We start from the raw sequence: 54,974 nt of genomic DNA, 5'->3' as shown, positions 1-54,974 counted from the left end.
CGGCACCATCTTCGCGAAGGGGAAGACCAGGCCGGAGCCGGCACGCCGCGGCGGCACCTCGGCGGCGCGGATTTCCGGCTTCGCCGGCTCGGCCGCCGGAGCCTTCGCAGGCGCGGTGGGCTCGACGGCTTTTGCTACGTCCGTATGGTCGTTCTTGGCGGCCGGATCGGCGGCCGGGTCGGCGGAAGGGGCGGCCTTAGCCACTGCCGGCGGCTTCGATAGGAAGTCGATGACGGCTTCCTCCGCGTCCCGGCCGGTCTCGACGGTGACGCCATCGGCGGGGATTGCGGTCAGGCGCGCGCCGGCACCGTCGTTCTCGATGCGGATGCTGCCGATCTCCGGCTTGAGGCGCCCTCGCGCCGCTCGGTCGTCGATCCGCCAAGCGCCTGCCAAGGTCAGGCGGGTGCCCTCGTCGGCATCGTCGAAGGTCGGCTGCGCGTCGTGGGGCAGCCTGAGGCTCACGCGGGTGCGGCCGGGCGCGTGCGATACGTCGATGATGACAGGCTTCGGTGCGGCTGCGGGCTTGCTGGCCCGCAATGCGGCTTCGGCCTCGCGAGCCCGTCGGGCGAGTTCGGCCACGATCTCGGGTGGCAGGGGCGGCGGCAGCCCGACCCAGGTGTCGGGCAAGAGGTCCACGAAGACCTGCTCGCCGGCTTCCTGCAGGTTGACGCGGTAGCCCCGCTGCAGAGCGAGGCGTAGAGCCGTGCCGTCGGGATCCCGCCGCACGACACTGACGAAATCGGGCATGCCCGCCGCGATCCGCTCCGATCCCGCTGCGACGGCTTCGCCGAAGTTAAGGGCTACCACGGTACCGGACACGCGCGCCTTGACTGCCACGGGCGTATCGAAGGTCAGGACGATGCGGCCGTAGCCGCCGGGCTGGCTCCCCTTGGCGGACACGAGGCGGGCAGCTTCTGCCGAGGCGTAGGGAAGACAGGCAGCGAGCAAGGCCGTCAGCGCGACGAGCCGCAGGGCAGGGCGCGTCATGCCGAGCCGCCTCTCGCCATCGGCTCGCCACCTCATCGCGTCCGTCCGAATTTCCGGCCGTCCCCGATGGAGACCGCCATACGCCACACTCGCCGATGAGTGTCGCCGAACGGGGTGAACGCGTGCTTAAACCTGCTGGCTCAGGGAATCCCGAGCACTCAGGGCGTTTTGGCGTCAGGCGCCTTGCGGGTGACGAGGCCGGGAATGGTCGTGCCGCTCTCGCCGAAATGCTCGAAGGCGCGCTTGCAGCTTCCGGCCGTGTCCTTCTTGTAGGCTTCGCTGTAGCCCAGCGACTCGACCATCAAAGGACCCTGTTCCAAATCCTTGATGTCGACGCCCATGGCGGCGATGACCTTCTTGAAGCGGTCGTAGTCCGGCTCTGCGTCCGGGCACCCGACGGCGACGAAGCGGATCATGCCGGCGACCTTCGCGGCCCCGTTGCGCTGGCGCTCGACGCGGGGATCGCCCTTGGCCTCGGGAGCTGGAACGGCCTGCGGCGGTGCGGCGGGGGCGGGCTCCGGCGTGCTCGGCGTCTCTGCCGCGAGCGGTCCGGCCTGCGCGACAGCGAGCGCCACCACGAGGCATGCGGCGGTCAGGGCATGCTTCATCATGTTCCTCCAGAACGGTTTTTTTCGCGCGAGCATGGCTGCGCGTTGCTTCTCCGTTGCGGGAGGAGGCCGCCGTGGTCAACCCAAAGCGGGTTGCCTGTTCTGCCCGATGGTCCCTGTCGCCGTCAGCCGCCGAAGGCGGCCGCCCGCGCGAAAGCGGCGGCAAAGCCCGCCAGCGGGATGCTGATCACCGTCGGCTCCTTCGCATCGGGCTTCATCGCCGAGACCGTCAGGGCCTGTGCGGTCTTCATGGTGTCGGTGGCGAGCGCCGGCAGGCTGATGGGCACGAGGCAGCCATCGGCGACGCAGAACGAGTAGGGCGCACCCTTGCCGAGCGTCCGGTCGTCGAGCTTGAACGTCACTCCGGACTCGATCTGGAGACCGAACGGCATCAGGATCAGACCCTCCGCACGGCCATCCTTCGGCGCGCGCAGTTCGACGCTGAACTGGCGCTTCCCGGTGCGGCGGTCGCCTTGGGACTGGATCACGACGCAATCGGTCTGCGTGCCTTCGCGATTGCAGTTCATGGTCCAGTCGCCATAGGCCTCGCTCACCGAGCGTGCGCCATTCGGCCACTGAACCTTCGCATCGGAGGGAGCGGGCTCCAGCAACGTGCCGTCGGTTGCGGGCATGGCCGTCACCGGCTTTTCGCCTTCGGCCGGCCTCGTCTCGACTGCCTTTGGCTCGATCGGCTTGACCTTAGGGGGCGTCGGTTTTTTCGGGCGGGGCTTCGGCTTAACGGTTTCTTCGGCGGCTGCCGACCCTTCCGACGCGGCCGGTACCTCGGGCTCCTGCGCCCATGCCGACGGCGCGAGATGGGCAGAGGCGGCGAGCGTCCCGATCGCGATCAGCAGAATCGCCTTGAGCGTGCGGGGGCGGATCGGAGTCATGGAACGACCTTCAGCGAAAGCGTTCGCGCCGCCTAGCGTCGCCCGGCGCCTGATGCAATCGTACCCGGATCGAAAGTTCGGCAACGGTGCAGGAATGACGCGCTGAGCTTGGAGTTATTCAAGACTGAGCTTGCGTAATGATCTCGGTGCCGAGCTGGGCTCACGCAGAGTGTTGCCGATGCTGCCGCTCGACGTCGTGCAAGCATCTTCGTCGTGCAAGCATTTTCCGCGAGCTCGCTGTATCGATGCGACGGAACAGATACGAGGCGACCGGCATGAGTGGCATCCACGTGTTTTCACCGAACGACGCGACCGGTACGCCTCATCCGCTCGCGCAGTATCGCGGCCGGGTGCTGCTCGTCGTGAACACGGCCTCGAAATGCGGATTCACATCGCAATACGAGGGGCTGGAGACCCTCTGGCGGCGTCATCGCGAGGCTGGATTCGTCGTACTCGCACTGCCCTGTAACCAGTTCGGTGCGCAGGAGCCCGGTGATGCCGCGGAGATCGCACGATTTTGCTCGCTGACCTATGATGTAACGTTCCCGGTTCTGGCGAAGATCGAGGTCAACGGGGCCGGGACCGATCCGCTCTTCGTGCAGCTCAAGCGCGAGCGACCCGGCTTGCTCGGATCGCAGGCGATCAAGTGGAATTTCACGAAATTCCTGGTCGGGCGCGACGGGCGTGTGATCGCGCGATTCGCGCCCAAGACGAAGCCGGCCGAACTGGAACGAGCGGTGACCGAGGCGCTGGCCGAGCCGGAGCCGGCCTGAACGATCGAAGCCGGTATGGCTGGCGACCGAAAACAACTTCTGTTAGAGTCATGTCTGTCTTGATTGCAATGCGGCGGTGACATCAGGTCTGTAAATCTGACGCATTTTCTTCGGTGATCGGATGCCGGCATCGTGGTGAAGTGATTTAGCCTATCGATGAGCATCCCAGAAGAATGTTCATTTCAGGCGGCCGGAAGAGGGGCATGGGAGGTGACTGCGTACAGTATCTTCCTTGCGGGCATTGCCCTGGCGCTACACAGGCAAGACGACCTTTTTCGAGGCTCTATCGAAGAGTGGGACGATCGCCTGACGAACGAATGGCGGCACCGCGCCGCAGTCACGATCGCCATCGTCCTGTGGCTGCTCACGTGGCTCGGTGGATGGTGGCTCGGTCGAGCGCTCTCCTCGGGGTCTATCATCCTGACGATGACCGGCGCCTTCTTCGGATGGTTGCTTGGCCTCGGGCTCGCAACGTTGATCCTCTATATGGATGAGCGTCTTTAGAGCCCTCTCCGACCAAGGAGATACCTGTTGGTCGGAAGGCGCTCCAGCAGCAGGGTCGGCGATAGGATGGTCGGCTGAATCGCTGCCATGAACCGTGCCATGCCCGAAATGTGGCGACCGACAGTGCCTTCCGATCGCCGGACCTGTCGAGTTGTCTGCCGGTGTCCGTCAGACAGTCTGACGAGCATCCGTGCGAGCCGCGATTCTCGCCGGCCAAGTCAGATCCTATCATCATCGACTGGTTGCCGTGATCGAGTGCCGTGGAGCCGGGCGTGATCACGCGCCCTTGGGCTGTTGCGATCCAAGACCACCGTTCGCACAACGCCGAGCAAGGGTTCACGAAGGGCGGCAACACGCGCCGCGACCGCGTATCAGGGGACAGAGGTGCGTGTCGGCGGGCCGGGGTCGATCGCCGGCAGTTCGTTCGCCGGCAAGCCGCCGACGCTGACCTGCTGGGTTGGACCGGGATCGACGCCGCGGGCACGGTTGGCCAGAGCGATCGTCAACTTCTCGGCGGGCTCCGAGCCCATGACCGCCAGAATCTCCGCCATCTTGCGGGGATTCATGCCGAGGACGAGCGGCACCAGCACTTCGAGACCGAGGCGGTCGAACACACGGGCGGCGTCCTTCGGCTTCATCGTCTCGTACATCGTCACGATGCTCTTCAGGCCGGCACGCTCGGCCTCCGCCTTCCTCGTCCCGTTGAGATCGGCCTTGTCTTCGGCTTGACGCAGGTCGCCGACGCCGCTCTCGAGCTTCTTCTCGACCTCGCCAAGCATCTTTTCGCGCAGGTCGAGTTCGTCGGAGCGCTGCTTGAGAGCGTCTCGGCGTGTGGCGAGCTTTTCCAGGATGGCGCGCTCCGTCGGCGAGACCGGCTCCTTGACGGCCGGCTGGTAGACAGGCGGCTCGGGAGCGTTGGCCGGCTCGGCGGACTTTTCCTTCGGAGTGACCGATCCCGTGGTCGTCGGGTCCTGCGGTTCGTAGCCGGTGCGTGCGCCGGCGAGCGCCCGCGCGAAATCGGGCAACGGCGTTCCCGGCGGCGTTGGACCGGAGGGCGCGCCGTCGGCCACCAAAGCCGTCAGCTTCAACACGAGAAGCCCGATCGCTGCCAGGGTCACGGCGTCGATCATGCGCAGCCGGATCGGCCGTACCGGCAGTTTCGCGAGCTGTGCGAGGCGCCGAACCGGGAGCTTTCCGGGTGGAGTCGACGCCGGGGGCTTCGCTGCGGTCATGCGGCCCTGGCCCGAAGCCGATCGAGGGCGCGCTCCGACATGGCCTGGGCGGCGGCAAGCGCCACGTCGAGGCGTTCACTCGTGGAGACCGTTCGCACCGCGATGGGCTTCGGCACGACCGCCACCACGGGCTCGGCCTCACGCCGCGGGGCCGGACGACCGGCCTGGGTCACGATGGCTCCGATGCGCGCGATCACGCCTTCGCCTGCCGCCACATGGGCATCGAGCTGCAGCGCCGAGCGCTCCGCCGATTCGAGGCGTTCAGTCAGACCGCGGTCACATTCGTCGAGGGCGGCGCGCAGGCCGGCGATGGCGCGTTCGGCTGTAGCGCTCGCCGTAATGAGATCGCCGATGGTCCGGCGCATCGCCGATTCGTCGGCCTTCATGCCGGTGATCCGGCGCGACAGCTTCACCGACGTGAGGATGGTGGCGACGAGCAGGACGGCGACCAGGGCGTCGGCGGCGAGGGTGACGAAGAGGGACATGCCGGGTTACCCGTCCGAACGGCTGGAGGTCGCGGCCTCGAAGGCCTGGAGCGTGGTGCGGGAGCGGCGCAGCGGCCGGGCGATCTGCACGGCGATGTTGTCGTCGATCCGCCCGATCCGTCCCTGCGTCAGCGCCCAGTCGCCGCATCGGACCGTGATCAGGTCTGAGGCTTTCTGCTCGAACATGATGGTGTCGCCGACCTTCAGCCCCATGACGCGCCGCAGCGGCAGGGTCATCTCGTGCAGCACGGCCTCCATGGCGACGTCGGCCTGCCAGATCTCGGTGGCGAGGTGGCTTTCCCAGACGTGGTCGCGGCCGAGCTTCTCGCCCATGAAGCTCTGCATGAGCAGTTCACGGATCGGCTCGATCGTCGCGTAGGGAAACAGGATCTGAAGGCCGCCGCCGCGACCGTCCATGTCGAGCTTCAGATTGATCAGGATAGCCGCGTTGGCCGGCCGCGTGATCGTGGCGAAGCGCGGGTTGGTCTCGATTCGGTCGATGGCGAAGCGCACCGGCGAGAGCGGCTGGAACGACTGTTCCAGGTCCGTCAGGATGATCTCGACGAGACGCCGCACGAGGTTCATCTCGATCGTCGTGAACGGCCGGCCGTCGAGGCGGGTCGAGGTACCGCCGCGCTTGCCGCCGAGCAGCAGGTCGAGGGTCGAGTAGGCGAGCGTCTGCTCGACGGTGACGAGACCCGAGTTCTCCCAGGCATCGGCCTTGAATACGCCGAGCAGCGTCGGCAGCGGGATCGCGTTGAGGTAATCGCCGAACCGGACCGAGGTGATCCCGTCGAGGCTGACCTCGACGTTGTCCTGGAAGAAATTGCGCAGCGACGTCGACAGCAACCGGATCATCCGATCGAAGACGATCTCGAGCATCGGCAGGCGTTCGTACTGGACGACGCCCGAATCGACGATGGCGCGGACGCCGCCCGCACCCGAGGCCGACAGCTCGCGCAGCGAGAAGCCGAGGACCGCGTCGATCTCGTCCTGGACGAGGATGCGATCGTTGCCGGCGAGTTCGGGGAGGTTTTCGGTCTCCCCGTCCTCGATCATCGTCGCCCATTCGGCGGCGACGTCACCCGTGGCGTTGGTGGTACCCTGCTCTGCGAGCGCAGCGCCCCACTCCTCGGCGAGCGAGGTGTCGCCGCCGCCGGTGCCGGCGCCGTCGGCGTTCTGCTCGATTAGAGCGGCAGCCCAATCGTCTTCGGGGTCGTCGGGTCCGGCCATCGTCGTCTCGATCGCTCTCTGCGAATGTCGGGCCGGGCTACTGGACTACCACGTCCTTGAAGAGCACCGCTTCGGCCTTTGCCGGATGGATCGCGATGTTGACGCGCCGCAGCAGCTCTTCACGGAGGCGGTAGAGGCCGGCCGAGCCGGCGATATCGGAGGCGCGCAGTTCGCGCATGTAGGTCTGGAAGGTGTCCTCGACCCGCGGCAGCAGCGGCTTCACCTCCGCCTCGACGCGGCCGTCCTTCAGTTCGAGCGCCACCTTGAGCTTGAGGTAGCCGCCCTTCTGCTGGCCGGGCTCGGGAGTCAGGTTCATGATGAGGTCGCGGACTTCGAGAAAGGTCACGCCCGTCTTCGGCGCGGCTTCGCCATGACCGCCTCCGCCGCCATGGGCGTCGGCGGCCGGTGTGGCGTGGGCGTCGCCATGCGCATCACTGGCTGCAGCCGGCTTCTTCATCATGACGTAGCCGCCCCCGCCGCCACCGAGGAGCAGAACGGCGGCTGCGATGATGATGATGAGCTTCTTCTTGGACTTCGGAGCCTCGGTCGAAGCGCCTTCCTCTCCTTCGGGACGTTTTTTTGGCTTCTTGGCCATGTCGAACGCTCCTGACCCGCACCACGCGACGAGACATGGATCGCGCGAGACGCGACCTCTGGCGTTAAGCTTTTCCCGATGGTGGTTAATACCTGATTAAGTACGGCAAAATCTGCCGAGTCGGACTTGCCGACGGCGCGGTGCGCACAACGTCGACGAATGACTGATTTTCAGTCAAATATCTGATTTCCAAAGAGAAACCGGAAAATTTGCGTCTGGCACGAGCCCTGCGGAGACGACATCCAGTACCGTTCGTCGGTTGGGGCTGGAACCATGCAGAACGCGCTCTTCGTCGGGGTTTCGTCCCAGGTGGCGCTCGCCCGTGAGCTCGATGTCATCGCCAACAACATGGCGAACGTCTCGACCACGGGCTTCAAGGCCCGCAACGCCCGCTTCGAGGAATACCTGATGCCGACGGCCTCGGCCGACAGCTTTTCGGGTGTCGACCGCCGCGTCTCCTACGTCATCGACTCGGGCACGCCCCTCGACCTCTCGCAGGGGCCGGTCGAGCCCGACGGCAACCCGATGCACGTCGCCGTCAAGGGCGATGCCTTCCTGGCAGTGAGGACGCCGTCCGGCGATCGCTTCACCCGCAACGGCGCTTTCGAGATCAATGCGCGGGGCACTCTCGTCACCTCGGACGGCTACCCCGTTCAGGGCGACAACGGCCCGATCACCGTCAGCCAGCAGGAGACCGGTCTGAGCATCGCCCCGGACGGCACCGTCTCGACCAATCTCGGCGTCCGCGGACGCATCCGCCTCGTCACCTTCAAGAACGCGCAGGGCCTCAAGAACGAGGGCGCCAACCTGTTCTCGTCGACGCAGCCGCCCCAGGCCGCCGGAATCGATGGCCGCCTGGAGTCCGGCGCGCTGGAGCGCTCCAACGTCAAGCCGGTCCTCGAAATGACCCGGCTGATGGACGTCAACCGCACCTATTCCATGGTCTCGAGCGTGATTTCGCGGCTCGACGATCTGCGCGGGACGGCTATCCGCCGTCTCGCCGACGTCGCCTGATCCGTAGCGTCAAGGAACTCCAGCGATGCGCGCCCTCTACGCTGCCGCCACCGGCATGGCGGCCCAGGAACTCAACGTCCAGGTCATCTCGAACAACATCGCGAACCTGCGCACCACCGGTTACAAGCGCCAGCAGGTGCATTTCCAGGATCTGCTCTACCAGAACCTGCGCCGCTCCGGCTCCTCGACCTCGGACCAGGGTACCATCCTGCCGGCCGGCCTCGCCCTCGGCTCGGGTGTGAAGACCACCTCGACCGCCCGGGCGATGGGACAGGGCACCCTGACCTCGACGGAAAAGGACTACGACGTCGCCATCCGCGGCGAGGGCCTGTTTCGCATCCGCATGCCGGACGGGCGGTTCGCCTATAGCCGCGACGGCTCGTTCGACCTCGACGCCCAGGGCAACCTCGTCAGCCGCGACGGCTACCTGCTCGACCCCTCGATTACGGTGCCGAACACGGCGACCTCGGTGACGATCTCGGCCACGGGTGCCGTCCAGGCGACGATTCCGGGCCAGACGGCGCCGCAGCAGCTCGGACAGTTCCAGCTCGCGCGCTTCATCAACAAGGTCGGCCTCGAGTCGATCGGCGACAACCTCTTTCTGGAGACCGCAGCCTCCGGGCCGGCCATCACCGGGCTGCCCGGCTCCGAGGGCTTCGGCAACCTGCAGCAGAGCTATCTCGAAGAGGCGAACGTCAACGCCGTCACCGAAATCTCGTCTTTGATCGCCGCCCAGCGTGCCTACGAGATGAACTCGAAGGTCGTGACGGCTGCCGACCAGATGCTCTCCACCACCTCCCAGATGTTCCGCGGCTGAGGCTCGTGAATCCGATGCAGGCCCTCAAGCAATTTCGTGCCGAAACTCACGCCCGCGTCGCCGTGCCGACCCTCGGCATGATCGGCCGCGCCGCACTGGCTGTCGCAGGCCTCGTCGCCGTTTCGTTGACGCTGCCGTCGCTGGCGCGTGCGGATACGCTGCGGCTGCGCGGCGACGTCACCGCCAAGGGCGACGTGCTGACCCTTGGGGACCTCGTCGAGAACGCACCTGCCGCCCTCAGCAGCCGCCCGCTGTTCCGCGCGCCTGCGCTCGGGGCTGCCGGAACGATCCAGGCCCGGCGCATCGCCGAAGCGATCGACAAGCTCGACCTCGGTACCGTCGAGACCGGCGGCCGCAGCCAGATCCAGGTCCAGCGCGCCGCCCGTCGGGTCGGGCCGCCGGAGATCGAGGCCGCGCTCAAGCGCGCACTCGCCACGAGCCAGGGTCTCGATGCGACCAATCTCAGCGTTCGCCTCGACGGCGAGGCTTTGCTGCTCGCACCGGTGGAGCTCGACGGACCGGCCAACGCGCTGGACGTCACCTACGATGCCCGCTCGCACCGCATCGCCGGCCTCGTCGTGCTCGGGGAGCGCCAGGCGTCGCTGCGCGTGACCGGACAGGTCGTCGAGATCCGCGAAGTCGCCGTGCTGACCCGAGCCCTCAGCCGCGGCGACGCGATCACGGCCGCCGATCTCACCCTCGAGCGCCGGCCGCGCGAGACACTCGGCGCCGACGCCCTCGGCAATGGCGGCAGCGTGGCCGGCCAGGTCGCGCAGCGCAGCCTCAGCGCCGGGGCCGTGCTGCGGACCGGCGACGTCGCGCCGCCGGATCTGGTGGCGCGGGGCGACTCCGTCGCCATCGTCTTCGAGACCTCCGGCGTTTCGCTCTCGATGACCGGCATCGCCAACGAGAACGGCCGCCTCGGCTCCAGCGTCTCCGTAACCAACCCGGCTTCGAAGAAGATGCTCCAGGCCACCGTGATCGGCCCCGGCCGCGTCTCGGTCGGTCCCGCCCGCTCGCAGCCGATGGTGCAGGCCAGCGCCGCGCCGACCGGCCGCATCAACTGAATCCGTCCCTGGTCACACGGAGCGGCCTCGAACTCATGACCGTACGCGCTTCCCACCTCGTCGCTCTCCTGTTGACCTGCGCCGGCCTCGGCGCCTGCAACACGGCCGACCGGCTTTCGCAAATCGGCGCCCGGCCGAACCTCTCGGCGATCGAGGACCCGACCGCGCAGGCCGGCTACAAGCCGGTGCGCCTGCCCATGCCCGACGTGCAGCCCGTGTCCTACGCGCCGAACTCGCTGTGGCGGACCGGCTCGCGGGCCTTCTTCAAGGACCAGCGCGCCGCCCGCATCGGCGACCTGCTCACCGTGAAGGTGAACTTCACCGATAAGGCCAACCTCAACAACGAGACCAAGCGCTCGCGCTCGAACGCCGAAGGGTTCGGTCTGCCCAACGCCTTCGGCTTGGAGAAGGCGGCTGGCGTCGCAGCAGCGGGCATCAGCGCCGACAAGCTCCTGAACGCCACCTCGACCTCGTCGAGCGACGGCGCCGGCTCGGTCCAGCGTGCCGAGACCGTGACGACCAACATCGCCGGCATCGTCACGCAGGTGCTGCCGAACGGCAACCTCGTGGTCGAGGGCAAGCAGGAGATCCGCATCAACTACGAGGTGCGCGAACTCGTCGTCGCCGGCGTGGTGCGGCCGGAGGACATTGAGTCCGACAACACCATCGATTCCTCGAAGATCGCTCAGGCCCGCATCGCCTATGGCGGTCGCGGCCAGATCAGCGACGTCCAGCAGCCGCGCTACGGCCAGCAACTGGTCGACGTGCTCTTGCCGTTCTGATCGTGACAGTGGACCTCGCGGTTGCCGCCTCGATGTCCGTCGGCCGCATGCAGACAAGTGTACGCAGCCTGCAATCCATTGACAGCTCCCGATGACGCTCGGTCGTGTCTGATGGACGAGCCGAAGCGTATGGGCGTCGATACTAGCCGTCCCGTCGGCCACAGCGCACGTAGGACGAAGAACCCTTGGCGCTCGTCCAGATCAGGCGGTCGCCGTCGACCAGAAGGCGCACCTGCGATGTCCAGTTGCGGCCGCGCTCGCTGCAATCGGCCGCGACCGTCCAGGCGATGCCGTCGCGCTTACCGTTGCGGAAACGGCAGAGCGTCCGCCCGGCCTTCGCCCCGTCCTCGGTGATCAACGCCGGCAGATACCCGCGCCTGCGGGATGTGGCGCCGCAGGCCTGCGCGGTCGGTCCCCAGGTCCCGACATAGCTCACCCGCTCTGCGGGCGGGTTCGCCGGACGCATGGGCGTCGCGTGGGGCAGCGGTTCGGGAGCGACGCTGGCGACCCTGATGACGCCGGCCGTCACGACGGCGGTCTCCTCGGACGGGACGATCTGGACCGCCTCATGCAGGCGCGGCTGCGCCGCCGGAACGCGCTCGGCATCGGACTGATCGGCGACGGCGATGCGGTCGGATGCAGCCAGCCGGACCGTCGTCACCTGACCCCGGCCGTCCTCCATGAGGAACATGAGGCTGAAGGTCAGCAGTGCGCCCCAGCCGGCGGCGAGCAAAAGGGGGATCGTCAGCCGAACCGGCTTGTGCTCATCGATATCCGGAACGGGCGGCACCGGCGCGTCGATACGGAGTACGGGCTCTTCGTCCCCGATCTCGCGCGCCACCATCATGCCCGATTCCTTGCTCGATATCTGGCCATATTCAGCGCCCGAAAATGCCCTTCAGGAACTGCGCCGTGCGGTTGCGCTTCTTCTTGCGCTCCAGCTCGGCCGCGTCCTTGACCCAGGCCACCTGCACGACACGGCGCTCGCCCTCGAAGGGCTCATGCCCATGCCAGGAGTTATCCGCGCGCAGGAAAGCGAACATCGTGCCCATCGTCGGCGGCACCTCGACGGCGAAGGGCTCGTAGTTCTTGCCGTCGTACAGCACCCGTAGCCGCCCCGCGGCCGGCGCATCCCAGGCATCGTTCATGTAGACGAGCAGCGTCATCACCTTCGACGGGCCGTCCGTATGGATCGAGCCGTATTTCGGCTGGCTCTTCTTCATGATCGTGGTGAGGCGCGGGCACGAGACGAGATCGATGCCGAACTTCTCGCCGAGAATGCGCGAAAACGCGTCGCTCTCGAGTTCTTCGATCAGCGCCTTGAAGCGGCCCTTCAGCGCCACCTCGTCGACGGTGAGGTAGCCGGGCTTGGCGATGGCCGGGAAATCCTGACGGATCTCGTCGATCGCGCCTCGGTTCAGCACGTCGTTGCCGAGGAAATAGGTGTAGGGCGCACGCGAGACGGGGGCTGCGCGCACGGCATCCAGATTGAGGATCGATAAGCCCGACATGGTGAGGTCTCGCCCGTTCGAGGCGGCGCGATTCGTATTTTCTACGGCCGCTTCATCGTTTGTTAAAGGCCTTTCCGGCCACACCGATTCGTAAACGGCTTGATTGCGGCTTCTGCGCGGCGATGCGTCTGGTCCTACCCCTTTTCCGGGCCTGCCGAACCTGCCATGGTCAAGCTTAGGCCGGAATCGTCACCGGCCGCCCGTCGGCATCATGAAACTCGCTCTCGTCCTCCTGACGAGCGCCTTGGCGATGGCCCAGGCGGCTCCGGCCGGCGCCCAGCAACGGCTGGCGGTGAATCGCATGTCCTGTACCGACGCCAAAGCGTTGGTGAAGCAGGATGGCGACGTCACGCTCGCCACCGGGCCGGGCATCACCGAGCGCATCGTGGCCGACCGCAGCTATTGCGAGATCACCGAGATCGCCGAGTTGCGCTTCGTGCCGACCCGCGACAACCTGCAATGTCCCGTCGGCTACCGCTGCAAGGCGCCGGATTTCGAGGACTGGAACTGGAAGTAGCGGCCGCGTCGAGCAGGCCATGGCGTCGCAGGCGATGTGCCGTAGCAGGGCGCGCCGACCCCCGCTTCGTTGCCTTTCGGAGCCTCACGGCTCGAACCTGACCAAAATTTCACGAGACAGAGCCTGCTCGGCAACACTATGTCGCCACGGCGCGCCGTCAGGGGTGGCGTCCGACGCGGGCGTTGCGGCGTCCATAAATCGAGCCGCCTTCAGGCGTCCGACGAATTCGAAGGGAGACCAGCGTGGCCGCACTCATGAGCGGGCTCGGCATCCAGGCCGCGCTCACCGCGATCGTCTCGCTGCTGCTGCTCGTCGCGCCGGGCATGCCGTCGCCGCCGCTCTATGTCTCCCTCGCGGGTTTCGCCATGGCGGGCATCCTGCTCGCCGCGAAGAACATCTCGGCCTACCTGAAGATCTTCATTTCGGTCTACGGCGTCGGCTTCCTGTTCCTCGCGGGTGCCAAGCAGGCTGCGGTGCTCGGTCTGCTCCCACCGGTGCTGGCGGCGCTGCTGCCGCCGGATTTCGCGGCCACGGGCGCCGTCGTCTTCGCCGCGATCGTACTCGGCATCTCCTACCTGCAGCCGATCCGCGACATCACGCTGATCGCCGACCCCTATTTTGCAGGACACGACGCGCCGACCCCGGAGATCGGTCCGTTCCGCTTTCTCGGTGGGACCGAGGGCAAGATCGGCCAGCGGCTCGTCGCGCTCTCGATCTTCATCACATTCGCTCAGGTCGCGCTGCAGTTGCGCCTGAACTTCTGGTACCGCGACCTCTTCAACGCGCTGCAGGAGTATAAGGCCGACGTCTTCTGGTATCAGCTGATCTGGATCTTCGGGCCGCTCGCTACGGTCTGGGTCATCATCGGCATGCTCGACGTCTTCATCGACGCGAGCCTGCACATCCGCTGGCGGACCTGGCTCACCCGCAGCCTCTACGAGCGCTGGCTCGATGGCGGCACGCATTACCGCATCCCGTTCACCGACGAGCACGCCGACAACCCCGACCAGCGCATCCAGAGCGACGTCAACCTGTTCATCCAGCAGACGACGACGCTCTCGATCCGGCTGCTGTCCCAGGCGGCGACCCTGGTCTCCTTCATGGTGATCCTGTGGGGCCTGTCGCGCGACTTCGTGCTGCCCTTCACGGATACGGTGATCCCCGGCTTCCTGGTCTGGCTGGTGATCGGCTACGCGGTGATCGGCACTTGGCTGACCCACGTCATCGGACGCCCGCTGATCGGCCTCGATTTCCGGCAGGAAAAGGTCGAGGCGGATTTCCGCTTCTCCCTCGCCCGCACCCGAATCTACAGCGAGCAGATCGCACTCTTGAGGGGTGAGCGGGCCGAGACCGTGCGCCTGCGCGGCCTGTTCGGCTCGATCATCGGCAATTACCTCGGCATCATCTACCGGCGAATCAAGCTCGGCAGCTTCACGCTGTCCTACAGCCAGATCAGCGTCGTCTTCCCCTACATCCTGGCCGCCCCGTCCTACTTTGCGAAGAAGATCACGCTCGGCCAGTTCCAGCAGACGGGCGATGCTTTCGGCAGCGTGCAGGGCGCCCTGTCGTTCTTCATCAACTCCTACACCACGCTCGCCTCCTACAAGGCGAACACCAACCGCCTCTCGTCCTTCAAGCGCGCCATGACCAAGGCCGAGGCGCTGAGCGGCGCCGGCTACGGCCTCGTCCAGGGCAACGAGAGCCGGGGCGACGTCACCGCGAAGGACCTCGTCCTGGCGCTGCCGGACGGCCGCGAGATCGTCCACACGCCGGGCTTCGCCCTCCAGAAGGGCGCGGCCACCCTCGTCACCGGCCCATCGGGCTCCGGCAAGTCGACGCTGTTCCGGGCGATCGCCGGAATCTGGCCGTTCGGCAAGGGACGGGTCGACGTGCCGCCGGGCCAGTCGGCGCTGCTGCTGCCGCAGCGCCCCTACATTCCCCTCGGCACGCTGCGTGGGGCGGTGAGCTACCCCAGCACGATCGACCAGTTCTCGGATGCGGCGATCAAGGATGCGCTGATCGCGGCGCAACTGCCGCAACTCGCCGACAGTCTCGACGAGACCGACGCCTGGGACCAGCGCCTCTCCGGCGGCGAGCAACAGCGCCTCGCCATCGCTCGCGCCATCCTGGCCAAACCAGACTGGCTCTTCCTCGACGAATCCACCGCCGCCCTCGACGAGCCGAGCGAGGCGAAGATCTATACGACGCTGCGTGAAAAGCTGCCGGGCACGACGATCGTCTCGATCGGCCACCGCTCGACCCTGCACGCCCTGCATGACGGCCGCATCGACATGCAGCCTGCGAACGACGGCCGCTTCGAGCCGAAGCGGCTGCCGGCTCCGGCTGCGGCGGAGTAGGGCGACCTACTTCACCAGCCCGAGCACCAACGGCACGAGGATCGCCGTCAAGAAAGCGTTCAGCCCCATGGCGATGCCGGCGAAGGTGCCGGCGACGTCGCTGACTTGGAAGGCGCGAGCCGTGCCGAGGCCGTGGGCGGCCAGACCGGCCGCGAAGCCGCGGGCGCGCAGGTCCTTTACACGCAGGAGGTTCAGCAGCGGCGATACGATCACCGCGCCGGCGACGCCCGTCAGCATGACGAGCACGGCGGTCAGCGTCGGGTCGCCGCCGAGCGCCTCGACGATGCCCATCGCGACGCCGGTGGTGACCGATTTCGGGGCCAGCGCGACGACGATGCCGTGCGACAGCCCGAAGGCGCGCGCGAGCAGCACGGCCGAGGCGAGCGCGGTGACCGCCCCGACCACCAGCGCTGCGAGCATCGGCACGAGAGCCCGCAGCACCACCGCGCGGCGCTCATAGAGCGGCACGGCCAGCGCCACCGTCGCCGGCCCGAGCAGGAAATGCACGAATTGCGCGCCCTGGAAGTAGGTCGGGTAGGGTGTGCCGGTGAGCTTCAGGACGAGGCTGGTCATCCAGATCGCGTGCAGCACGGGGTTCGCCAGTGGATGGCGTCCGGTCGCCTCCGAGAATCGCTCCGCGACGACGTAGGCCAACAGCGTCACGGTCAGCCACAGCAGCGGCGTACGGGTGAGATAGACCCAGAGGGCGAACTCGCCGGTCATGAGGCCACGTCCGGTCCGCGTGGACGCACGAGGCGCGAGACGGCGACGAATGTGAGCGCCGTGGCCGACAGGGTCAGCACCACGGAGACGAGCAGGACGACGGCGAGCGCGAGGCCGTTGGCAGCGAGCACGTCGAGACGGCCGACGATCCCGACGCCCGCCGGCACGAACATTAGGGAGAGATGGGTGAGCAGACCCTTCGCGGTGCCCTCCAGCTCGCCCTGGACGAGGGGCTTCGGCAACACCCGTTCGGCCGAGCAGCGGTAGCGGTCGCGGAGCAGTAGAAAGCCGAACATCAGCGCGGCGCCGAGCACCGGACCCGGCACGGGCAGGCCGCTGCCATGGGCCACCACTTCGCCCAGCAGCTGGGCCAGCAGGATCAGGGTGAGGCTGACGATCACGGCGCCGTCAGGCCTCCGTTATGGAGCGATGGCGTCGGCGGCAGGAGCATCGCCGGCCGTCCGGGCGTTGGCGCGCGCCAGGCCGATCGCGGCCTCGTCCAAACCTAGAAGCTTGCCGAGTCGCCAGACCAGCGCTTCCTCGAACTCGTGAACCTCGCCATCCGCGCCGGCGACCGACCACGCCATCGTCAGGATCCGCTCGCGCTCGGCGCTGCCGCCCTCGCGGCCGATCAACTCCACGAGGCTCGACATGTCGCGGGTTTCCGCATCGAACGCGGCGGCGCGGCTGATCAGCTCGTTGGCCTCGCTCTCGGTGGCCGCATAGCGCGAGCGCACCAGCCGGGTCAGGCGCTCGGACTCGGCCGGATCGAGCACGCCGTCGGCGCGGGCGACATGGACGAGCAGGGCGGTGGCCGCGAGATGCTCGTCACCCTCTGTGGCGGCGTCCGTCCCTTGCGCGGAGCGCCCGGAGCGCCCGGAGCCGAAGGCGGCGGAGGCGTATGAGATCAGTCGTGCGAACAGCGCCATGGTGGCCCGGGAGGCGTGAGGTGCGCCACCCTTCGTCGCCCCCTGCGTGCCGTCAAGCGACCAGCCGGGCTCGACTCCCTCGCAAGGCGAGATGGTGCGCGGCCGTGGCCCGCCTGCATCTCAACGATCCTCAGCGCCCGTAGATGTCCTCGACGCGGATGATGTCGTCCTCGCCGGTGTAGGAGCCGACCTGGACTTCGATCAATTCGAGCGGGATCTTGCCGGGGTTGGTCAGCCGGTGCATCGAGCCGATCGGCAGGTAGACCGCCTCGTTCTCGTGCACGAGGATGATCTGCTCGTTGAGCGTCACCTCGGCCGTGCCCTTGACCACGACCCAGTGCTCGGCCCGGTGGAAGTGCTTCTGCAGGGAGAGCCGACCACCCGGCGTCACCATGATACGCTTCACCTGGAAGCGCTCGCCGATGTCGATGCGCTGGTACCACCCCCAGGGCCGGTACATCCGCCGATGGGCGTCCGCCTCGGGATAGGCCTTCTTGCGCAGCGTCGTGACGAGTTCCTTGACCTCGCCCGAGCGCGACTTCGAGGCGACGAGCACGGCGTCGGGCGTCGCCACGACCACGACGTCGTCGAGGCCGACCACCGTGGTCAGGCCCTCGCCCTCGCTGTGGATGAGGCTGTTGCTGGTGCCGACGAGTTCCACCCGGCCGCGCACGGCGTTGCCCTGGGCGTCGCGATCGAGAACCTGCCAGACCGCGTCCCAGGTGCCGACGTCTGACCAGGGAAAGGAGACCGGCAGCACGCCGGCATGCACCGTACGCTCCATCACGGCGTAGTCGATCGATGTTTTCGGCGCTTGCGCGAAGGCGGCGGCGTCGAGGCGCACGAAATCGAGATCGGTGGTGGCGGCATCGAGCGCCGCACGGGCGGCGGCGAGGATCTCGGGCACGTAGGCTTCGAGTTCGGCCAGCATGATGTCGGCGCGGAACAGGAAGTAGCCCGAGTTCCACAGGGCGCCCTCGGCGATCAGCCGCTCCGCGCCGGCCGCATCCGGCTTCTCGACGAAGCGCTCGACGGCATGCAGGCCGGGCAGGCCGTCGAGGGTCGGGCCGGGGCGAACGTAGCCGTAGTCGCTGGCCGCCCGCGTGGGCTCGATCCCGAGCGTCATGATATGCCCGTTCCGCGCACCGGATGCGGCGATCCTGGCGGCGGCGGCAAAGGCCGGCGCGTCGCCGATGACATGGTCGGCGGCGAGGATGAGCACGACCGCTTCCGGGTCGCGCCGCGCGGCGGTCAGCGCGGCGACGGCGACGGCAGCGGCCGAATCCTGCCGGCTCGGCTCCAGCACGATGTCGGCGGGCACCTCCGCTTCCAGCAGCTGTTCGGCAACGATGAAGCGGGCCTCGGATGAGGCGATCACGATGGGCCGAGAGAAGACGGCCGCGTCGGTCACACGTTTCGCGGTCGCCTGGAAGGTCGAACTCTCGGCATCGACCAGGCGCGTGAACTGCTTTGGCATGCTCTCGCGGGAAGCCGGCCACAGCCGCGTGCCGGAGCCACCGCACAGGATCACCGGGAGGATCAGGTCTCGGTTGGTCTCTGTCATTCGATGGCCACTTCCCTCAGCGTTGCCGAAACGGCGATGCTCATGCGCAGCATCGACCGCAGCGCACCATTACCGAACGGCGGCCGGAAATTCCAACCACCGTCGGCATCGCAGACAACAGGACTGCCGGCTGTTCGGCCATTCGCAAGGCCGAGGCAGGTTCTCGCACGGCGAGCCGACGACGCGCGCTACTCGGCAGCCTGCCGCTCGATGTAACCCAGCCTGTGGTTCAGCTCGCTCATCAGCTTGACCGCGGCTTCCGCGATCACGGTGCCCGGCGGGAAGATCGCCGAGGCGCCGGCCTCGTAGAGCGCGTCGTAGTCGGCCGGCGGGATCACGCCGCCGATGACGATCATCACGTCCTCGCGGCCCTGCTCGGTCAGCGCGGTCTTCAGCTCCGGCACGAGCGTGAGGTGGCCGGCGGCCAGCGAAGAGACGCCGATGATGTGGACGTCGTTCTCCACCGCCTGACGCGCCGCCTCTTCCGGCGTCGCGAAGAGCGGCCCGATATCGACGTCGAAGCCGAGATCGGCGAAGGCCGAGGCGATCACCTTCTGGCCGCGATCGTGCCCGTCCTGGCCCATCTTGGCGACGAGGATGCGCGGGCGGCGACCATCCGCCTCCTCGAACGCCTCGACGAGCAGCCTGACCTCTTCCACCGCCGGCGACATGCCGCCCACCTCCCGCTTGTAGACGCCCGAAATCGAGCGGATCTCGGCGCGGTGACGGCCCCAGGCCTTCTCCAGCGCCTCCGAGATCTCGCCGACCGTGGCCTTCGCCCGAGCCGCGTTCACCGCGAGTTCGAGCAGGTTCTCGTCCGTGTCGACGGCCTTGGTCAGAGCGGCGAGCGCCGCGTCGACGTCGGCCTGGCTGCGCTCGGCGCGCAGGCGCTTGAGCTTGTCGATCTGCAGCGTGCGCACGTTCTTGTTGTCGACGCGCAAGAGCTCGATCTTCATCTCGTCGTCGGGCTTGTATTTGTTGATGCCGACGATGGTCTGACGGCCGGAATCGATTCGGGCCTGGGCGCGCGCCGCCGCCTCTTCGATTCGGAGCTTGGGCACGCCGGCCTCGATGGCCTTGGCCATGCCGCCGAGTTCCTCGACTTCCCTGATGTGCTCCCAAGCGCGCTTGGCGATGTCGGCGGTCAGGCGCTCGACGTAATAGGAGCCGCCCCAGGGGTCGATGATGCGCGTGGTGCCGCTCTCCTGCTGCAGAAAGAGCTGGGTGTTGCGGGCGATCCGGGCGGAGAAGTCCGTCGGCAGGGCCAGCGCCTCGTCGAGCGCATTGGTGTGCAGCGACTGCGTGCCGCCCTGCGTCGCCGCCATCGCCTCGATCGCGGTGCGGGTGACGTTGTTGAACACGTCCTGCGCGGTGAGCGACCATCCGCTCGTCTGCGAATGCGTGCGCAGCGGCAGCGACTTCTCCTTCTGCGGGTCGAACTCCTTCACGAGCTTGGCCCAGATCAGGCGCGCCGCCCGCATCTTGGCGATCTCCATGAAGAAGTTCGTGCCGATCGCCCAGAAGAACGACAGCCGCGGTGCGAACTGGTCGATGGTCAGGCCTGCGGCGAGGCCGGCCTTGATGTATTCGACGCCGTCGGCGAGCGTGTATGCGAGTTCCAAATCGTTCGTCGCACCGGCTTCCTGCATGTGATAGCCGGAAATCGAGATCGAGTTGAACTTCGGCATGTTCTTGGACGTGTAGCCGAAGATGTCCGAGATGATCCGCATCGATCCCTTGGGGGGATAGATGTAGGTGTTGCGGACCATGAACTCCTTGAGGATGTCGTTCTGGATCGTTCCGGCGAGTTTTTCGGGCGGCACGCCCTGCTCTTCCGCCGCGACGATGTAGAGGGCGAGGATCGGCAGAACCGCGCCGTTCATCGTCATCGACACGGTCATCTCTTCGAGGGGAATCCCCGAGAACAACGTGCGCATGTCGTAGATCGAGTCGATCGCCACGCCGGCCATGCCGACGTCGCCCGAGACGCGCGGGTGGTCGGAATCGTAGCCGCGGTGGGTGGCGAGATCGAAGGCGACCGACAGGCCCTTCTGCCCGGCTGCGAGGTTGCGGCGGTAGAAGGCGTTCGAATCTTCGGCCGTCGAGAAGCCCGCATACTGGCGGATCGTCCAGGGCTGCGAGACGTACATCGCCGGATAGGGGCCGCGCAGATACGGCGCGATGCCCGGATAGGAGTCGACACCCTCCAGCCCTTCGCGGTCCTCGGGGCCGTAGAACCCCTTCACCGGTATGCCCTCGGGGGTCATCCAGGACTCGCCCGTGGGCGGCGGCGGGGCCGGAATGGCCTCGGCCGCGTAGGAGAGGGTGGTGAAATCGGGAACGCGGGACGTCATGGCGCTTGGGTTCTCGGGGCGTGCGGCCTTTTCGCCATTATAGGGATGGCCGGGTCGCCCGCTACTCCTAACGCGCGACCCCGGCGTTCGGTGGCTGCGGAGCGGCGTTCGCGACGAGCCAGGTTTTGCGCTGCTCAATCATGCGATCGAGGCGGGCGCGCCGCGATTCCTTGCGCTCGCAGTCGCCGGGGCAATCGCAGTTCGGATCGCTCCCAGAATTGCTGTCGAGGATCGACAGGATCGCGAAGCCGAGTATGACCGCCGCGAAGGCATAGAGCGGCCAGGCGAAGCCGAGGCCGACGATCACGGCGAGGCCGATCTTGAGGACCAGCGAGCCGGCGATCTTGAGCTTCAGCATGGTCGCCAGGGCACCGCCGGCTCCGACGAAGCCGCGCAGGGCCCGCAGGATCGCGATCCGATAGCGCTTCCGGGACGCCAGCGCTTCGAGCCGGAGGAGTTCGCGCTCGACGCGGATCACAGACGGATCGCGTGAATCACCTGTCTTCGCTGGCAGCATGGTCGGTTCGCTCCGCCTTCTCGCCCGGCATCCCACGCCGTCATGAGGACGATGTCGGTGCGCGAGAAAACATGGAGCTGCCGGACACGCCAAGCCCAGGCTCGAGGGCGCCGGTGCCCGACGAGCCGATCGCTGCATTCCGGGTTCGGCGTAGGGGAGGGCGCTCGAAGGGCCGTGTCGCGGTGCGCATGGCGCCGGGATCACGGGCAGGCCGCGAAGAAGGCGCCGGCCCCCGGGCAGGGGGCGCGCCACGAAAGGCGCGCCGGCACTGCGTCCGGATCAGTTGAGGTAGGTGCGGATCCAGTTCGGGGAGAGGATCTCGCCCTCTTCCGTGATGATCCAGGGCTGTTTGGCCGGATCGGTGAGCGCACCCGCGGCGGCTTCCAGGGCCTCGCGCAGCGTGTCGTAGCGCTCGGGCTGGGCCAGGGGCGACGCGGCAGGCAGCGTGCGCCAGATCGTCAGGTCGGCCGGACGTTCGAGAGCCTCGGTTTCCATGTCGTGGTCTTCCTCGTGAACCCTGTACGCGGTCGGTTCGTCGACGGGGCTGAGATCAGCGGCCAGCCGACGTGGTGCATATGCCAGTACGATTGGGAGCATCTGTTGGCGTCTTTGCGATCAATTCGGGCAATTGTTTCCCGATCGTCACCGTGTCGACGCAGTTCCCTGTCGCGATTGCCCGATACTGAAGAACTGGCGTCTTGCGTCACGCCTTGGATGCTCGTCACTTGCGATGCGATGACTGTGCGGTCGAAGTGTAAGCAATTCGTTAGTTTGGCGCTCACCCTACCGCAGTGCGGTGACGCACCTGCTCAGCTTGTGGACGGCTGTGGATTTTCCGCGACGCCGGCCGGGCGTTGACGGGAACGCGGCACGCGCCCACGTCATGCCGCACCCGCCCGGGCAGTTCTGCCGACGACGCCGTCGTCCCTGCTCGCGGCTTCGGGACGTGTCCGGTGCCTGATCGTTTCGTGCGGATCGCCCTGGGGATCACCCTCGGCCTGCTGATCGCCGTCGTGGCGCAGCCCTACATCATGGCCTTCCTCTATGCGGCCGATCAGCCGCGGGCGATCACGGCGCGCGGCGACCTCTCGGCGGCCGAGACCACCACCGTCGACCTTTTCGCCCGCGCCTCGCCATCGGTAGTCCACGTCTTCGCGCAGTCGGCGGCGCAGGGTCGCGCCCTGCTCGATCCCGAGATGGACGAAGACAGCGGTCAGCAGCAGGGCGGCAGCGGCACGCAGACCGGCACCGGCTTCGTCTGGGATTCCGGCGGCCACGTCGTCACCAACAACCATGTCGTCCAGGGTGCGACCCAGAAGGGCGGCTCGATCTCGGTGCGGCTGTCCTCGGGCGAGGTGGTCTCGGCGAGCGTCGTCGGGACCGCCCCGAACTACGATCTCGCGGTGCTGCGCCTCGGGCGCGTCGCTCGGCAACCGCCGCCCCTCGCCGTCGGCACCTCTGCGGACCTCAAGGTGGGCCAGGCGGCCTTCGCCATCGGCAACCCGTTCGGCCTCGATCACACGCTCACCACCGGGGTCATCAGCGCCCTGCAGCGCCGCCTGCCGACGCAGGAGGGCCGCGAGCTCTCGGGCGTCATCCAGACCGACGCGGCGATCAACCCCGGCAATTCCGGCGGTCCGCTGCTCGACTCCGCCGGGCGGCTGATCGGCGTCAACACCGCGATCTTCTCGCCCTCGGGGGCGAGCGCCGGCATCGGCTTCGCCGTCCCGGTGGATGTTGTGAACCGCGTCGTCCCGGAACTGATCCGTAACGGCCGGATGCGTAATCCGGGAATCGGCATCATCGCCGGCCAGGAGGCCACCGCCGCCCGCCTCGGCATCGATGGTGTCGTGGTTATGCGGGTGCTGCCCGGATCGCCGGCCGCGAATGCAGGGCTTCGCGGCGTCGACCCGCAATCCGGCGAGATCGGCGACATCGTCGTCGGCGTGAACGACAAACGCGTCCATCGCCTCGCCGACCTCACCGCCGCGGTCGAGGCGGCCGGCATGGACAAGGCCGTGATGCTCCAAGTCGAGCGCGACGGCCGCATCCGGCAGATCCGCGTGACGACGGCGGATGTCGCGCAGACGCGGTTGTAACGGGATCAGCCTTTACGCGGATGCCTAACCGGCCGATCACGGCAGCATGTTGCTCGCCCTCGGTGTTCTCGTACTCGTCGGATTGTGGTGGCTCGGCCGCAGCGGCGGTCGTCTGCCGGCCGGACTCAGTCCAAGGCGGATCGGCAGCTACGCCGCCTTCGCCGTGGCGGCGCTCCTGGCGCTGCGCGGCGTTCTGCTGCCGGCGGTTTTGCTCGCCGGCGTCGGTCTCTGGCTGCTGGAGGGAGGGGAGGGGGTCTCGAAGAGGCTCGCCGGCCTCGTCGCGAAACTAAGGCCGAACCGCGCACCGAAGCGCACCGCCACCGTCGAGTTCGAGCCCGCCTCCGGTGACGGCACGATACTGGCCGGTCCCCATACCGGCGAGCGCCTGTCGGCGGTTCCGCGCGGCGATCTCGTCGCGCTCCACACGCTCTGCCGTAGTGCCGACCCCGACGGGGCGCGGCTACTGGAGGCGTATCTGGACCGCCGGCACTCCGGCTGGCGTATAGACGCTGAGCGCGATCTTCACGCGCGGACGGGCCGTCCGCTTGACCCAGGGGCGATGACGCAGAAGGAGGCCTATGAGATCCTGGGGCTTGAGAGCGGGGCGTCCCTGGAGCAGGTCCGCACGGCCCACAGGGCGCTGATGAAACGGCTGCATCCCGATCAGGGGGGCACCGCCGAGTTTGCCGCGCGTATCAACGCGGCTCGGGACAGGCTGACGAACCGACATCGCTGAAACTCCACGCGCGTTGTCAGAGAGGACTGATGGCGAACCGCCGGCCCAATACGCGGGCCGATGGGCAGGTCAGAAGTGTCGCATGATGTTTTCGGAAAACCGGCTTCCACTTTTCCGCATCAGGCGTGGCGTCAGCTGCGGGTCGCGAAGCAGTTGAAGCCGTTCTTTTTCAGGGCCGAGCAGGCATCCTGCGCGGAGCTCTGCTCTGAGAAGCCCGAGAACCGGGCGCGGTAGAGCGTCGTGCCGCCGTGGCTGACGCGAACCGTGTAGGGGGCTGCCTTGCCCAGCGCGCCGCCGGCGCGACCGCGAGCCTCGGCCAGCATCGATTTCGCCTTGTCTTCGTCGTCCATGGCGCCGAGCTGGATCACCCAGGCCGTCGGCGTCACGCCGCGCGAGGTGATCTCGGCCTTCTCCGACTTGGCCGGCGCCTCGGAGCGCGTGGCGACCGCGTCGTAGGACGGAAGCCTGGCGCTCGACTTGGCCGAGCCCGGGAACCCGGCTTGGCCCGCCGAGCCGGCATAGGCCTGTGCCGCGCCGGGGATCGAGGCCGGCGGACGGCGGCCCATGCCGGGCGTCGTGGTCGGGGCGGCATCCGTCGCGTTCGTCGTCTCGATCTCGTCGTCGTCGGCCGAGGCGTAGCGGGTGCGGGTCTTCGAGGCGGCGTCGGCGATCACGGCCGGACGGCCGCGCTCGGCCGTCTCGATCAGCGCCGGGGACTGGCGGGCGCCGGCATAGGCGCGGGGCAGGCTGGCGCGGACGAGGTCGGCCATGATCCGGTCGCGGCTGGCGCCCGACTTGCCGCCGAGGACGATCGCGACGATCTGGCGGTCGTCGGACTTTGCCGCGGTCATCAGGTTGAAGCCCGAATCGCGCGTGTAGCCGGTCTTGATGCCGTCGACGCCCTGGACGTTGCCGAGCAGGCGGTTGTGGTTGCCGATCACCCGGCCGCGGAAGGCGAAGGAGCGGGTCTGGAAATACTTGTAGTAGCGCGGGAAGCGGTCCTGGATCGCGCGGGCGAGCACCGTGAGGTCGCGCGCCGTGGTGATCTGGTCGGCATCCGGCAGGCCCGAGGCGTTGGCGTAGTGCGTACGGCTCATGCCGAGCGCCTGGGCCTTGCGGGTCATCATCTCCGCGAATTTCGGCTCCGAGCCGGCGATGTTCTCGCCGATGGCGCAGGCGACGTCGTTGGCCGACTTCGTCACGATTGCCTTGATCGCGTCCTCGACCTCGATGGTGGAGCCCGGGCGCAGGCCGAGCTTCGACGGCGCCTGGGCGGCGGCGTTGGCCGAGATCGTCAGCGGCGAGTCGAGCTGGAAGCGCCCGCGCTCGAGCTGCTCGAACAGCATGTAGAGGGTCATCACCTTGGTGATCGAGGCCGGATGGCGCAGCGCGTCCTCGTTGACCGCATGCAGCGTCTTGCCGGACTTCACGTCGACGACCATGGCCGCGTAGGGCGGGTTGTAGCCGCTGACGGCGCGCTGGTGGGCCGCGCGGTGGTGGTGGGCGTGCCGACGCGCCTCGGCCGGCGAGGCGATCGCGGCGAGGATCGCCGCGGCTGCCAGGGCGGCAGGGGTCGCACGGTAACGAAGAAAACGGCCTGACACGCTACGCATTACCGCTGATCCGTCCCGCACCTTCGAGCCGCTGCCCGGCCCGCACTGCGCCATTGCCGCGAAGAGCACCGGGCCCGCCCGACGTCCCGCTCCATCTCGATATGTGACGGTATGTGGACGCGGTTACGCGGCCGTTAATGCGGCGCAACCTGGGGCCGAAACGTTGTTTCCAGGCAGGGTGCTAGCCGGGCCATTGCCGGGCGCCGGCCCTCGCGACACGGACAAGTGCGCGCAGGCGACTGGCGCAGTCGTTTCCCGGCCTATAGATTGCCTTTCGCTGGTCGCGTTCTCAGCGAACGGCCTGGGCGGAGAAGCCGTCCCAGGTCCGTCGTACTTCCCATGAACAACGCCTCACGAATGAAGCATGCCGCCGGACGGACTCGATACGATTCCGAGGTCTCAGACGCTGACGCAGGTCATGGCGGTCGCCGATGACGGGCTCGGGCGCACGCAGCCGATGACGGCCGCGAGCCAGCGCGGGCCAGGCGATGGTGACCGGTCGAACACTGCGATCATCACGCGCACCAAGCCGAAGACCAAGCGTCCGAGCCTGTATCGCGTGCTGCTCCTCAACGACGACTACACGCCGATGGAATTCGTCGTGCATGTCGTCGAGCGCTTCTTCAACAAGAACCATGACGACGCCTACCAGATCATGATGCACGTGCATCAGAACGGCGTCGGCGAATGCGGAATTTTTACCTATGAAGTCGCCGAGACGAAGGTGACGCAGGTGATGGATTTCGCACGCAAGCACCAACACCCTCTCCAGTGCGTTATGGAGAAGAAATAGGCCCTCGCGAAAAAGGCTCGAGCATTGCCAAGCTTCTCCCGCAGCCTGGAACAAGCCCTCCACCGCGCCCTGGCGCTGGCGGGTGAACGACGCCACGAATACGCGACGCTCGAGCATCTCCTGCTCGCGCTGGTCGACGATCAGGATGCGGCCGCCGTGATGCGGGCCTGCAGCGTCGAGGTCGACGTTCTCAAGCGCAACCTCGTCGAATACGTCGACACCGAGCTCTCCAATCTCACCGGCGACGGACGCCAGGACGCCAAGCCGACGGCGGGCTTCCAGCGCGTGATCCAGCGCGCGGTTATCCACGTCCAGTCTTCCGGCCGCGAGGAGGTGACGGGGGCGAACGTGCTGGTGGCGATCTTCGCCGAGCGCGAGAGCCATGCCGCCTACTTCCTGCAGGAGCAGGACATGACCCGCTACGATGCGGTCAACTACATCAGTCACGGTATCGCCAAGCGGCCCGGCGCATCGGAATCGAAGCCCGTGCGCGGCTCGGACGACGAGGGTTCCTCCGAGCGGCCCGGCGGTGGCGGCGATGAGGAAGGCGGACGCGGCACCAAGAAGAAGGGCGATGCCCTGGAAGCCTACTGCGTCAACCTCAACAAGAAGGCGCGTGACGGCAAGATCGACCCGCTGATCGGCCGCCATTCGGAGGTGGAGCGCACGATTCAGGTGCTCTGCCGCCGCCAGAAGAACAACCCGCTGCTGGTGGGCGACCCCGGCGTCGGCAAGACCGCCATCGCCGAAGGGCTCGCGCGCAAGATCATCCAGAAGGAGGTGCCCGAGGTTCTGGCCGACGCCACCGTATTCTCGCTGGACATGGGCACGCTGCTCGCCGGTACGCGCTATCGCGGCGACTTCGAGGAACGCCTCAAGCAGGTGATGAAGGAGATCGAGCAGCATCCGAACGCGGTGCTGTTCATCGACGAGATCCATACGGTGATCGGGGCCGGCGCCACCTCGGGCGGCGCCATGGACGCCTCGAACCTGCTCAAGCCGGCGCTCGCCTCCGGAGCGCTGCGCTGCATCGGCTCGACGACCTACAAGGAGTACCGCCAGTACTTCGAGAAGGACCGCGCCCTGGTCCGCCGTTTCCAGAAGATCGACGTCAACGAGCCGTCGATCCCGGACACCATAGAGATCCTGAAGGGGCTGAAGCCCTATTTCGAGGAATTCCACAAGCTGAAGTACACCACCGAGGCGGTCAAAGCGGCCGTCGAGCTGTCTGCGCGATACATCAACGACCGCAAGCTGCCGGACAAGGCGATCGACGTGATCGACGAGACCGGCGCCTCGCAGATGCTGGTTCCGGAGGCGCGCCGCAAGCGTACCATCGGCGTCAAGGAGATCGAGGCGACGGTGGCCACGATGGCCCGCATCCCCCCGAAGACGGTGTCGAAGGACGACACGGTCGTGCTCCAGAACCTGACCGAGAACCTGAAGCGCGTCGTCTACGGCCAGCCGAAGGCGATCGAGGCGCTGACCTCGGCGATCAAGCTCGCCCGTGCCGGCCTGCGCGATCCCGACAAGCCGATCGGCTCCTACCTGTTCGCCGGCCCGACCGGCGTCGGCAAGACGGAAGCCGCCAAGCAGCTCGCCGCCTCGCTCGGCGTCGAGATGCTGCGCTTCGACATGTCGGAATACATGGAGCGCCACACGGTGAGCCGCCTGATCGGCGCGCCTCCCGGCTATGTCGGCTTCGATCAGGGCGGCCTGCTGACCGACGGCATCGACCAGCACCCGCATTGCGTGCTGCTGCTCGACGAGATCGAGAAGGCCCATCCGGACCTTTTCAACATCCTGTTGCAGGTGATGGACCACGGCAAGCTCACCGATCACAACGGCAAGCAGGTCGATTTCCGCAACGTGATCATCATCATGACCACGAATGCGGGCGCGTCCGACATGGCCCGGTCCGCTTACGGCTTCACCCAGACCAAGCGCACGGGCGACGACGTCGAGGCGATCAACAAGCTATTCGCGCCGGAATTCCGCAATCGACTCGACTCGATCATCTCCTTCGGCCACCTGCCGAAGGACGTGGTCGCCAAGGTCGTCGACAAGTTCGTGCTGCAGCTCGAGGCACAGCTCGCCGATCGCAACGTCACCATCGAGCTCTCCGACGAAGCGCGCGAGTGGCTCGTCGAGAATGGCTACGACGACGCGATGGGCGCCCGTCCCATGGCGCGGCTGATCCAATCGACCATCAAGACGCCGCTCGCGGACGAGGTGCTGTTCGGCAAGCTCAAAAACGGCGGCGCCGTGCGTGTCGTGCTGTTGAAGGCCGATGCCGACGACAACGATGCGGGTTCGGCCAAGGCGACGCTCGCCTTCGAGTTTCCGGCAGGCCCGGTGACGCCGAAGCCGGAGAAGGATGTCGCCAACGCCGCCAAGCGCCACAAGCGTTCGAAGCCGCGGCCGGCACCGAAGCGCAAGGCTGGCGACAAGGATGGCGGCCCGGAGGGGCCGAGCGGCTCCGGCAGCGCCCGCAGCACGGTGCCGAAGGTCCCGCTGGTCAAGGCGTAGCCGGGTTCGTCTTAGGGAAGGCGGGTTGCCTTCCTCTAGCCGCTCGCGGATATGGGCGCACCGAGATGAGACGAGCGGGGCGCGTGCGCGCCGCGCGGATCGAACAGCGACGGGGGCAGCATGATGAGCGACACGCATGAGGAGACCCTCACGCCTGTCACCCGGCAGCCCCCGCCGCCCAAGCCGAAGCTGACGGCACGGGAGGCTCGCCGCAGGCGGCGCAAATCCAGGCGCCGTGGCGAGGAGATCCTGGGCTGGATCCTCGTTCCGATCATCGTGTTCGGCGTCTGGTGGGGCGTGAACGCGGGCTTCGAGTTCTTCGGGACCACGCCCGGTACGGTCTGGGATCAGCTTCTGCAGGTGAAGAAGCAGCTCGAAAAGAAGGCCTGACGCTGCGTCATCGCTGCCACTTCGGGTTTCGTGTTCTCACGCGTGCGCCTGGGCGTGATATGATGTCGGCGTTGTCGGCTGCTTTGCCCGATCGCGGATCCGGCACGAACTTGCGTTGAGCGACCTCGAACGGAGAGCGGCACGCCACTCGGGTCTTCGCGCCCGCACCCAAATCTCGCACCGCAAAAACGTTATGCTCAGTCTGGGCATATCTGGACAAGGCTCGGGGCCGCGCCTAACTTAGGCGGCACAATGCTCAAAGTGAGCATAAAGGAGTTGCGATGGCCGCGACCTCTCTACCGCAGCGAAATGCCCGCGTCGACGGTCTGCCGCTTCCGGATCTTTACGCTCGCGTCAGCCGGCATGTCCCGGCGATCGAGTGGCCGGCTCTCGCGCCCGATGTCGAGGCGATCCTGCGGCTGAAGCGCGAGCGCAACGCCGTGATCCTGGCCCATAATTATCAGGCGCCGGAGATCTTCCACACGGTGGCGGACATCGTCGGCGACAGCCTCGCGCTCGCCCGCGAGGCTATCACGGTCGATGCCGACGTGATCGTGCTCGCCGGCGTCCACTTCATGGCCGAGACCGCGAAACTCCTGAATCCCGGCAAGACCGTCCTGATCCCGGACATGCGGGCTGGTTGCTCCCTCGCGGACTCGATCACAGCGGCGGATATCCGCGCGTTGCGGCTGAAATATCCGGGCGTTCCGGTGGTGACCTACGTCAACACGTCGGCCGCGGTGAAGGCCGAATCCGACATCTGCTGCACCTCCGGCAATGCCGCCGACGTGGTGCGCTCGCTCGGTGTCCCCCGCGTCCTGATGCTGCCGGACGAGTTCCTGGCGCAGAACGTCCAGGTGCAGGTGCCCGAAGTCGAGATGCTGACCTGGCCCGGCCACTGCGAGGTGCACGAGCGCTTCACGCCCGACGACATCGCAGCCGTCCGCGACAGCTATCCCGGCATCACCGTGATCGCGCATCCGGAATGTCCGCCCGACGTGGTCCAGGCCTCCGACTTCTCGGGCTCGACCGCGATGATGATGAACTACGTGACGAGCAAGCGGCCCAGCCAGGTCGTGCTCGTCACCGAGTGCTCGATGGCCGACAACATCGCCGTGGCGAACCCGGACATCGAGTTCATCAAGCCCTGCAACATGTGTCCGCACATGAAGCGGATGTCGTTGCCGAACATCCGTCATGCCCTGGAGACGATGACCCACGAGGTCACCGTGGAGCCGGCCCTGGCCGAGCGCGCGCGGCGTGCCGTCGAGCGGATGCTCGCGGTGAAGCCGACCGCCGCGCCGACCCCCATCCTGAAGTCCTGACGATGAGCATCGTCTCGCGCAGCCCCGCCGACCGCGTGATCGTGGTCGGCGCGGGCGTCGCCGGGCTCGCCACGGCCCTGCGGCTCGCGCCTCGTCCAGTCACGATCGTTACGGCCGCGTCGCTGGGCAACGGCACCGCCACGGGCTGGGCCCAGGGCGGCATCGCCGCCGCGATCGGCCCCGGCGATGCGCCGCCGCTTCACGCCGCCGACACCGAGGCTGCCGGCGCCGGGCTGACTGAGCTCGACGTCGCCCTGCGCGTCGCCCAGGCGGCGCCCGGCCTGATCGATTGGCTCGTCGGCCTCGGCGTCGCCTTCGACCGCGATGCGGACGGTTCACTCGCCCTCGGCCTGGAGGCGGCCCACAGCCGTCGCCGGATCGTGCGCGGACGCGGCGACTCGACTGGTGCCACGGTCCTTGAAGGACTGGTGCGGGCGGTGCGCGCGACGCCCTCGATCGAGGTGCTCGTCGCCGACGCGACGACATTGATGCAGGACGCGAACGGTGCCGTCTGCGGCCTCGTCTGCGAGAGCGACGGCGCGGCCTTCCGTCTGCCGGCCCGTGCCGTGGTGCTCGCCACCGGCGGCGTCGGAGGGCTGTACGCGGCGACGACCAACCCGCGCGGTGCGATCGGCAGCGGCCTGCTCCTCGCGGCACGGGCTGGTGCGAGCTTGCGCGACCTCGAATTCGTGCAGTTCCACCCCACCGCCATCGCGGCCGGCGCCGACCCGATGCCGCTCGCCACGGAGGCGCTTCGCGGCGAGGGCGCAACTCTCGTCGATGTCGAGGGCGGGCGTGTGATGGCCGGCATCAGCGGCGGCGACCTCGCCCCGCGCGACGTCGTCGCCCGCGCGATCTTCCAGGCCCAGGCCGGCGGTCGCGCGGTGTTTCTCGACACGCGTGGCGATCTCGGCCGCTCGATGGCGCGGCGCTTTCCGACGGTGGCGGGCCTCTGCTCCGGCCTAGGCATCGATCCGGCCGTTCAGCCGATCCCGGTGCGGCCGGCCGCGCACTATCACATGGGTGGCGTTGTGGTGGACGCGCACGGCCGCACCGACGTGCCCGGCCTATGGGCCTGCGGTGAGGTCGCCTCGACCGGCCTGCACGGTGCCAACCGCCTCGCCAGCAATTCCTTGCTGGAGGCGCTTGCCTTCTCCGGCCCGATCGCGGCTTCGATAGAGGCGGAGCCGGCCTCCGCGATGATCGGCGATGCGGCGTCCCTGCCGCGTCGTCAGGGCGATGGCGGCCGCGCTCTGGCCGAGGTGCGTGCGCTGATGGATCGCCGGGTCGGCGTCGTGCGCGATGCGGCCGGTCTGCGCGAGGCCATCGCCAGTCTGCACCTCCTCGCCGAGGGTGGCTCGGATGCGGCGCTCACCGGCCTGATGATCGCCGTCTGCGCCCTTTCGCGGCAGGAGAGCCGCGGCGGCCACTGGCGCAGCGATTTTTCCGGGCAGGCGGCGCGCTACCACACGGTGACGACCTTTTTCGAAGTTCTGCGCGTGGCGGCCGAGATCGCGGGCGCGAGTGAGCGTCTGTCGCCCGAGGCGGTTTCGGGATAGGGCACGCGGTGTAGCCGTGCGCCTCTCCTCCCCCTTGTGGAGAGGCGTTGGAGGTGGGGTGGCTCCGCTGGGCTCCGACCGAGGCAAGCGGAACACCCCCACCCCTTTGCGCCTCCCCACAAGGGGGAGGGGAAGCGACGCGATCGAGACCCGAAGATGCCCGACGACACGCTCCTTCCGCTGCCGCGTCTCCTCGTCGAGCCGATCGTGCGTGCGGCATTGCTCGAAGACCTCGGCCGTGCAGGCGACATCACCACCGACGCCATCGTGCCGGCCGACGCCCGATTGAAAGGCGTCATCGCCGCCCGTCAGGACGGCGTCATCGCCGGTATCGAGACGGCGGTGATCGCATTCGGCCTGATCGATCCGGCCGTGATCGTGACGGTCGAGCGCGGCGATGGCGCCCGCGTCGCGCCCGGCGACACGGTGATCCGGCTCGATGGGCCGGCGCGGGCCATCCTCACCGCCGAGCGCGTGGCGCTGAACCTGCTCTGCCGGCTTTCCGGTGTCGCCACCGCCACGGCGGCACTCGTCGAGGCGGCTCGCCCGTACGGCAAGGCGCGCATCGTCTGCACCCGCAAGACGACACCGGGATTGCGGGCGCTGGAGAAGCATGCGGTGCGGGCCGGCGGTGGGTCCAACCACCGCTTCGGCCTCGACGATGCGGTGCTGATCAAGGACAACCACGTCGCGGTCGCCGGCGGTATCGTGCCGGCCATCGAGCGCGCCCGCGCCCGCACCGGTCATCTCGTCAAGATCGAGATCGAGGTCGACACCCTGGCGCAGCTCGAACAGGCGCTGTCGGTGGGCGCCGACGCCGTTCTCCTCGACAACATGAGCCCACAGACGCTCGCCGAGGCGGTGCGCATGGTCGGAGGGCGGGCCATCACCGAGGCGTCCGGGCGGATCGACCGCGACACCGTCGGCGCTGTGGCCGCTTCCGGCGTCGACCTGATCTCGGTGGGCTGGATCACGCACAGCGCGGCGATCATCGACCTCGGCCTCGACGCCGCCTGACCCGCCAAAGCGCCGCCACAATTCCTTAACGACCCGTTCGGTTCAGAATCTGGGCAAGTCTTTGGAATCACGACGGCTCCGAAGACCGTTTTCGCTATCGTATGGCCAAGCTGCCACCGTGTTGCCACATGGTCACGACGGCCGTGGAACCGCGTGCGGTGCGCGAATAGAGCTTGGCTTTAACGCGCTGCGGTTTACGTCTGGGCATCGATCCGTGCGGCGACGCGCGGCAGTTTTCCACCGAGTTTCCACAAGTCCGCCTGCCCTCGAGAGGCTTCGATGCGCCGTATCGTCACCGCCCTCGCGGGCCTCGCCTGCGCGTCCATCGCGCTGGCGGCGCCCGCCTCCGCCTATGAGATCGACCCGCTGACCCGCCAGCCGCTCAGCGACGTGCTGACGGTGCGCGTGCGCCCGCAGAACGCTTCGCTCCCGGCCGCCGACCCGCTGCAGAGCACGCTGCCGCAGGCCACCGCGATCCAGCGCGAGATGGTGGAATTCTCCGGCCCCTACAGCCCCGGCACCATCGTGGTGTCGACGGCTGAGCGCCGGCTCTACCTCGTGATGGGCGGCGGACAGGCCATGCGCTACGGCGTCGGCGTCGGCCGTCCCGGCTTTACCTGGGGCGGCACGCAGAACATTACGATGAAGCGCGAATGGCCGGATTGGCGTCCTCCGTCGGAGATGCTGCGCCGCCGTCCCGATCTGCCCCGCTACATGAAGGGCGGCATCGAGAATCCGCTCGGCGCCCGCGCCATGTATCTCGGCGGCTCGATCTACCGCATCCACGGCTCGAACGAGCCGGAGACCATCGGCACCGCCGTCTCCTCGGGCTGCATCCGCATGACCAACGAGGACGTCTCGGACCTCTACACCCGGGTCAAGGTCGGCACGCGCGTCATCGTCCAGCGCTGAACGCGCCGACCAGCGATCGATCGAAGGGCCGGCGGAAACGCCGGCCCTTTTGTTTTGCGCGGCTGCTGGCAAGGCAGAGAACTGGCCGGAGGGCGTCGCCGCCACACTGGCGCCATCATGGCGGCATGAGCCTTGTCGCGCTTGTGATCGGCGCGTCGCGCGTCGTCATCCGCCCTGCGAATCCGAACGACCATAAGGAGCGCCCGTGCGAACCGCCCCGCCTCAGAGCCGCGCCGAACGGCCGCTGGCCGGCGCGGGCAGGCCGCCCTACCGTTCGCGCCGATCGAGGGCCGTCTGATGCTGCCGCAGCACCGCTGGTTCTGGGTCCTGATCCTCGTCGCGGCCGGTGGCGCGGGCCTGCTCTACAACGTCATCTTCGCACAGGGCGCCTCGCCCGCGGCCGGGTTCGTCTACGGCTTCTGCATCGGCACGGCCGCGCTCGCCTTCGATCGCGGGCTGATCCTGGCCGGTCTGCAATCGCGCATCCGGCGCCTGCCCGCCTCGCTCTACGTGCCGGCGGCCGAACTGTCCTACGTGCTGATGATCGTTGCCGGCAACGCGCTCGGCGGCGTCGTCGTCTGGGCCTTCGGACTGACTGGCGACCATCTCGGCGAGGCGGTTCGGACGACGCCGCGCGTGCTCGCCTATGCGCTCGCGGTCTCGGCTTTCGTCGTCTTCGTGATCCGCATGCGCGATCTCATCGGCGGCGAGGTCTTCGTCAACTTCCTGATCGGCCGCTATCACCGGCCGGTCGAGGAAGAGCGCATCTTTCTCTTCCTCGACGTGGTCGGCTCCACCGCCTTCGCCGAGACCCATGGCGACCTGCGCGCGCAAGAGTATCTCGGCGCGATCTTCGCCACGCTGGCCGAGCCTGTGCGCCGGTTCCAGGGCTCCACCGACGACTATATCGGCGACATGGCGATGATCACCTGGCCGATGGCGCGCGGCCTCAAGGATGCGCGCTGCGTCTCCTGCCTGTTCGCCGTCCGCGACCGGATCGAGGCGGAGGCCGAAGCATGGAAGACCCGCTTCGGCATTGTTCCGCGCCTGCGCGCCGCGTTGCATGGCGGCTCGGTGGTCACGGCGGAAGTCGGGGTGGACCGGCACAAGATCGCGTATTTCGGCGATGCGGTGAACGTGACCTCGCGGATCGAGGCCCTGTGCCGGCCGCTCGGAGTCGATATGCTGATCTCGCAGGATCTGCTCGAACGGCTGCCGCCGCTGCCGGCCGGCATTAGCGTGCGCCCGCTCGGCTCGCACACGCTCCGTGGGCGCGACCAGCAACTCGCCGTGGCCACGCTGGAGCGCAGCGGCGATGCGGCCGCCGCCATGGTCGAGAAGGCGGTCGCTGCCGATCCGCCCTCCGCCGCCCGGCCGAGGGCCGCGGCTGGGCGGTGAACGCTCCGCCTGGTGCACAGTCTGGGCAGGTGGTCGATAGCCGACAGCCCTGGCTGTTGCAGAAGATCTGGTTCGTCTGGCAGACGGCCGTGAGGGAGGCACGTTGATGACGGGCAAGCTCATCGCGGTCGCCAACATGAAGGGCGGCGTCGGCAAGACCACGACGGTGGTGATGCTGGCCGAAGCGCTGGCGGCCGACGGGGCCCGGGTGCTGGTGGTCGATCTCGATCCGCAGGCCAGCGTCTCGGTCTGCCTTGCCGGTCCGGACCTGCTCTGCGGGATGATCGCGCAGGGGCGGACGCTCGAAGCCTATCTCGCCCTGAAACTCATCGCCCGCGAAAAGCCGTCCCTGGCGGCGCGCATCCACGGGCGGGTCAGCCTCACCACCCACAAGAACGAGCCGCTGGCGCTTTCGCTGCTGCCGTCCGGTCCGTATCTGCGCATGGTCGAGCGTGAGATCATCTACGAGCTGACCGGCCAAGGCTTCGCGATGCACGCTATCGAGGGGCGGCTTTGGAAGCTGTTCCAGAACGACATCGCGCCGCTCGCCGCGGATTACGACTACGTCCTGTTCGATTGCGCGCCCGGCATATCGCCGATGACCGAGGTCGTCGTGCGCGGCGCGGACCTCGTGCTCGTCACCTCGATCCCGGACTTCCTCTCGACCTACGGGCTCAACGCCTTCGTCGAGACGATCTGGCGGAAGAGCGGGCGGCAGAGCGGCCAGAGCGTGCCGAAGAGTCCGCCCTACGTGCTCGTCACGCGCTACCAGCAAGGCGTGCGGCAGCATCAGCAGACGCTGGCGCAACTGCGCGCGGAGGCCGAGTCCGAGGATGCCGGCTTCAAGCTGCTCACCACCTGCGTTCCGCAGGCGGCGGCGCTCGCGGATGCACTGGTGCCGCGCGATCTTCCGCCGACCTTCTCCGGAAAATACAACGTCCACGTCTCGACCGTGCTGATTCCGCTCGTCGAGGAACTGAAGGGGGTCCTCCATGGCGCTTGATGTCGACGGCTATGCGGTCCTCGGTGCCATCGCGGTGGTGCCCGAGGTGTTTCCCGATATCCGGGCCGACATCGCAAAGACCGCCCGGACGCTGGTGACGAAGCAGCTCAAGGCCAAGAGCCTGCCGCTTGCGCGCCTCCGGCTGATCCGCAGGGCACTCGGGGCAGAGACCTTCGCGCTCATCGTCGACGGCATGACCGATGCCGAGGCCAAGAGCCTGGTCGGGCGTTTCGACAAGCATCACCCCGAACTCAAGACGGCCGCCGCCGATTGGTACCGTCGCCGTCTCGGCGGTTTGGCCGACACCGAGGAGCCTGCGGAGAAGCCGAAGGCCGTGAAAGCCGACAAGCCGGCCGCTTCGCCCAAGCCGAAGGCAGAGCGCGCTCTCGGCAAGCGCCCGTTCGCGGCGACCTGGGACGGCAAGGACCACGACGCGCCGGCTGTGAAGGCGAAGAAGAAGAAGGGCTGAGAGGCTCCGTCATTCCGGGGCCGCGAAGCGGAACCCGGACCCAGAGGGGGCGCGCAGGGCGTGGTTCTCGCCTTTGGCGAGCCGCGGAATGACCGTGACGGGCTGCACGCCCCGACAACGAAAAAGGGGCCGCCTCTCGGCGACCCCTCTCGTCTCGTTGTGATTGTGGCGTGGACTTAGAAGTCCATGCCGCCCATGCCGCCGCCGCCCATGCCGCCGCCGCCGCCCATGCCGCCACCGCCGCTCTCCTTCTTGGGAGCGTCGGCGATCATGGCCTCGGTGGTGACGAGGAGACCGGCGACCGAAGCCGCATCCTGCAGCGCCGTGCGCACGACCTTGGCCGGATCGATGATGCCGGCCTGGATCATGTCGACGTACTCTTCCGTCTGGGCGTTGAAGCCGTAGGTCTCGGTCTCCGTGTGGTCGGTGATCTTGCCGACGACGATGGAGCCCTCGACGCCCGAGTTCTGGGCGATCTGACGGATCGGGGCTTCGAGCGCCTTGAGCACGATCTTGATGCCGGCCTGGACGTCCGGGTTGTCGCTCGTGATCTTGGCGACCGCCTTCTTGGCGAGCAGCAGCGCGACGCCGCCGCCGGGAACGATACCCTCTTCGACCGCAGCGCGGGTGGCGTTCAGGGCGTCGTCGACGCGGTCCTTCTTCTCCTTGACCTCGACCTCGGTCGCGCCGCCGACGCGGATCACCGCGACGCCGCCTGCGAGCTTGGCGAGACGCTCCTGGAGCTTCTCCTTGTCGTAGTCCGAGGTGGTCTCCTCGATCTGCGCCTTGATCTGGCCGACGCGGGCTTCGATGTCGGACTTCTCGCCGGCGCCGTCGATGATCGTGGTGGTCTCCTTCTCGATGCGGACGCGCTTGGCGCGGCCGAGCATCGGGAGCTGGACGTTCTCGAGCTTGATTCCGAGGTCCTCGGCGATCATCTGGCCCTTGGTCAGGATTGCGATGTCCTCAAGCATGGCCTTGCGGCGATCGCCGAAGCCCGGAGCCTTGACGGCCGCGACCTTGAGGCCGCCGCGCAGCTTGTTCACGACAAGCGTGGCCAAAGCCTCACCCTCGATGTCCTCGGCGATGATGACGAGCGGCTTGCCGGTCTGCACCACGGCCTCGAGAACCGGCAGCATCGCCTGGAGCGACGAGAGCTTCTTCTCGTGGATGAGGATGTAGGGATCCTCGAGCTCGGCGACCATCTTCTCCGCGTTGGTGATGAAGTACGGGGAGAGATAGCCGCGGTCGAACTGCATGCCCTCGACGACGTCGAGCTCGGTCTCGGCGGTCTTGGCCTCTTCGACGGTGATGACACCCTCGTTGCCGACCTTCTGCATGGCATGGGCGATCATCTCGCCGATTTCCTTGTCGCCGTTCGACGAGATCGTCCCGACCTGGGCGACTTCGCTCGACTCGGCGACCTTCTTGGCGCGGCCGATGATGTCCTTCACCGCGGCGGCCGTGGCGAGGTCGATGCCGCGCTTCAGGTCCATCGGGTTCATGCCGGCGGCCACGTACTTGGTGCCCTCGCGGACGATCGCCTGGGCGAGCACGGTCGCAGTGGTGGTGCCGTCGCCGGCGATGTCGTTGGTCTTCGAGGCCACTTCGCGCACCATCTGGGCGCCCATGTTCTCGAACTTGTCGGAGAGCTCGATCTCCTTGGCGACGGTGACGCCGTCCTTGGTGATGCGGGGCGCGCCGAAGCTCTTGTCGATGACGACGTTGCGGCCCTTGGGGCCGAGCGTGACCTTCACCGCATCCGCGAGAATGTCGACGCCGCGCAGCATCTTATCGCGGGCGTCGGACGAGAAACGAACGTCTTTCGCTGCCATGTGCTAAGTCCTTTCAAGGTATGGGAAAAGCCCCAAGGCGCGCTCCTGGGAGCGGCCTCAAAGGGCTGTCGTTCGAAGGAAGGCTGCGTCGCTTAGAGTGCGACGACGCCCATGATGTCGGATTCCTTCATGATCAGGAGGTCCTGACCGTCGATCTTGACTTCGGTGCCGGACCACTTGCCGAACAGCACGCGGTCGCCGGCCTTGACGTCGAGCGGGTTGATGCGGCCGGACTCATCACGGGCGCCTGCGCCGACGGCGAGAACTTCGCCCTCTTGCGGCTTTTCCTTGACGGTATCCGGGATGATGATGCCGCCCTTCGTCTTCTCTTCACCCTCAATGCGGCGAACGACGACTCGGTCGTGCAGCGGACGGAACTTCATGAGCTGCCCTCTTGCTTCGAATTCTGGGATGGTCTTGATGCGGCGAAGACCGCGTCACGACCCGCTCGTTAGCACTCTCCATCGGTGAGTGCCAGCGGCAGCGGCGAGATAGGCACGACCGATTTTCGAGTCAAGGAGCGCTGCCGTTCGACAGAACGGGAAAAACGGCGTCTCCCGAAGCGCGCGCCGCCGGAAGGTTCGTTCTCCGCATGATCAGTCTCCACGGGCCGCACGGCCCGGTCGATCACGCCGGCCTGATGGCCGGCGGGGGCCTGCCTGAGCATGCAGTCTGGATCGATCTGCTCGATCCGACCGAGGAGGAGGCCCGGCAGGTCGAGGCGGCCACCGGCCTCAGGGTGCCGTCGCGCGCCGCCCTGAGCGAGGTCGAATCGTCGAGCCGCCTGCGCCGGCTCAAGAGCGGCGGCCTCTCGCTGTCCTCGCCGATGATCACCTTCGACCGCACCGATCTCGCCTTGAAGCCGCTCGGCTTCGTGCTCACCAAGGAGCACCTCGTCACCATCCGCTTCGCCGATCTGCGCTCCTACGACACCGTGAAGACGCGGGTGGCCGAGCATGACGGCGATTGCACCACGAGCATCGACATCTTCCTTCTGGTGATCGAGGAGCTCGTCGACGGCCTCGCCGACACGCTGGAGGAGATGTCGAGCGATCTCGGCTCGCTCTCGACGCGGATCTTCGACTTCGACCCCGCCGCCCGCGCCGGCTCCGACAACGGCAGCCGCGGCTCGCCGAAGCGGCGCGATCTGGCGTTGCGCCGGCTGCTCCGCTCCATCGGCCGGCAGGGCAAGTCGCTCGCGAAGGTCCGCGCCAGCCTGCTCGGGCTGGAGCGGATCGTGCCCTTCGTGAAGGATTCCTGTCCGCAGATGCTGGGCGCGGACGCGGAGGAGAGCCCGCGCTTCGACACGCTCTCGCGCGACATCGACTCCCTCGACGAGTTCGAGACGCGCCAGTCGGAAACCCTGCAGTTCCTGCTCGATGCGGCGCTCGGCCTGATCAACATCGAGCAGAACAACGCCTTCCGGGTGCTCACCGTGGTCTCGGTGGTCGGCATCCCGCCGACGCTGATCGCCTCGATGTACGGCATGAACTTCAAGCACATGCCCGAACTCGAATGGGCCTACGGCTACCCCTATGGCCTCGCGCTGATCGCGCTCTCGGCGCTGATCCCGATCCTGATCTTTCGGGTGAAGGGCTGGGTGTAGAGGGCAGGGGGCCCGCGTTCAGCCTTTCTTGGCGGCTCGCCCCGAGAATGCCGCGGGCGGCGGTCTAGACGACCGGCGCGTCCGAGCGGGATTCCTGCACCGATGGCCGTGATCGTCGCCTTCGTCATCAACTCGGCCCTGAACCTGCTGCTCGGCCTGCTCATCGCCAAGATGCTCGGGCCGGCGGATTTCGGCCGTTTCGCGCTGGCCACCGCCGGGGCCGTGGTGCTGAACACGCTGCTGTTCGAGTGGCTGCGGCTCTCGGCGACGCGGTTCTATTCGGCCCGCGTGCGCGACGGCGAGCCCTGGATCCGAGCCGGGCTAGACCGGGCCTACTGCGTGCTCGCCATCGCGCTCCTCGCCTTCGCCGCACTCTGTGCCGGGCTCGGCCTCGCGATCGATCCGAGCCCCGAGAGCCGGCTCGCCATCACCGCCGCGACCGCGCTGACCGCCGTCGGCATCGGCGTGTTCGATTACCATGCGGCCCTCGCCCGCGCCCGCTTCGTCGGCGGGACCTATCTCAAGCTCGTGGTCTGGAAGAACGTCTTCGGCCTCGTTCTGATGGCGGGCACGGCCTGGTACTTCCCGCAGCCGGTCTGGGTGCTGCTCGCGGGCGCGGCGTCCCAGGCGCTCGCCGTCGTGGTGATGCGCGCCGCGCTGCACGACAGGCCCGGCACTTTCGCGCCGGAGCGGAGCCGGCAGACCCTGCGGCTGTTCGCGGCCTACGGGCTGCCGCTGATCGCCGCCAACGCGATCTACCAGCTGATGCCCTTCATCAACCGCGGCGTCATCGCGGCGGCGGCGGATTTCTCCGAGGCCGGCTATTTCGCCCTCGCCGCCGATCTCGGCTCGCGCGGCTTCTCGACGCTCGGCACCGCCCTCGACCTGCTGCTGTTCCAGCTCGCGGTGCGGGCGGAGGAGCATCACGGCCGCGAGGCCGCCGAGGCGCAGATCGCCCGTAACATCGGCGTGGTCGTCGCCCTGCTGCTGCCCTGCGCCGCCGGCTACTGGGCGGTGACGCCGGCTCTCCAGCAACTCGTGGTGCCGGAGGCGTTTCGCGGGCCGTTTGCGCTCTACACCGCGCTGTTGATCCCCGGGCTGTTCTGCCTGTCGATCATGAACTTCGCCCTGAACCCGATCTTCCAGATCCGGCGCAGAACGAGCCCGGTGATCGCGGCCGCTTTGCTGGGCTGCGCGATCAACGGGATCGGTCTCCTGGTCCTGCCCGGCCTCTATGGACCGGCCGGCGTCGCGGTGGCGCAATCGCTCGGGCTCGCCGCCGCCGTCGCGCTGCTCTCGGCCCGCGCCCTGTTCGGCCCCGAGAAACTCACCTTGCCTTGGCGCGACATCGGGCTGTCCTCCGCCGCGAGCCTCGCGATGCTGCTGGTCCTGACGCCCCTGCGGCACCTCGATCCGGCGCTCGCCCTGGCGCTTTGCCTGGGGGGCGGCATCACGCTCTATGCCGCCGCCGTCTGGATCTTCGACATTGCGGGCCTTCGCACACTCGTGATGGACCGCTTCGGGCGCCGGCGGCCCGTGCCGGCGGCGTGAGGCAGGCTCCGGCATTCACGCCGAGAATCGCGGCTGCGCCGCGCGGTCGCGCTTGAATCCGATGGACATTCCGTTTTGAGTGCTTCCAAAGAGCGCCGATCACGGGCGCTCACGGGCAGGAAACCATGGGTTCATACGCTCCCGCGAGCGAGCAGGAGGCCGCCGCGATCGTCTCGGATGCGGTGGCGCGCACGGAGCGGCTGCGCCTCGTCGGCGGCGGCACCAAGGCCGGGATCGGCCGGCCCGCGCAGGACGAGGCGACGCTCTCGGCGCAAAACATCAGCGGCGTGACGCTCTACGAGCCGGCCGAGATGGTGGTCTCGGCCCGGGCCGGCACGCCGCTGGCCGAGGTGCAGGCGCTCCTGGCCGAGCGCGGCCAGATGCTGCCCTTCGAGCCGATGGACCATCGCCGCCTGATGGGTTCGACCGGCGAGCCGAGCTTCGGCGCGGTGGCCGCCTGCAACAATTCCGGTCCGCGCCGGATCAACGCGGGGGCGGCGCGCGACAGCCTGATCGGCGTGCGCTTCGTCAACGGGCGCGGCCAGCCGATCAAGTCCGGCGGCCGGGTGATGAAGAACGTCACCGGCCTCGACCTCGTGAAGCTGATGGCCGGTTCGTGGGGCACCCTCGGGCTGCTCACCGAAGTCACCTTCAAGGTGCTGCCCGTGCAGGAGCGCGTCGCGACCCTGGTGTTTCGCGGGCTCGACGATTCCCGCGCCATCGAGGCGCTGAGCGCCGCCCTCGGCTCGCCCTTCGAGCTGACCGGCGCTGCGCATTTGCCGGCGGGGCTCGGGGAGAACGAGGCCCGTACGCTGATGCGCGTCGAGGGCTTTTCGAAGTCGATCGACTACCGGCTCGGCGAACTTTCACGCCTGCTCAAGCGCTACGGTGCGCCGGAGATCGTCGACGGCGAGGCCTGTGCCGCGCTCTGGCAGGGCGTGCGCGACGTCGCCCCGCTCACCGAGCCGCGCGATGCGGCGATCTGGCGGATCTCGACGGCGCCGGTGCGTGGCGTGGCGCTCGCGCAGGCCGTCGCCCTGAACCGCGACGCACGCTGGTACTACGACTGGGGTGGCGGCCTGATCTGGCTTGCCACCGACGCCGCGAACGATGCCGGCGCCGAGGCGGTCCGCGCCGCCACTCGGACACATGGCGGCCACGCGACCTTGGTGCGGGCTCCCGATGCCGTGCGTGCCGCCGTGCCGGTCTTCGAGCCGCTGACCGAGCCGTTGATGCGGCTCACCGCCGGGATCAAGGCGGCGCACGACCCGGTGGGCGTGTTCAACCCGGGGCGGATGTACGCCGGCGTTTGAGGCTTCAGGAACACCCCCGTGCAAACCAATTTCACCCTCGCCCAGCTCGCAGACCCGGCGACCAAATCCTCCGAAAAGATCCTGCGGACCTGCGTGCATTGCGGGTTCTGCACCGCGACCTGCCCGACCTACGTTCTGCTCGGCGACGAACTCGATAGCCCGCGCGGACGAATCTACCTGATCAAGGACATGCTCGAGGGCGCCAAGGCGGCGAGCGCCGAGGTGGTCAAGCATGTCGACCGCTGCCTGTCGTGCCTGTCCTGCATGACGACCTGCCCCTCGGGCGTGCATTACATGCACCTCGTCGACCATGCCCGCACGCATATCGAAAACACCTACAGGCGCCCGCTGAGCGACCGGCTGCTGCGCTCGGTGCTCGCCTTCGTGCTGCCCTACCCGAACCGGTTTCGCCTGGCGCTGCTCGGGGCGAAGCTGGGAAGCCCGTTCCGGCCGCTGGTCGCGCGGCTGCCGCGGGTCGGCAACCGGCTCGCAGCGATGCTCGATCTCGCGCCCGCACAGCTACCGAACCGCAACCCGACCGACCGCCCCGGCACCTTCCCGGCCGATCTCGCTGCCCAGGAGATCAGCGCCCTGATCCAGGGTGGCGAGAACGCCGCGCCGGTGACGCGGCGCGGCCGGGTCGCATTGCTGCGCGGCTGTGCGCAAAGCGTGCTGCGTCCGGACTTCAACGAGGCCGCGATCCGCCTGCTGACGCGCCACGGCGTCGAGGTGGTGCAGGCGAAGAACGAGGGCTGCTGCGGGGCGTTGACCCACCACATGGGCAAGGAGCACTCGGCCCACGGCTTCGCCAAGCGCGCCATCGATGCCTGGATGGCCGAGATCGAGGGCGAGGGCCTCGACGCCATCGTGGTGACGGCCTCGGGCTGCGGCACGACGATCAAGGATTACGGCTTCATGTTTCGCGACGACCCAGCCTATGCCGAGAAGGCCGCGCGGGTGTCGGCCCTGGCCAAGGACGTCACCGAATACGTGGCGTCGATCGGCCTGCTGCCGCCGGTGGAGGACACCGATCTCGTCGTGGCCTACCACTCCGCCTGCTCGATGCAGCACGGCCAGGGCATCCGCACCGAGCCCAAGACCCTGCTGAAAAAGGCCGGCTTCACCGTAAAGGACGTGCCCGAGGGCCATCTCTGTTGCGGCTCGGCCGGGACCTACAACATCCTCCAGCCCGAGATCGCGAACCGCCTGCGCGACCGCAAGGTCGCCAATATCGAGCGGATGCAGCCCGACCTCATCGCCACCGGCAACATCGGCTGCGTCACGCAGATCGGGAAGGGGACGGGCATTCCGATCCTGCACACGGTGGAATTGCTGGATTGGGCGACGGGTGGGCCGCGGCCCGAGGCGTTGGAGCGCCTTCCGAGACGAGAGGCCGAAGCGCTGCCGATCGCGGCCGAGTAACGAAAAAGGACGTGCCGCTGCCGGCACGTCCTTTGGTTCGTGGGTCCCGATCGGGGCAGGAAATCAGGCCGCGCGCACCGTCGCGAGAAACCGCGCGACCTCCTGGTTCAGGTGCTCCGACTGGCGCGACAGCTCCGAGGACGAAGCGAGCACCTGTGAGGCGGCGGCGCCGGTGTCCTCGGCGGCGCGCGCGACGCCGCTGATGTTCGCGGTGACCTCCCCGGTGCCCATCGCGGCCTGGGAGACGTTGCGCACGATCTCCTGCGTCGCCGCGCCCTGCTCTTCCACCGCCGCGGCGATCGACGTCGCCACGTCGCTGATCTCCCGGATGCGTCCGGCGATTCCGCCGATTGCGCCGACTGCCTGATCGGTTGAGCTCTGAATGCGCGCGATCTGGCTGCCGATCTCCTCGGTCGCCTTGGCCGTCTGCGAAGCCAGTTCCTTGACCTCGGCCGCCACGACCGCGAAGCCGCGTCCGGCCTCTCCGGCGCGTGCTGCCTCGATGGTCGCGTTGAGCGCCAGCAGGTTGGTCTGGCCGGCAATCGTCGAGATCATCGCGACGACGTCGCCGATCTTGGCAGCCGCGACGCTCAGGTCCTGCACCAGCGTCGCTGTCTGGTCCGCCTCGCTGACGGCCGCTCCGGCAAGCGCGGCGGACCCATCGACCTGGCGACCGATCTCCTGGACCGACGAGCCGAGTTCCTCGGCCGCGGCGGCCACCGTGTTGACGTTCGAGGCGGCCTCTTCCGCCGCGGCGGCTACCGTGGTCGACTGGCTCGCCGTCTCGGTGGCCGTTGCCGTCATGGTCTGGGCGGTCGCCTGCAACTCGGTGGCGGCCGAGGTCACCATGCCGATGATGCCGCTCACCGCCTGCTCGAAGCCGTCGGCCATGTCGCGCATCGCCTTCTTGCGCTGCTCTTCGGCACTCCTGCGGGCCAGGGCCGTTTCCTCTTCGAGCGCCCTGGTGCGGATCAGGTTGTCCTTGAACACCTGGACGGCCGACGCCATGGCGCCGATCTCGTCGTGGCGCGTCCGATAAGGCACGTCGATCGAGGCGTCGCCCTTCGCCAGGAGATCCATCGTCGCGGTCATCCGGCCGATCGGACGCGAGATGCCGATCATGCCGAACGCCGCTGCGCCGATGGCGGCCGCAATGGCGAGCGCGACAGAAACGTAGGCTGCGAGAGCTGCCGCGTCCGCCGCCTCGACCGATCCTCGCGAATCCCGCGTAGCGCCTTGCGCGTTGAGCGCGGCATCTCGCGACAGAGTATCGCGCATCATATTATAATTATTGACGTTTTCCGGCTTTCCAAGCAACGTTGCGGCCGCTGCGGTCTGTCCGGCCCGTGCCAGATCGCGCATCTCCGCCGTTATACTGTCGAAGTGGTTCCAAAGCGCTGTGAACTCTTCGTACAGGGCTCGCTCCTCAGGTGACGTGATCAGCGGCTCGTACGTTTTCCTGGCCTGCGCGACTTTCGTCAGCGTATCGCCCAACTGCGCGTCGTTCTCGGCGTACTGCGCCGGAGAACCGGAGAGTGCGATGACCCGGAGCTGCTTGATCCGAACCTCGGATATCGCCCCCTTGAGTTCGCTGACCGCCAGGACGGACGGGAGCCAGGTGATGGCCACATCGTTCGTGTATTGGCGGATGTTGGAGAGCTTGGAGAGCGAGAGCCCGCCCTGCCCCGCGGCAATGAGGGCGAGCAGGCCGAATGCGCCGGAAAGGGCGCTCTTGATCGAGAGACGGAGGTGCATGTCAACCATTGAGGCGCGCGGGGGCAATCCCGGACGACCGGCGCTTGGTACAATCCGGGCGCCGAAAGAATAATTCCGGAGCTGTTCTCAGAAGACTTCGAATTGGTTAACCAAGTATAAAAATCAATCGAATTTTAGTCTTTGAGAGTATGCTGCTACTTATGGTGAGGATTTAGGTCGAAGGCTGCTTCAGGTTGTGCAAATCGGCGCCCGTCGGCTACGGCATCCGCTGCACCGCTGCCAGCACGAATACCCGGATCGCGGACGACAGGTTCTGCCCGCCGCGTCCCGCATCGATCGCCCCGATCAGCGCCTGGACCGATTGCCCGCGCGTGACCGCGATCTCGCGCAGCGCGTCCCAGAACGGCGCCTCCAGCGAGACGCTGGTGCTGTGGCCGGCGATCATGACCGAGCGCTTTTTCAGACCGCCCGGCGCGGCTACGCTCATTCCTCGTCGGGGCTTTTCAGGCGGTGGCCCTCGAGCCGGTCGGACTCGATGGCGGCCTTCTTCTCGGCCAAGGTCTTCACCTTCTTGGGGCGACCGAAGACGACGCGGTTCTCGGCGGCGCGGGCCTGCTTGTCGGCCTTGTCGCGCGCCTTGCGGAACTGGTTGAGGTTGATGATCTCGGCCACGGCGAAACGTCCTCCGACCGGACCCGGCGGGACAATCCCGCCGGAACGTCGATCATGCGTCTAATCGATGCTGGGTGCCAGCATGGTGTCCGGTCGCACCACGCGCTCGAACTCCGCCTCCGTGACATAGCCGAGCCGCAGGGCCTCCTCCTTGAGGGTGGTGCCGTTCTTGTGCGCGGTCTTGGCGATCTCGGCGGCCTTGTCGTAGCCGATTGAGGGGGCCAGCGCCGTGACCAGCATCAGCGAGCGGCTCATCAGGTCGGCGATCTTGTCCTCGTTCGCCTTGATGCCGACGACGCAATTGTCGGTGAAGCTGATCGCGGAATCAGCGAGCAGCCGGATCGACTGCAGCACCGCGTTGGCGATCACCGGCTTGAATACGTTGAGCTCGAAATGGCCCTGTGAGCCGGCGAAGCTCACCGTGGTGCCGTTGCCGACAACTTGCGCGCAGACCATGGTCAGCGCCTCGCACTGGGTCGGGTTGACCTTGCCCGGCATGATCGACGAGCCCGGCTCGTTCTCCGGCAGCGAGAGCTCGCCGAGGCCCGAGCGCGGCCCCGAGCCGAGCAGGCGGATGTCGTTGGCGATCTTGAACAGGCCCGAGGCCAGTGCCGTCAGCGCGCCTTGCGTGAACACCAGCGCGTCGTGCGTCGCCAGCGCCTCGAACTTGTTCTCGGCCGTGGTGAAGGGCAGGCCGGTCAGCTCGGCGACCTTGGCCGCGAAGCGCTCGGCGAATTCCGGATGGGTGTTGAGGCCGGTGCCGACGGCGGTGCCGCCCTGCGCCAGCGCCAGCACGCCCGGCAGCGTCGCGGCGATGCGCGCCCCGCCGAGCGCCACCTGCGCCGCGTAGCCGGAGAATTCCTGGCCGAGGGAGACCGGCGTCGCGTCCTGCAGGTGGGTCCGGCCGATCTTCACGATCGACGCAAACGCCTTCGCCTTGGCGTCGAGGGCGCCGTGCAGATGAGTCAGCGCCGGGATCAGGCGCTCCTGGATCTCGCGGGCGACCGCGATGTGCATGGCGGTGGGGAAGGTGTCGTTCGAGGACTGGCCGCGATTGCAATGATCGTTCGGGTGTACCGGCGACTTGCCGCCGCGCTTGCCCCCGAGCCGCTCGTTGGCGAGCGAGGCGATGACCTCGTTGGCGTTCATGTTGGATTGCGTGCCCGAGCCGGTCTGCCAGACCACCAGCGGAAACTCGCCGTCGTGTTTCCCCGCGACGACTTCGGCGGCGGATGCCGCGATGGCGTCGGCGACCTTGGCATCGAGGCCGCCGAGATCCTTGTTCACCAGGGCCGCGGCCTGCTTCACGAGGCCCAGCGCATGGACGATCGGCGCGGGCTGGTGCTCGGTGCCGATGCGGAAATTCTGGATCGAGCGCTGGGTCTGCGCGCCCCAGTAGCGGTGCGCCGGCACCGCGATCGGGCCGAAGGTGTCGGATTCGGTACGGGTCTCGGTGGGCTGGTCCGGCGACATCGTGGCCTCTTCGTTGGCGTCTGCGCGCCCCTACTTAACGAAGGGAGCCGGCGAGGGCGATTCCGCTTTTCGTCGGGTTTCAGAGGAGAGACGATGCCACCGGACACCGTCGTCTTGGGCGAAACCGTGCCGTTCAGCTTCCGCCCGGTCGTGCCGAAGCCGCGTACGCAGGATCTCGGTCTGTTCGCCTTCCTCAAGGCGGCGCGAAAGAACCCGATCACCACCTGGATGCGTGCGCATTTCGAGCAGCCGGTCGTCGCGGCCGACGGGGTGATGGGCCGGATCACCGTGGTGAGCGACCCGGCGCTGATCCGCTACCTCTACGTCGAGAACGCGAAAAACTACCGCAAGGACGATCTCCAGCGGCGCATCCTGGCGCCAGGGCTCGGCAACGGCCTGCTTTCGGCCGAGGGCGAAGAGTGGCGCAACCAGCGCCGCACCATCGCGCCGATCTTCTCCCCTCGCCACGTCGTGAGCTTTGCCGAGCCGATGAACTTCGCCGGCGCCCGTCTTGCGCGCCGGCTCGCCCGGCGCGACGGCGCCCATGTCGAGGCGGCGAACGAGACGACCCGCGTCTCCCTCGACGTCCTCGAACGCACGATCTTTACCCACGGCCTCAAGCGCGATCCGGACGCGGTGGGCCGCGCGATCTCCCGCTTCCTGGAGGCGATCGGTCCGATCGATCCGCTCGACGTCTTCAACATGCCGAATTTCGTGCCTCGGATCGGCCGGCTGCGCGCGCGGCCGGCCGGGCGCTTCTTCGAGGAGGTGGTGGACGAGTTGGTCGCGCGTCGCCGCGCGCTGACCGCTGCGGGTGCCGACGCGCCGCACGACCTGCTGACGCTGCTCCTCACCGCGAGCGATCCCGAGACCGGCAACGGCCTCACCGATCTTGAGGTGAAGGCCAACATCGTCACCTTCATCGCCGCCGGCCATGAGACGACGGCCAACGCCCTGACCTGGGCGCTGTATTGCCTGTCGCAGGACGATGCTTCGCGCGAGCGCCTGGAAGCGGAGGCCGATGCGGCCGTCGGCCCCGACGGACATTTCGCCCTCGAAAACCTCCCCTTCGCCAAGGCGGTGATGGAGGAGACGATGCGGCTGTTTCCGCCGGTGCCGTTCATGAGCCGGCAGGCTATCCGCGAGGACCGCATCGGCCGGGTCAAGATCCCGAAGAATTCCACGGTGATGGTCGCGCCCTGGGTGCTGCATCGGCACAAGACGCTGTGGGACGACCCCGACGCCTTCATCCCCGAGCGCTTCCTCCCCGAGAACCGCGAAAAGATTCTGCGCTTCGCCTACCTGCCCTTCGGCGCGGGGCCGCGCGTCTGCATCGGCCAGAGCTTTTCACTGCAGGAGGCGACGATCGTGCTGGCCCACATCGCCCATGCGGTCCGCCTCGACCTCGCGGCCGGCCACCCGCCGGTGGTACCGCTGCACCGGGTGACGCTGCGGCCGGAGGGTGGGCTGCGGATGCTGGTGAAGCGGCGGCATTGAGGCCCCGCCCATTCCGGCCAGACGGCTATCCCGTCTTGAGCAGCGAGCGATCGAAGCCGTCGAGCAGAGCCTGCGGATCCCGGTAGATCGCGACGCAGCCGGCCGCCGACAGATCCGCCTCGGGAAAGCCGCCGCAGAGCAGGCCGATCGTCGACAGGCCGGCCTTGCCAGCGGCTTCGGCATCGTAGGGCGTATCGCCGACCACGATCATCGACCCGGCATCGAGGGGCGCGAGCTTCTTCAGAGCCGCCTGGAAGATGTCCGGATGGGGCTTCGACCGCTCGGCGTCGTCCGATGAGGTCGCCATGTCCACGAGGTCCGCGATCCCCAAGATTTCCTGATAGTGCTCGACCTCGTCCCGCTTGCCGGAGGACGCCAGCGCGATCTGCAGATCCGCCGCGCGGATGCGCTCGAACAGGGCGCGTACGCCGGGGAACGGCTTCACCCGATCGAGATAGTCGCGCTTGAACAGGTCGGAACGCCAGGCCTCGATCGCCTCGCCCTCGCGCTCCACGCGTTCTGCCGACAGAAACACCGGCATCAGCTCGTCGCCGCCCTTGCCGATCTGGCGCCGGACCAGCGCCGGGTCAGTCTCCACGCCGAAATGCGCGAAGGCTTCGACCCAGGCCTGCGCATGCAGGTCGACGCTGTCGAGCAGCGTGCCGTCGATGTCGAAGATCACGGCGCGCATGGGAGGCCTATCGCTTTTCCGGGAGGTGGGACGGCGACCGTCAGTTGCCGAGCGAGGGTCCGCCGGCCGCGCCACCGGTGCCGGGCGGGCCGCTCGTCGGGGTGCCGCCGATGTTCACGTCCGGCGTGGTGCCGGGCACCGAGGAATTGCTGCGGCTCGCCGCGTTGCCGGCGGGCGCATCGGGGCTGCGCGTGTCGAGCGTTCCGCTGCGAACTGTCCCGGCCGGAACGCCGCCGACGACCGGAGGCGGGGCGATTCCGGTATTGGCTGCGCCGCCGGTGGTGATCTGCGCCAGGGCCGGGCCGACCAGGGCGAATCCCAGGCCGGCAGCGAGGGCCATCGTCATGCGCGTCATCGAGCGTATCCGTTTGATCCGACAAGTCGGCTGGCAACGGCCGGTTGCGCCCGAAGTTCACGCCGCAAGAACCGCGATCGGTAGATCGCGCCGCGCGGCGGACAGGGAGACGACGGTTCGCGCGTCGCCCCCTGCCGCTGATCAGCGCTTCTCGACCACGCCGGCGATGGCGGCCGGCAGCGTCTGCTGGTGCTGCACCACGCGCCATTCTTCGTGCGAGAGCCGCCGATAGGTCGACGTACAATACGCTTCGTATCGCTCGTCCTCGCGGGAGGCCTTGGCCTGATAGGCGATGACGATGAGGCCTTCCTGCGGCCGGGCGATCTGCCCCTTCGACAGCTCTGCCTCCGCCCATCGCGGCGTGCCGGCGACCGCCGCGACGGCCTGGGCCCCGCTCATCACGAAGGGCGGATGCGGCAGCACCATCAGGCATTCGTCGTCGATCAGCTTACGGTAATTCTCTTCGTCGCCGGTCCAGAGGCTCTTCTCGAAAGACCAAACCCGTTCGTCGTCCATGGCGTTCTCCTCAGATCCGCGAAGCGAGCAGAGAAGAGCGCGCCGTGGGGTTCGTTCCCGGCATGCGGCGTTGCGGCCGGCGCTGCATGCGTTGGTCTCAAACCCCGATCCGGCCGAGACCCGGCAGCTTGAGGCCCGGCCGTCGGATATCGAGGCCGGCGACGGCGCCGAGAATGTTCACCTCCAGCCCTTCGACCCAACCGAGCGTTAATCCGAGATAGCCGCCGAGATTGATCCGGAAGCCGGTTCCCGACGGGGTCGGGCCGACCCAGCGTCCATCATAGGGAAAATCCTTCCCGATCGCCGTGGCCGGCAGGCTCGCCTGCATCTCGGGCACGGCACTCATCACCGTCGCGATGAAGGTGTTGGAGTTCGGCCCCGGCCACAGGCGGTAATCGCCGATCCCGGCATAGCGGTAGCCGGAGATGGCAGCCCGGATGCGCGGCAGCATGCGTTCGGCCTCGGCACCGTCCGCGGCGAAGACGAGGTCTGGCGCGCTTCCAAACCAGCGGCCATCCGGCACGAAGCGGTCGACCCAGATCGGCATGCCCCAGGCCGTGTAGTCGAAGCGCTGGTAGGCGCGGCCGCCGGCCTCCTTCACGACGATCCAGCTATGGCTGGCGACAATGCCGCGCCAACTCACCGTCCGGGCCGAAAACACCCGCACCACCGCATCGGGATGCCCGCCCGCCGGCGGCAGCAGCCCCGCGCTCGAGCGGTCGGCGGTCCGCCAGTCGACGATGTCGTTCCGGAGATAGTAGAGAGTGGCCGACAGGGCGATCGGCGCCAGGAATACGATAACGAAGGTGAGGAGCGCGATGCGGATCAAGTCGGGTTCCGAAATGGGCGGAGGAGATAGGCCCTCATAGGGCATCGGCCCGAAAAGTGGCTGCCGGCGTTCGGAACAGCCGATGCTCCGGCGCGATTGGCCGGCGGAAGCACGGTGTCTCGTCGTCGCAGGCGCGCTATCGTCTTCGCGCATATCGAGCAAGACGATCGATCGGTCGGGTCATGTCCATCCTCGAAACCCCGGACGGCCGCTACATCGTCGTGCACGGCCGGCTCTGGCGGCGGCAGCGGCCGGACCTGGAGCCGGTGCAGCGCGACCGGCTCGTCCGCGAACTGATGGACGCGCGGCGGGCCGTACGGGCGGCGAAGCGATCGGGTGACGACGAAGCGCTTGCGCGCGCCCGCCGTGCCGTCGACACGGCCAAGCACGGGCTCGGCGAACGCGGGCCGGTCTGGTGGACCGACGGCGCCCCGGACCAGAACCGGCGCATGGCGAAGAACACGAGCTATTCGGACTGGTACGCCGGCCTGCCGGACTCCGAGAAGGGCGAACCCAGCAAGCGGTGATGCGGCCGTTTCGGTCCGGGGCTACCGCCGCCTCACGGGCGGTGCGGTCTCCCATCGACCGAGCGGCCAACGTGCGTCTTTGCTTCGCTGTGCTCGTAAAGACGGGGACGGGCGTCCTCGCCGACACGCGGCGTATGATCCGATCGACCGGAAGCCGTAATAAGACTCGCGACCGAACGGGACGCGCAGCCTGCAACGTCCCGTCGTCCGGCCGCTCAGCTCTTCTTGCGGAACGAATCCAGGCTCACGACCTCGGCGCCGATATCCTTGCCCGCGACCTTCTCGGCCGGAGCATCCTTGCCCGGCTTGTCCGTGTCGTTGGACTTCTCGTCGGCCTTGTTGCCGGCGGCGGGGAGGGCCGGGACGATCTTGGGCGGCCCGGAGATGGCGGCGAGGCCGGCGTTCTTCGGCTTGATCTCCGTCGGCTCGGAGGCCGCGCCGCGCGGGCCGGTCTTCACGAGGGTCGGCGTGGAATCGCTCTCCTCGGAGGTCTCACCCTCTTCCTGAAGATCGAACTTGAGGCCGAACTGCACGGAGGGGTCGAAGAAGCCCGAGAGCGCATCGAACGGCACCAGCAGCCGCTCGGGCACACCCGAGAATGACAGGCCGACCTCGAAGGTATGCTCGGTGACGCCGAGGTCCCAGAACTGGTGCTGCAGGACGATCGTCATCTCCTGCGGGTATTTTTCGCGCAGCCGCTGCGACATGCGGACGCCCGGTGCTTCCGTACGGAACGACACGTAGAAGTGGTGCTCGCCGGAAAGTCCCTCGCGGGCCGCGTCGGTCAGCACCCGCTTCACGACGCCGCGCAACGCGTCCTGCACCATGAGATCGTAGCGGATCAGGTCTTCTGCCATCGGCGCTCGCTCTGCCCGGGATGCGTTCCGGACGTCGGAGGCCGCCGGGGTCGTCAAAATGAAAGTGGAGGTTTCTGTTGCCAGGTACCTCCGAACCCCGCCTATGCAGTGCTACCCGCTAGGACTTGATTTCGGTAACCGGCACCGCTTACGCGGCGACAGCGACCGGAGCAAAGTTGTCATTGGCAACTATTGCAGAGGCCCGATAACGGCGGAACCATGCCGAGCAAAAGTTCACCCTTTACGCCCTCGTCGATCCTATTTCGCCCCCGCCGAAACCCAGGTCTGAGGCCGATCCGGGCCTTGCGGCCATCGGTCCTGGGTCTTGGTGGAGGCGCCGGGTACCGCCCCCGGGTCCGATAGGTTTATTTCGAAGAACGTTTATCGCCATAGCCGGCCTTGCGACCGGCAAAGCGAATATAGAGGGACCGGGGGCGGTTTTGAAGAGCGATCCTCGCCACGGACTGCTCGATGATGCCGCTGTTGCTCCCGTGCACGCCCGTCATGCGGCGCAAGCGGGGCCGGAACGTCCGGCGGAGCCCGCTACGAGCCCGCCCATCGGCCTCGGGCGCTGGCTGCTGCAGGCCGTCCTGTTCGTGGCGATTCCTGTCGTGGTGCTGGCCCTGGCGGGCATCCTGTCGCTCGTCCTGGTGCGCATCGTGGCGGATTACAGGATCGGCCTCGACATCTTCACGCCGACGGCCCTGCGGCCGCGCCTGCCGATCTACGAGGAGGCCCGCCGCGGCGTCGCCGCCGACGTCCTGCGGCAGGTGCTGATCGCCGGCTTCGCCGTCGGCCTCGCCCTCTGGCAG

Annotated in this window: 54 protein-coding genes, 1 other RNA gene and 1 pseudogene (1 of these 56 running past the window's edge); 27 read left to right on the top strand and 29 right to left on the bottom strand. The window is 67.8% G+C overall.

Annotated elements, in window-relative coordinates:
* The 3 genes from FV217_RS07280 to FV217_RS07270 form a co-directional block, all read right to left on the bottom strand.
* Positions 1-987: the start of a hypothetical protein gene (locus FV217_RS07280; protein WP_246682730.1), read on the bottom strand. Its footprint begins 2,328 nt before the window's first position; the window shows 987 of its 3,315 coding nt (coding positions 1-987); it begins with the start codon at positions 985-987; the stop codon falls past the left edge of the window.
* Positions 988-1,145: 158 nt separating this feature from the next.
* The gene (locus tag FV217_RS07275; RefSeq protein ID WP_147816500.1) at positions 1,146-1,595 is read right to left on the bottom strand and encodes a hypothetical protein; all 450 of its coding nucleotides are present in this window, start codon (positions 1,593-1,595) and stop codon (positions 1,146-1,148) included.
* 125 nt (positions 1,596-1,720) lie between these two features.
* Positions 1,721-2,485 carry an invasion associated locus B family protein gene (locus tag FV217_RS07270; RefSeq protein WP_147816482.1) on the bottom strand — a complete coding sequence of 255 codons (765 nt, stop codon included), beginning with the start codon at positions 2,483-2,485 and terminating at the stop codon, positions 1,721-1,723.
* 275 nt (positions 2,486-2,760) lie between these two features.
* Here FV217_RS07270 and FV217_RS07265 point away from each other — a divergent pair, with 275 nt between their 5' ends.
* Positions 2,761-3,258, top strand: coding sequence for a glutathione peroxidase (locus FV217_RS07265; RefSeq protein ID WP_147816480.1), 498 nt, complete (start codon positions 2,761-2,763; stop codon positions 3,256-3,258).
* Between the two features lie 156 nt (positions 3,259-3,414).
* The gene (locus FV217_RS07260) at positions 3,415-3,762 is read left to right on the top strand and encodes a hypothetical protein (protein ID WP_147816478.1); all 348 of its coding nucleotides are present in this window, start codon (positions 3,415-3,417) and stop codon (positions 3,760-3,762) included.
* A 371-nt stretch (positions 3,763-4,133) separates the two neighbouring features.
* On the opposite strand, the gene FV217_RS07255 is transcribed toward FV217_RS07260, so the two are convergent.
* From FV217_RS07255 to fliL, 4 genes are read right to left on the bottom strand one after another with little or no spacing between them, the layout of a single operon-like run.
* On the bottom strand, positions 4,134-4,994 hold the full coding sequence (locus tag FV217_RS07255; RefSeq protein WP_147816476.1) for a hypothetical protein: 861 nt from the start codon (positions 4,992-4,994) through the stop codon (positions 4,134-4,136).
* On the bottom strand, positions 4,991-5,479 hold the full coding sequence (locus FV217_RS07250; RefSeq protein ID WP_147816474.1) for a DUF6468 domain-containing protein: 489 nt from the start codon (positions 5,477-5,479) through the stop codon (positions 4,991-4,993). The genes FV217_RS07255 and FV217_RS07250 overlap by 4 nt, the downstream gene beginning before the upstream one ends.
* A gap of 6 nt (positions 5,480-5,485) precedes the next feature.
* On the bottom strand, positions 5,486-6,712 hold the full coding sequence (gene fliM / locus FV217_RS07245; RefSeq protein WP_147816472.1) for a flagellar motor switch protein FliM: 1,227 nt from the start codon (positions 6,710-6,712) through the stop codon (positions 5,486-5,488).
* 37 nt (positions 6,713-6,749) lie between these two features.
* A complete protein-coding gene (gene fliL / locus FV217_RS07240; RefSeq protein WP_147816470.1) occupies positions 6,750-7,307 on the bottom strand; it encodes a flagellar basal body-associated protein FliL in 558 nt (185 codons plus the stop codon).
* Positions 7,308-7,580: 273 nt separating this feature from the next.
* On the opposite strand from fliL, the gene flgF reads away from it, so the two are divergent.
* From flgF to flgH, 4 genes are read left to right on the top strand one after another with little or no spacing between them, the layout of a single operon-like run.
* The gene (flgF, locus tag FV217_RS07235; RefSeq protein WP_147816468.1) at positions 7,581-8,321 is read left to right on the top strand and encodes a flagellar basal-body rod protein FlgF; all 741 of its coding nucleotides are present in this window, start codon (positions 7,581-7,583) and stop codon (positions 8,319-8,321) included.
* Between the two features lie 25 nt (positions 8,322-8,346).
* Positions 8,347-9,138: a flagellar basal-body rod protein FlgG gene (flgG, locus tag FV217_RS07230; protein WP_147816466.1), complete on the top strand. Its 792-nt coding sequence runs from the start codon at positions 8,347-8,349 to the stop codon at positions 9,136-9,138.
* 14 nt (positions 9,139-9,152) lie between these two features.
* Complete coding sequence (gene flgA, locus FV217_RS07225) at positions 9,153-10,205, top strand: flagellar basal body P-ring formation chaperone FlgA (protein ID WP_147816464.1); 1,053 nt, start codon at positions 9,153-9,155, stop codon at positions 10,203-10,205.
* 35 nt (positions 10,206-10,240) lie between these two features.
* On the top strand, positions 10,241-10,987 hold the full coding sequence (gene flgH / locus FV217_RS07220) for a flagellar basal body L-ring protein FlgH (RefSeq protein WP_147816462.1): 747 nt from the start codon (positions 10,241-10,243) through the stop codon (positions 10,985-10,987).
* 142 nt (positions 10,988-11,129) lie between these two features.
* Here the strand turns inward: flgH and FV217_RS07215 are convergent, their stop codons facing one another.
* Together FV217_RS07215 and FV217_RS07210 are read right to left on the bottom strand one after the other, a co-directional pair.
* Complete coding sequence (locus FV217_RS07215; protein ID WP_147816460.1) at positions 11,130-11,834, bottom strand: hypothetical protein; 705 nt, start codon at positions 11,832-11,834, stop codon at positions 11,130-11,132.
* Positions 11,835-11,865: 31 nt separating this feature from the next.
* Positions 11,866-12,498: a 2OG-Fe(II) oxygenase gene (locus FV217_RS07210; RefSeq protein ID WP_147816458.1), complete on the bottom strand. Its 633-nt coding sequence runs from the start codon at positions 12,496-12,498 to the stop codon at positions 11,866-11,868.
* A 211-nt stretch (positions 12,499-12,709) separates the two neighbouring features.
* Between FV217_RS07210 and FV217_RS07205 the strand changes: the two genes are divergently transcribed.
* Both FV217_RS07205 and FV217_RS07200 read left to right on the top strand, forming a co-directional pair.
* Positions 12,710-13,015: a hypothetical protein gene (locus FV217_RS07205; RefSeq protein ID WP_147816456.1), complete on the top strand. Its 306-nt coding sequence runs from the start codon at positions 12,710-12,712 to the stop codon at positions 13,013-13,015.
* 242 nt (positions 13,016-13,257) lie between these two features.
* Entirely contained in the window at positions 13,258-15,372 is a 2,115-nt protein-coding gene (locus FV217_RS07200; protein ID WP_147816454.1) for an ABC transporter ATP-binding protein/permease, read from the top strand.
* Positions 15,373-15,378: 6 nt separating this feature from the next.
* Here the strand turns inward: FV217_RS07200 and FV217_RS07195 are convergent, their stop codons facing one another.
* From FV217_RS07195 to FV217_RS07165, 7 genes are all read right to left on the bottom strand, one after another.
* Positions 15,379-16,095 carry an LrgB family protein gene (locus FV217_RS07195; RefSeq protein ID WP_147816452.1) on the bottom strand — a complete coding sequence of 239 codons (717 nt, stop codon included), beginning with the start codon at positions 16,093-16,095 and terminating at the stop codon, positions 15,379-15,381.
* Entirely contained in the window at positions 16,092-16,496 is a 405-nt protein-coding gene (locus FV217_RS07190) for a CidA/LrgA family protein (RefSeq protein ID WP_147816450.1), read from the bottom strand. Before FV217_RS07190 ends, FV217_RS07195 begins: the two co-directional genes overlap by 4 nt.
* A gap of 18 nt (positions 16,497-16,514) precedes the next feature.
* On the bottom strand, positions 16,515-17,024 hold the full coding sequence (locus FV217_RS07185; RefSeq protein ID WP_147816448.1) for a TerB family tellurite resistance protein: 510 nt from the start codon (positions 17,022-17,024) through the stop codon (positions 16,515-16,517).
* Between the two features lie 130 nt (positions 17,025-17,154).
* Positions 17,155-18,588: a mannose-1-phosphate guanylyltransferase/mannose-6-phosphate isomerase gene (locus FV217_RS07180; protein WP_147816446.1), complete on the bottom strand. Its 1,434-nt coding sequence runs from the start codon at positions 18,586-18,588 to the stop codon at positions 17,155-17,157.
* A 188-nt stretch (positions 18,589-18,776) separates the two neighbouring features.
* Positions 18,777-20,942 (bottom strand): methylmalonyl-CoA mutase, encoded by a 2,166-nt coding sequence (gene scpA / locus FV217_RS07175; RefSeq protein WP_147816444.1) that lies wholly within the window; start codon positions 20,940-20,942, stop codon positions 18,777-18,779.
* A gap of 67 nt (positions 20,943-21,009) precedes the next feature.
* Complete coding sequence (locus FV217_RS07170; protein WP_187272461.1) at positions 21,010-21,459, bottom strand: hypothetical protein; 450 nt, start codon at positions 21,457-21,459, stop codon at positions 21,010-21,012.
* A 279-nt stretch (positions 21,460-21,738) separates the two neighbouring features.
* Positions 21,739-21,954, bottom strand: a complete 216-nt coding sequence (locus tag FV217_RS07165) for a hypothetical protein (RefSeq protein WP_147078644.1) — start codon at positions 21,952-21,954, stop codon at positions 21,739-21,741.
* A gap of 458 nt (positions 21,955-22,412) precedes the next feature.
* Here FV217_RS07165 and FV217_RS07160 point away from each other — a divergent pair, with 458 nt between their 5' ends.
* Together FV217_RS07160 and FV217_RS07155 are read left to right on the top strand one after the other, a co-directional pair.
* Complete coding sequence (locus FV217_RS07160) at positions 22,413-23,558, top strand: trypsin-like peptidase domain-containing protein (protein ID WP_147816440.1); 1,146 nt, start codon at positions 22,413-22,415, stop codon at positions 23,556-23,558.
* Between the two features lie 46 nt (positions 23,559-23,604).
* Entirely contained in the window at positions 23,605-24,294 is a 690-nt protein-coding gene (locus FV217_RS07155) for a DnaJ domain-containing protein (protein ID WP_147816438.1), read from the top strand.
* A 131-nt stretch (positions 24,295-24,425) separates the two neighbouring features.
* Here FV217_RS07155 and FV217_RS07150 read toward each other — a convergent pair whose 3' ends face one another.
* Positions 24,426-25,907 (bottom strand): D-alanyl-D-alanine carboxypeptidase, encoded by a 1,482-nt coding sequence (locus FV217_RS07150; protein WP_147816437.1) that lies wholly within the window; start codon positions 25,905-25,907, stop codon positions 24,426-24,428.
* 457 nt (positions 25,908-26,364) lie between these two features.
* On the opposite strand from FV217_RS07150, the gene clpS reads away from it, so the two are divergent.
* The 10 genes from clpS (at position 26,365) to FV217_RS07100 (ending at position 37,302) form a co-directional block, all read left to right on the top strand.
* A complete protein-coding gene (gene clpS, locus FV217_RS07145; protein WP_147816498.1) occupies positions 26,365-26,700 on the top strand; it encodes an ATP-dependent Clp protease adapter ClpS in 336 nt (111 codons plus the stop codon).
* 24 nt (positions 26,701-26,724) lie between these two features.
* Positions 26,725-29,229, top strand: a complete 2,505-nt coding sequence (clpA, locus tag FV217_RS07140; protein ID WP_147816436.1) for an ATP-dependent Clp protease ATP-binding subunit ClpA — start codon at positions 26,725-26,727, stop codon at positions 29,227-29,229.
* Between the two features lie 120 nt (positions 29,230-29,349).
* Positions 29,350-29,619, top strand: coding sequence for a hypothetical protein (locus tag FV217_RS07135; RefSeq protein ID WP_147816435.1), 270 nt, complete (start codon positions 29,350-29,352; stop codon positions 29,617-29,619).
* A gap of 281 nt (positions 29,620-29,900) precedes the next feature.
* The gene (gene nadA, locus FV217_RS07130) at positions 29,901-30,944 is read left to right on the top strand and encodes a quinolinate synthase NadA (protein WP_147816434.1); all 1,044 of its coding nucleotides are present in this window, start codon (positions 29,901-29,903) and stop codon (positions 30,942-30,944) included.
* A 2-nt stretch (positions 30,945-30,946) separates the two neighbouring features.
* The gene (locus tag FV217_RS07125) at positions 30,947-32,503 is read left to right on the top strand and encodes an L-aspartate oxidase (RefSeq protein WP_147816433.1); all 1,557 of its coding nucleotides are present in this window, start codon (positions 30,947-30,949) and stop codon (positions 32,501-32,503) included.
* A 156-nt stretch (positions 32,504-32,659) separates the two neighbouring features.
* On the top strand, positions 32,660-33,520 hold the full coding sequence (gene nadC / locus FV217_RS07120; RefSeq protein ID WP_147816431.1) for a carboxylating nicotinate-nucleotide diphosphorylase: 861 nt from the start codon (positions 32,660-32,662) through the stop codon (positions 33,518-33,520).
* Between the two features lie 279 nt (positions 33,521-33,799).
* Complete coding sequence (locus FV217_RS07115; protein WP_147816429.1) at positions 33,800-34,432, top strand: L,D-transpeptidase; 633 nt, start codon at positions 33,800-33,802, stop codon at positions 34,430-34,432.
* A 297-nt stretch (positions 34,433-34,729) separates the two neighbouring features.
* Positions 34,730-35,830, top strand: a complete 1,101-nt coding sequence (locus FV217_RS07110; protein WP_147816427.1) for an adenylate/guanylate cyclase domain-containing protein — start codon at positions 34,730-34,732, stop codon at positions 35,828-35,830.
* A 106-nt stretch (positions 35,831-35,936) separates the two neighbouring features.
* The gene (locus tag FV217_RS07105; protein WP_147816369.1) at positions 35,937-36,833 is read left to right on the top strand and encodes an AAA family ATPase; all 897 of its coding nucleotides are present in this window, start codon (positions 35,937-35,939) and stop codon (positions 36,831-36,833) included.
* Positions 36,823-37,302, top strand: coding sequence for a hypothetical protein (locus tag FV217_RS07100; RefSeq protein WP_147816368.1), 480 nt, complete (start codon positions 36,823-36,825; stop codon positions 37,300-37,302). The genes FV217_RS07105 and FV217_RS07100 overlap by 11 nt, the downstream gene beginning before the upstream one ends.
* A gap of 176 nt (positions 37,303-37,478) precedes the next feature.
* On the opposite strand, the gene groL is transcribed toward FV217_RS07100, so the two are convergent.
* Positions 37,479-39,137 carry a chaperonin GroEL gene (groL, locus tag FV217_RS07095; protein WP_147816367.1) on the bottom strand — a complete coding sequence of 553 codons (1,659 nt, stop codon included), beginning with the start codon at positions 39,135-39,137 and terminating at the stop codon, positions 37,479-37,481.
* 92 nt (positions 39,138-39,229) lie between these two features.
* Positions 39,230-39,520: a co-chaperone GroES gene (gene groES, locus FV217_RS07090; protein ID WP_147816366.1), complete on the bottom strand. Its 291-nt coding sequence runs from the start codon at positions 39,518-39,520 to the stop codon at positions 39,230-39,232.
* A gap of 209 nt (positions 39,521-39,729) precedes the next feature.
* Here groES and FV217_RS07085 point away from each other — a divergent pair, with 209 nt between their 5' ends.
* The 4 genes from FV217_RS07085 to FV217_RS07070 all read left to right on the top strand — a co-directional run bounded on the left by FV217_RS07085 (position 39,730) and on the right by FV217_RS07070 (position 45,029).
* Positions 39,730-40,743 carry a magnesium transporter CorA family protein gene (locus FV217_RS07085; protein ID WP_147816365.1) on the top strand — a complete coding sequence of 338 codons (1,014 nt, stop codon included), beginning with the start codon at positions 39,730-39,732 and terminating at the stop codon, positions 40,741-40,743.
* Between the two features lie 102 nt (positions 40,744-40,845).
* Positions 40,846-42,294, top strand: a complete 1,449-nt coding sequence (locus tag FV217_RS07080) for a polysaccharide biosynthesis C-terminal domain-containing protein (RefSeq protein ID WP_147816364.1) — start codon at positions 40,846-40,848, stop codon at positions 42,292-42,294.
* 125 nt (positions 42,295-42,419) lie between these two features.
* Complete coding sequence (locus tag FV217_RS07075) at positions 42,420-43,607, top strand: FAD-binding protein (RefSeq protein WP_147816363.1); 1,188 nt, start codon at positions 42,420-42,422, stop codon at positions 43,605-43,607.
* A gap of 18 nt (positions 43,608-43,625) precedes the next feature.
* Positions 43,626-45,029 (top strand): heterodisulfide reductase-related iron-sulfur binding cluster, encoded by a 1,404-nt coding sequence (locus FV217_RS07070; RefSeq protein WP_147816362.1) that lies wholly within the window; start codon positions 43,626-43,628, stop codon positions 45,027-45,029.
* 63 nt (positions 45,030-45,092) lie between these two features.
* Here FV217_RS07070 and FV217_RS07065 read toward each other — a convergent pair whose 3' ends face one another.
* From FV217_RS07065 to fumC, 4 genes are all read right to left on the bottom strand, one after another.
* Complete coding sequence (locus tag FV217_RS07065; protein WP_147816361.1) at positions 45,093-46,784, bottom strand: methyl-accepting chemotaxis protein; 1,692 nt, start codon at positions 46,782-46,784, stop codon at positions 45,093-45,095.
* 217 nt (positions 46,785-47,001) lie between these two features.
* On the bottom strand, positions 47,002-47,232 hold the full coding sequence (locus FV217_RS07060) for a ribbon-helix-helix domain-containing protein (protein WP_147816360.1): 231 nt from the start codon (positions 47,230-47,232) through the stop codon (positions 47,002-47,004).
* Positions 47,229-47,417, bottom strand: a complete 189-nt coding sequence (locus FV217_RS07055) for a DUF4169 family protein (protein ID WP_147816359.1) — start codon at positions 47,415-47,417, stop codon at positions 47,229-47,231. The genes FV217_RS07060 and FV217_RS07055 overlap by 4 nt, the downstream gene beginning before the upstream one ends.
* 60 nt (positions 47,418-47,477) lie before the next feature.
* On the bottom strand, positions 47,478-48,890 hold the full coding sequence (gene fumC, locus FV217_RS07050) for a class II fumarate hydratase (protein ID WP_147816358.1): 1,413 nt from the start codon (positions 48,888-48,890) through the stop codon (positions 47,478-47,480).
* A gap of 93 nt (positions 48,891-48,983) precedes the next feature.
* Between fumC and FV217_RS07045 the strand changes: the two genes are divergently transcribed.
* Complete coding sequence (locus tag FV217_RS07045) at positions 48,984-50,387, top strand: cytochrome P450 (RefSeq protein WP_147816357.1); 1,404 nt, start codon at positions 48,984-48,986, stop codon at positions 50,385-50,387.
* A 25-nt stretch (positions 50,388-50,412) separates the two neighbouring features.
* Here the strand turns inward: FV217_RS07045 and FV217_RS07040 are convergent, their stop codons facing one another.
* The 4 genes from FV217_RS07040 to FV217_RS07025 all read right to left on the bottom strand — a co-directional run bounded on the left by FV217_RS07040 (position 50,413) and on the right by FV217_RS07025 (position 52,823).
* On the bottom strand, positions 50,413-51,078 hold the full coding sequence (locus FV217_RS07040) for an HAD family hydrolase (RefSeq protein ID WP_147816356.1): 666 nt from the start codon (positions 51,076-51,078) through the stop codon (positions 50,413-50,415).
* A 40-nt stretch (positions 51,079-51,118) separates the two neighbouring features.
* Positions 51,119-51,433 carry a hypothetical protein gene (locus tag FV217_RS07035; RefSeq protein ID WP_147816355.1) on the bottom strand — a complete coding sequence of 105 codons (315 nt, stop codon included), beginning with the start codon at positions 51,431-51,433 and terminating at the stop codon, positions 51,119-51,121.
* Between the two features lie 141 nt (positions 51,434-51,574).
* Complete coding sequence (locus FV217_RS07030; RefSeq protein WP_147816354.1) at positions 51,575-51,949, bottom strand: DUF4440 domain-containing protein; 375 nt, start codon at positions 51,947-51,949, stop codon at positions 51,575-51,577.
* A 97-nt stretch (positions 51,950-52,046) separates the two neighbouring features.
* Positions 52,047-52,823 (bottom strand): DUF3750 domain-containing protein, encoded by a 777-nt coding sequence (locus FV217_RS07025; protein WP_147816353.1) that lies wholly within the window; start codon positions 52,821-52,823, stop codon positions 52,047-52,049.
* Positions 52,824-52,960: 137 nt separating this feature from the next.
* Between FV217_RS07025 and FV217_RS07020 the strand changes: the two genes are divergently transcribed.
* Complete coding sequence (locus FV217_RS07020; protein WP_147816352.1) at positions 52,961-53,305, top strand: hypothetical protein; 345 nt, start codon at positions 52,961-52,963, stop codon at positions 53,303-53,305.
* Between the two features lie 215 nt (positions 53,306-53,520).
* Here the strand turns inward: FV217_RS07020 and FV217_RS07015 are convergent, their stop codons facing one another.
* Together FV217_RS07015 and ssrA are read right to left on the bottom strand one after the other, a co-directional pair.
* Positions 53,521-54,162 (bottom strand): ClpXP protease specificity-enhancing factor SspB, encoded by a 642-nt coding sequence (locus FV217_RS07015; protein WP_147816351.1) that lies wholly within the window; start codon positions 54,160-54,162, stop codon positions 53,521-53,523.
* Between the two features lie 63 nt (positions 54,163-54,225).
* Positions 54,226-54,611: a transfer-messenger RNA gene (gene ssrA / locus FV217_RS07010) on the bottom strand.
* A gap of 42 nt (positions 54,612-54,653) precedes the next feature.
* Here ssrA and FV217_RS07005 point away from each other — a divergent pair.
* Positions 54,654-54,974, top strand: a pseudogene (locus tag FV217_RS07005) (CPBP family intramembrane glutamate endopeptidase); the annotation flags it as partial.

Origin of the sequence: Methylobacterium sp. WL9 (genome assembly GCF_008040035.1) — a bacterium.
Classification (GTDB): domain Bacteria; phylum Pseudomonadota; class Alphaproteobacteria; order Rhizobiales; family Beijerinckiaceae; genus Methylobacterium; species Methylobacterium thuringiense.
This window is presented reverse-complemented; position numbering and strand designations above follow the sequence as displayed.

What these genes read in the sequence shown, in the direction of transcription:
- FV217_RS07275 (WP_147816500.1), bottom strand. Translation starts at nt 1,595, where the DNA reads ATGAAGCATGCCCTGACCGCCGCATGCCTCGTGGTGGCGCTCGCTGTC.
- FV217_RS07270 (WP_147816482.1), bottom strand. Translation starts at nt 2,485, where the DNA reads ATGACTCCGATCCGCCCCCGCACGCTCAAGGCGATTCTGCTGATCGCG.
- FV217_RS07265 (WP_147816480.1), top strand. Translation starts at nt 2,761, where the DNA reads ATGAGTGGCATCCACGTGTTTTCACCGAACGACGCGACCGGTACGCCT.
- FV217_RS07260 (WP_147816478.1), top strand. Translation starts at nt 3,415, where the DNA reads ATGAGCATCCCAGAAGAATGTTCATTTCAGGCGGCCGGAAGAGGGGCA.
- FV217_RS07255 (WP_147816476.1), bottom strand. Translation starts at nt 4,994, where the DNA reads ATGACCGCAGCGAAGCCCCCGGCGTCGACTCCACCCGGAAAGCTCCCG.
- FV217_RS07250 (WP_147816474.1), bottom strand. Translation starts at nt 5,479, where the DNA reads ATGTCCCTCTTCGTCACCCTCGCCGCCGACGCCCTGGTCGCCGTCCTG.
- fliM (WP_147816472.1), bottom strand. Translation starts at nt 6,712, where the DNA reads ATGGCCGGACCCGACGACCCCGAAGACGATTGGGCTGCCGCTCTAATC.
- fliL (WP_147816470.1), bottom strand. Translation starts at nt 7,307, where the DNA reads ATGGCCAAGAAGCCAAAAAAACGTCCCGAAGGAGAGGAAGGCGCTTCG.
- flgF (WP_147816468.1), top strand. Translation starts at nt 7,581, where the DNA reads ATGCAGAACGCGCTCTTCGTCGGGGTTTCGTCCCAGGTGGCGCTCGCC.
- flgG (WP_147816466.1), top strand. Translation starts at nt 8,347, where the DNA reads ATGCGCGCCCTCTACGCTGCCGCCACCGGCATGGCGGCCCAGGAACTC.
- flgA (WP_147816464.1), top strand. Translation starts at nt 9,153, where the DNA reads ATGCAGGCCCTCAAGCAATTTCGTGCCGAAACTCACGCCCGCGTCGCC.
- flgH (WP_147816462.1), top strand. Translation starts at nt 10,241, where the DNA reads ATGACCGTACGCGCTTCCCACCTCGTCGCTCTCCTGTTGACCTGCGCC.
- FV217_RS07215 (WP_147816460.1), bottom strand. Translation starts at nt 11,834, where the DNA reads ATGATGGTGGCGCGCGAGATCGGGGACGAAGAGCCCGTACTCCGTATC.
- FV217_RS07210 (WP_147816458.1), bottom strand. Translation starts at nt 12,498, where the DNA reads ATGTCGGGCTTATCGATCCTCAATCTGGATGCCGTGCGCGCAGCCCCC.
- FV217_RS07205 (WP_147816456.1), top strand. Translation starts at nt 12,710, where the DNA reads ATGAAACTCGCTCTCGTCCTCCTGACGAGCGCCTTGGCGATGGCCCAG.
- FV217_RS07195 (WP_147816452.1), bottom strand. Translation starts at nt 16,095, where the DNA reads ATGACCGGCGAGTTCGCCCTCTGGGTCTATCTCACCCGTACGCCGCTG.
- FV217_RS07185 (WP_147816448.1), bottom strand. Translation starts at nt 17,024, where the DNA reads ATGGCGCTGTTCGCACGACTGATCTCATACGCCTCCGCCGCCTTCGGC.
- FV217_RS07180 (WP_147816446.1), bottom strand. Translation starts at nt 18,588, where the DNA reads ATGACAGAGACCAACCGAGACCTGATCCTCCCGGTGATCCTGTGCGGT.
- scpA (WP_147816444.1), bottom strand. Translation starts at nt 20,942, where the DNA reads ATGACGTCCCGCGTTCCCGATTTCACCACCCTCTCCTACGCGGCCGAG.
- FV217_RS07170 (WP_187272461.1), bottom strand. Translation starts at nt 21,459, where the DNA reads ATGCTGCCAGCGAAGACAGGTGATTCACGCGATCCGTCTGTGATCCGC.
- FV217_RS07165 (WP_147078644.1), bottom strand. Translation starts at nt 21,954, where the DNA reads ATGGAAACCGAGGCTCTCGAACGTCCGGCCGACCTGACGATCTGGCGC.
- FV217_RS07155 (WP_147816438.1), top strand. Translation starts at nt 23,605, where the DNA reads ATGTTGCTCGCCCTCGGTGTTCTCGTACTCGTCGGATTGTGGTGGCTC.
- FV217_RS07150 (WP_147816437.1), bottom strand. Translation starts at nt 25,907, where the DNA reads ATGCGTAGCGTGTCAGGCCGTTTTCTTCGTTACCGTGCGACCCCTGCC.
- clpS (WP_147816498.1), top strand. Translation starts at nt 26,365, where the DNA reads ATGACGGCCGCGAGCCAGCGCGGGCCAGGCGATGGTGACCGGTCGAAC.
- FV217_RS07135 (WP_147816435.1), top strand. Translation starts at nt 29,350, where the DNA reads ATGATGAGCGACACGCATGAGGAGACCCTCACGCCTGTCACCCGGCAG.
- nadA (WP_147816434.1), top strand. Translation starts at nt 29,901, where the DNA reads ATGGCCGCGACCTCTCTACCGCAGCGAAATGCCCGCGTCGACGGTCTG.
- FV217_RS07125 (WP_147816433.1), top strand. Translation starts at nt 30,947, where the DNA reads ATGAGCATCGTCTCGCGCAGCCCCGCCGACCGCGTGATCGTGGTCGGC.
- nadC (WP_147816431.1), top strand. Translation starts at nt 32,660, where the DNA reads ATGCCCGACGACACGCTCCTTCCGCTGCCGCGTCTCCTCGTCGAGCCG.
- FV217_RS07115 (WP_147816429.1), top strand. Translation starts at nt 33,800, where the DNA reads ATGCGCCGTATCGTCACCGCCCTCGCGGGCCTCGCCTGCGCGTCCATC.
- FV217_RS07110 (WP_147816427.1), top strand. Translation starts at nt 34,730, where the DNA reads ATGCTGCCGCAGCACCGCTGGTTCTGGGTCCTGATCCTCGTCGCGGCC.
- FV217_RS07105 (WP_147816369.1), top strand. Translation starts at nt 35,937, where the DNA reads ATGACGGGCAAGCTCATCGCGGTCGCCAACATGAAGGGCGGCGTCGGC.
- FV217_RS07100 (WP_147816368.1), top strand. Translation starts at nt 36,823, where the DNA reads ATGGCGCTTGATGTCGACGGCTATGCGGTCCTCGGTGCCATCGCGGTG.
- groL (WP_147816367.1), bottom strand. Translation starts at nt 39,137, where the DNA reads ATGGCAGCGAAAGACGTTCGTTTCTCGTCCGACGCCCGCGATAAGATG.
- groES (WP_147816366.1), bottom strand. Translation starts at nt 39,520, where the DNA reads ATGAAGTTCCGTCCGCTGCACGACCGAGTCGTCGTTCGCCGCATTGAG.
- FV217_RS07085 (WP_147816365.1), top strand. Translation starts at nt 39,730, where the DNA reads ATGATCAGTCTCCACGGGCCGCACGGCCCGGTCGATCACGCCGGCCTG.
- FV217_RS07080 (WP_147816364.1), top strand. Translation starts at nt 40,846, where the DNA reads ATGGCCGTGATCGTCGCCTTCGTCATCAACTCGGCCCTGAACCTGCTG.
- FV217_RS07075 (WP_147816363.1), top strand. Translation starts at nt 42,420, where the DNA reads ATGGGTTCATACGCTCCCGCGAGCGAGCAGGAGGCCGCCGCGATCGTC.
- FV217_RS07065 (WP_147816361.1), bottom strand. Translation starts at nt 46,784, where the DNA reads ATGCACCTCCGTCTCTCGATCAAGAGCGCCCTTTCCGGCGCATTCGGC.
- FV217_RS07060 (WP_147816360.1), bottom strand. Translation starts at nt 47,232, where the DNA reads ATGAGCGTAGCCGCGCCGGGCGGTCTGAAAAAGCGCTCGGTCATGATC.
- fumC (WP_147816358.1), bottom strand. Translation starts at nt 48,890, where the DNA reads ATGTCGCCGGACCAGCCCACCGAGACCCGTACCGAATCCGACACCTTC.
- FV217_RS07045 (WP_147816357.1), top strand. Translation starts at nt 48,984, where the DNA reads ATGCCACCGGACACCGTCGTCTTGGGCGAAACCGTGCCGTTCAGCTTC.
- FV217_RS07040 (WP_147816356.1), bottom strand. Translation starts at nt 51,078, where the DNA reads ATGCGCGCCGTGATCTTCGACATCGACGGCACGCTGCTCGACAGCGTC.
- FV217_RS07035 (WP_147816355.1), bottom strand. Translation starts at nt 51,433, where the DNA reads ATGACGCGCATGACGATGGCCCTCGCTGCCGGCCTGGGATTCGCCCTG.
- FV217_RS07030 (WP_147816354.1), bottom strand. Translation starts at nt 51,949, where the DNA reads ATGGACGACGAACGGGTTTGGTCTTTCGAGAAGAGCCTCTGGACCGGC.
- FV217_RS07025 (WP_147816353.1), bottom strand. Translation starts at nt 52,823, where the DNA reads ATGCCCTATGAGGGCCTATCTCCTCCGCCCATTTCGGAACCCGACTTG.
- FV217_RS07020 (WP_147816352.1), top strand. Translation starts at nt 52,961, where the DNA reads ATGTCCATCCTCGAAACCCCGGACGGCCGCTACATCGTCGTGCACGGC.
- FV217_RS07015 (WP_147816351.1), bottom strand. Translation starts at nt 54,162, where the DNA reads ATGGCAGAAGACCTGATCCGCTACGATCTCATGGTGCAGGACGCGTTG.